This window comes from Caballeronia hypogeia, from assembly GCF_001544875.2.
Lineage (GTDB): Bacteria > Pseudomonadota > Gammaproteobacteria > Burkholderiales > Burkholderiaceae > Caballeronia > Caballeronia hypogeia.
Window position 1 is genome coordinate 112,640 of record NZ_FCOA02000006.1, and the last position, 57,372, is coordinate 170,011.

The window sequence follows — 57,372 nt, forward strand, 5'->3', positions numbered from 1 at the left end:
AGAATGGCCTGCTGCATCAGCTCCAACATCTGCCGGTAAGCCGGCTCGTCGGCCGTGCGATCGAGCCGCACGCTCAGCCAGTCGGCGAGGATGATGGTATCCATGAGGTGTCGTCCGTCGCTCGGAACCGCGCTTCGCAACCGCTGGAAGTGGCTCCATTTTGAATATTGAAATGGCTCCCCATTGTAGAACCGTACCGGGCTATAGTTATCGCAAGCAGTGGAAAAAATTTCCGGACGTCAGTGAGGCGTTCGGCAGTATCAGGATTTTCCGAAGGAGACACGGAAGATGAAATCCGATCAGGTGATCGTCAGCTTTCGCGGCGTTCGCAAGACGTATGACGGCGAAACGCTCGTCGTCAAATCGCTCGATCTCGATATCTATCAGGGCGAATTCCTCACGCTGCTCGGGCCGTCCGGCTCCGGCAAGACCACGTGCCTCATGATGCTCGCGGGCTTCGAATTCCCGACCGGCGGCGAAATCTGGCTCGACGGCAAGCTGCTCAACAAGGTGCCGCCGCACAAGCGCGACATCGGCATGGTGTTTCAGAACTACGCGCTCTTTCCGCATCTGTCGGTACAGCAGAACGTCGAATATCCGCTGACGGTGCGCAAGATGTCCGCCGAAGAACGCGCGCATCGGGTCAACAACGCGCTCAAGATGGTGCGCATGGAAAGCTTTGCGAAGCGTTATCCGGCGCAGCTTTCCGGCGGCCAGCAGCAGCGTATCGCGCTGGCGCGCGCGCTCGTGTTCGAACCCAAGCTCGTGCTGATGGACGAGCCGCTCGGCGCGCTCGACAAACAGTTGCGCGAGCACATGCAGATCGAGCTCAAGGCGCTGCACGAGAAGCTCGGCGTGACTTTCGTCTACGTCACGCACGACCAGGGCGAAGCGCTCACCATGTCCGACCGCGTCGCCGTGTTCGACAAGGGCATCGTGCAGCAGCTCGACACCGTCGATCACCTCTATGAAGCGCCGTGCAACGAGTTCGTCGCGAACTTCATCGGCGACAGCAACCGGCTGCGCGGCACCATCGAACAGACACAAGGCGATTACTGCGAAATCCGTCTCGCCGATGGCACGCGTCTGTCCGGGCTCAATGTCGCGAATGCGAAGCCCGGAGCGTCGGCCATTGCCTGCATCCGGCCAGAACGCATGAAGCTCACGCAAAGCAACGGCCACGCGAACGGCCACGGCGGCAACGGCGGCAACGGCAGAAGCGGCATCAATGCGCTGTCGGGCGAAGCGAAGAGCCTCATCTATTTCGGCGATCACGTACGCATGCGCTGCGGCGTGCGCGAGCAGGACGAGTGCTTCGTCAAGGTGCCGCTCGGCACCGCGGCGCTCGACGGTTTCGCGCCCGGCCTGCCCGTCGCGCTCGAATTCGCGCCCGAGCATCTGCGCGTGTTCGCCTGAATCCGAAGCAGGCGTTTCGCTTCCCTTCCCGTAGGTCCCTGAATAAAACCAAGCAGACAGAGGAAACCATCATGAAGAAGTTCGCACTGTGTTCCATGGCGGCCGCGCTTGCATGCGCGTCGGTGGCGTCGAGCGCGGCGGAGATCACCGTCGTCAACTTCGGCGGCGCGAACGGCGACGCGCAGAAGGTCGCGTTCAACCAGCCGTTCGAGCAATCCACCAAGAACAAGGTCACCGCCGTCGAATACAACGGTGAGCAGGCCAAGGTCAAGGCGATGGTCGAGGCGAAGCACGTCAACTGGGACGTGGTCGAAGTCGAATCGGGCGATCTCGGCCGCGGTTGCGACGAAGGTCTGTACGAGAAGCTCGACTGGTCGAAGATCGCGAAGAAATCGGATCTCGTGCCTGAATCACCGGCGACGTGCGGCGTGGGCTTCTTCGTGTGGTCCACCGCCCTCGCCTATAACGCCGACAAGCTGAAGGGGGCGCCGGCCGGCTGGGCCGACTTCTGGGACACGAAGAAATTCCCCGGTAAGCGCGGCATGCGCAAGGGCGCGCGCTACAACCTCGAATTCGCGCTGATGGCCGACGGCGTCGCGCCGAAGGACGTCTACAAGGTGCTCGGCACGAAGGCCGGCGCGGATCGCGCGTTCAAGAAGCTGGACGAGCTGAAGCCGAATATCCAGTGGTGGGAAGCCGGCGCACAGCCGCCGCAGTTCCTCGTCGCGGGCGATGTCGTGATGTCCACCGCCTATAACGGCCGCATCGATGCGGCGCGCAAGGAAGGCAAGAACCTGAAGGTCGTATGGAACGGCAGCATCTACGACCTCGACTACTGGGCGATTCCGAAGGGCTCGCCGAACAAGGACGTGGCGCAACAGTTCATCGCGTATTCGGTGTCGCAGAAGCCGCAGGAAACGTATGCGAAGAACATCGCCTACGGCCCGGTGAACAAGGCCGCGATCTCCGCTCTCGACGCGAAGACCAAGGCCGACATGCCGAACTCGCCCGACAACGCGAAGAACGCGGTCTTGCAGGACATGGCGTTCTGGACCGATCACGGCGACGAACTGGAACAGCGCTTCACCGCGTGGGCGTCGAAATAAGCGCGTTATCTGAAGGTCGACGGTCGCGCTTCGCCGGGAAGCGCGACCGCAAGAAGGAGACACAAGCGTGAACACCATGACGATCCCCGCGGACGAATCGCGCGAATCGAGCGCGCGTCTGAAGCGCGAACTGAAGATCGCCGATGCGAAAAAGCGCGCCATGGCGCTCGTGCTCATCGCGCCGCTCGCCATTTTCCTGTTCCTGATTTTCGTGGTGCCGATCGGCGCGCTGCTCACACGCGCGATCGAAAATCCCGAAGTGGCGAATGCGCTGCCGCACACCGGCGCGGCGCTCGCGAAGTGGGACCGCAAGACGCCGCCATCGGACGAAGCTTATGCCGCGCTCGCGCAAGACCTGACCGCGGTCTCGGACGGCGAATCGATGGGCGCGCTCGCGCGTCGTCTGAACACCGAGATTCCAGGCTACCGTTCGCTCGTCGCGAAGACCGCGCGCGCCATGCCGCTGACCGGTGACGACGGCAAGCCGCTGCCCGCCGCGCAGATCAAACCGAAGATTCTGGAGATCGACGAGCGCTGGAACGATCCTGCCTACTGGCAGGCCATTGCGAAGAACGCGGGCCGCTATTCGCCCTTCTATATCCTCGCGTCGCTCGATCACAAGCAGGACGGCTTCGGCAGCATCGTCCACTCCGATCCGGATCAATCCATCTATCTCAACGTCTTCGGGCGCACGTTCGTGATCGGCGTCGGCGTAACGCTGTTCGCGCTGCTGCTCGGCTACCCGCTCGCCTACTGGATTTCCACGCTGCCCGAACGGCGCGCGAATCTCGTCATGGTGCTCGTGCTGATTCCGTTCTGGACCTCGGTGCTGGTGCGCGTCGCCGCGTGGATCGTGCTGTTGCAGAGCGAAGGGCTCGTGAACAAGGCGCTGCTCGGCGCGGGGCTGATCGGCTCACCGCTCGCGCTGCTGTTCAACCGCGTGGGCGTCTATATCTCGATGACGCACATCCTGCTTCCGTTCATGATCCTGCCGCTCTACAGCGTGATGAAGTCGGTGCCGTCCACTTACCAACGCGCCGCCGTCTCGCTCGGCAGTCATCCGTTCGCGGCGTTCTGGCGCGTCTACGTGCCGCAGACTTATCCGGGTATCGGCGCGGGCGTGCTGCTCGTGTTCATTCTGGCGATCGGCTACTACATCACGCCTGCGCTGCTGGGCGGCCCGAACGATCAGATGGTCAGTTACTACATCGCCTATTTCACCAATGTGACCATCAACTGGGGCATGGCGTGCGCGCTCGGTGCGCTGCTGCTCGCCGCGACCTTGCTGCTTTACGTGGTCTATGGACGTTTCACGCGCTCGAACGTGAGTCTGGGGTAAGGAAACATGAAACTCGCCAAACCGATGTTCGCGCCGCATACATCCGCCATCGAGCGCATCTGGTATTTCGCGCTGCGAATCCTGTGCGTGCTGACGCTGCTCTACCTGATCCTGCCCGTGCTCGCGATCGTGCCGCTGTCGTTCTCGTCGAGCACGTTCCTCGTCTACCCGATTCCGGGCTGGTCGATGCGCTGGTATCACAACCTCGTCATGTCCGACGAATGGCGCATGGCGGCAAAGAACAGTTTCATCGTGGCGCCCTCCGCCACCATCGTCGCCACGATCCTCGGCACGCTCGCGGCCGTCGGCCTCACGAAGGCGAATTTCGTCGGCAAGAGCCTGCTGATGGCCGTGCTCATCTCGCCGATGATCGTGCCGGTGATCGTGGTCGGCGTCGGCATGTATCTGTTCTTCGCGCCGCTTGGCATCGCCAATACGTACTTCGGGCTGATTCTCGCGCATGCGGCGCTCGGCGTGCCGTTCGTCGTGACAACCGTCGGCGCGACGCTGCAGAACTTCAATTACAACCTCGTGCGCGCAAGCCAGTCGCTCGGCGCGAGCCCGCTCAAGACGTTCTTTCGCGTGACGCTGCCGGTCATCGCGCCGGGCGTGATTTCGGGCGCGCTGTTCGCGTTCGCCACATCGTTCGACGAAGTCGTGGTCACGCTATTCCTCGCCGGCGCCGATCAGACGACCTTGCCGCGGCAGATGTTCACCGGCATCCGCGAGAACATAAGTCCGACGATCGCCGCGCTCGCGACCATCCTGATCGTGTTCTCGACAAGCCTGTTGCTCGCGCTGGAATGGCTGCGCGGTCGTGCGGCGGCACGAGCGGTGGCGTGATGCGGACGGCGCGAGCGGGCGGCGTGTCCTCGACGATTTTCCGTCCAAAAACCATGTGGAATCCGGGTGATTAGCGTCGAGAGCGCTGCGTCATCCGATTCGCGACAAACCTTACAATTTGCCTCAAGCCTCGCCACGCAAGGCTGTGCGCGATACTTTCACGACGATCGTTCGATTATTCGCAGCAACGGGATAGTGTATTCACTGATGCAGTATTTATCGGAATGTGCTTAATGCCGTACGTTCTAGGTCGAGTCAAAGCCTGGAACAATGCCATGACAGCTTTTTCGAAAAGAGCGGACCCGTGGTCACAGACGGTTCACCTGCTCGAGGCGATGCCCACCGACATCGCCCGCACAGCCCCATCCCAGAAGACCGCGCGCGTGGAAAGCGCCTTCCTGGAGCGCCTGACGCGCGACTGGAATCGCACGCATCCGCATCATGCGGAGGATCGTCTGCCCTTTCCACAAGCGATCGTCCGCGTGATCGAGCGCCCGAGCAGCGCGACGGCGCTCGTCTACTGGTCCGATCCCGGCACCTGCCACTACGGCTATCAGGGCTGGCGCGCAACCACGGCATCGGCCGAGGGCGTGTGTTCGCTTTCGGGGATGCCGATTCATCGCGGCGATCAGGTGTATCGCCCGTCGCAACGCGATCCGAAGCCGCAGAACGCCTCCGCGATGATCCTCGCCGCCGCCATGCCGAAGAACAGCGAGGAAGTGGAAGTGGACATGCACGGCTGACGCCGGAATCTTCACTGCAGCAAGGGGAACGGCGGCGGAACCGTCATCGACTCTTCGATGACGGTTCCGCCGCCGTGCATTGCTCCTGGATCGTCTCTCAGTAGCCGACGGTGATGCGCTGCCTGATATGCGCGCCGCGCTCGAATTCATCGAGAAAAGCGATGGCGTAATCGTCAAAGGAAATCCAGCTTCGGCCGCTGCCGTCCACCAGCAACTCGTCCACGCCGAGACGGAATTTCTGCGTGCGCGGGCCCGGCACGAATTCAGCCGACGGCGAGACGAAGGTCCAGTCGAGATCGCGCTCGCGGCGGAGCGCATCGAGAAACGCGGCGCCCGCTGTTGCTTCCGGTTTGTAAGCCTCCGGAAAACCCGGCAAATCGAGCACACGCTGGCCGGGTGCGGCATAAAGGCTGCCCGCGCCGCCCACCACCAGCAAGCGCCGCACGCCAGCGCGCTTCACCGGTTCGACGATTGCGGGCTCCGAAACGGTGGCGAAACGCGTTGCGCCAAACACCGCGTCGTGTCCGGCGAGCGCGGCTGTCAGCGCATCCGGGTCGAGTGCATCGAGGTTTTGCGTGTCGACCCCGTCCCGTTGCGCGAGCGCGGAGGTATCTCGGGCGATCGCGGTGACCGTGTGTCCGCGCCGCAACGTCTCTTCGATCAGACGGCTGCCGACATTTCCCGTTGCTCCGATGATCGCGATCTTGCTCATTGCCACTTTCTCCTTTGCTTTTAGGCCATTCTCACCGAATCGTCCGACCGGTCAGTTCATCATAAAGGGAAACAAACCCCGTTACAGCCGCCGCACTTCAAAGCGTTTGTTTCGTCGTGGGACGAAATCGGAGGAAACGTCGCGCACGGTCGTTATTAAAAACCTGATTACCACTATCTTGATCACGCAAGTTCCGGGCCGAATCCCCGCGCTACGCACGTAATATCGACACGCCATTGTCATACTGAAATTGCACGAACGGCCAAGCGCGCCTCGGTTAAACTGGTTGCCCCGCACTCTTTCGAGACGCGCAACAGCGGCGAACACCGGCGCGCCGCGCGCAGCAGTTTCGGAGTGAGTTTTCAGTTTGAAGTCGCCAAATTGTCATGGCATTGGTTTATATTGCAGTTCCTCGCCGCTCCATTACCGGAAGGAGTTAATCGTGAAGAATCCGCAATTGCAGGGTGCCATCGAAGGACGCGAAAATCCGGCAGGCGAAACCGCCTACGAGCCGATTCCGGTTCGCGCTGTCCCAAAGGAGTCCGCCGATCAACCCGGTTATTCCGATTCGCTCGACATCCCGCTTAATTACGGCATTGTGATGGACGCTGTCAGGGACGCGGTTCGCGCCAACCCGTAAGCGTCCGAGAACCCATGCAAAGCGCCCTGGCGGGCGCTTTTTTTTGGCCGAACGAAAAGGCGCGGCGCGCGCCTATGTTGACGACGAATGGCCGAATAGTTTCGCCTATCCAAGCCTATCGGCAAGGACTCGGCAGGCGTCTTGGCTCAATTTCGAATTCGCCTGAGCAAATAGCAGACATACGACGGACCACCGGAACGCCGCGATCCACGAAAAGTCAATCCGTGTGAATCAGAGCCAACGGCAGCGAAATCACTGGATTAACGGGGTGGTACACTGCCGCCTTCGTTACGTAAGGGTCTCGCGACCGGTGAGCGGAACGCCGCCACGTCCAACTTTCGTCCACAGAAAGATCTCGCTTCGAAAGCTCAAATTGGACTGTCTATCCTGTCCTTTTCCCCCGATCCGATAAAAAAATGCGCTGCTAGTCTTCCCACTGGCGAAAAAAACCGCATTGAAGTAAGTTCAGACGTGTAATAGCGCCTGGACAAGCGTCCGGATCAATGCTCGCGGGTTAATGAGACTCCCGCGGGTCGCAAAACAAGACGATCAACCAAACCCGGTGGCTTGCGCGCTGCCGAACGAACAAGACATGGCCGCTATTTTCGACTACCTGTTGGAACACCAGATCTCCAGGCAATGGCGGGGCCTTCTCGCCGCACTCGCGGACGAGTTCGAGGCGCAGATCGGCCGCAGCGAGCTCCGCCAGTTGATGCATCGCATCGGCCTCCGTTACGCCCAGGCACATCCGTTGCCGTCCTGCGAGTCGACGGCGGCGCTCGCCGACGCGTTCAACGCCCTGTGGCGCGACACCGACTGGGGCTTCGTCGAACTGTCCGATGAACGCGACTATCTGAGCATCGTGCATTACTGCGCGCCGCTGCCCGCGTTCGGCGAGCGCGCGCTCGCGTGGACGCCCGCGTTTCTCGAAGGGGCTTATCAGCAGTGGCTCGCCGTGCTCGGCGCGCAAGGACTCGAGCTTCACCAGGCAAGCGAGTTCGGCGACGACGCGGCCATCGAATTCAGGCTCGCGCGCGTCGCGGCCTGAGGCGTTTCAGGATCGTCCGATCGCCGCCTCGATGCGGCGGCATCGACTGCCATGCGGCAGTTCAAAACATGCAGTTCCGGCCAGGTATCAAGGAAAGGCACCACGAGGAAGCGGCATCATGAATACTTCGCGCGATATCGAGAAGCTGTTCGATCATTTCGGCGGCAACGCAGGCGACTATCAGGAAATCGGACGGGAGAACGAGGCAAAGACCGCCCGGACTCGCTGGCCTCTGCTCGCCACGCTCGATTTCGCCCAGCCGACCATTCCGGAAATCGCGCCACGCCGCGAAGTGCAGCTCAACAGCGCGCAGTCCCGCGCAAGCGATGCGTCGGGCGGCGCGGCCAGCCCCGCGACGCCGATCCTGCGCGGCAGGCAGCCGCTCTTCACCCGTCCCCATCGCCGCACGATTCCGCCGGTCAATCCGCCGGCGGCCGAATCGCTGAGCGCGTTACGTTTTTCGGTGCTCGGGGAATCGGCATCGAAAGAAAGCGAAACGATTCCGGATTCCGCTTTTGTCGCGGCTGCCGCGATGCCCGCTGCAACGCCCGCTCCAGTGGAGACCAGGCCGGTTACGAATGACTCCGGCGTTGCGCGGCAAGCGCAGTCCGGCCCGGTGCGCCCGGCTGCCACTTTCGGCTCCGGCTTTCTCGCGCGTCGCGTGTCCGAAGCCGCGCCCGCTGCGACGCAGGCAATAGCGCAGACGCAGCCGCAATCGCAATCCATCCTCGGCAAGCTCTTCAAGCCGCAGCAGGTTCCGGCCGCCGCGAGCGCGCCCGCCGACTCGCTCGACTCCGTGTTCGAGCGTCTGCGTCACGCCGGCCAGCAGACGGCCGAATCCACGAACACACACGCCGGCGCCGGCTACACCACCCGCGCGAGCCGGCTCGCACGCTCATGAAAGTCATTACGGTAGTTTCCGCGAAAGGCGGTGTCGGCAAAACGACGCTCGCTGCCAATCTCGCCTCGGTGGTCGCGGCGCGCGGCCGTCGCGTGATCGTGCTCGATCTCGATCCGCAGAACGCGCTGCGCCTGCACTTCGGCATTCCGCTCGACAGCATCGACGGCATTTCCCGCGCGACGCTGGCTGGCGACCCGTGGCAAACCGTGATGTTCGACGGCGTCGACGGCGTCACGGTGCTGCCCTATGGCGCCGTGATCGAGGACGACCGCCGCCGCTTCGAGGCGCAGGTCGACAGCGATCCGGCATGGCTCGCCCATGCGCTGCATTCGCTGGCTCTCGACGCCAGCGATATCGTGATCGTCGATACCCCGCCGGGCTCGTCGGTCTACACGCGCACCGCGCTCACGGCGGCGCATTTCGCGCTGAACGTGGTGCTGGCCGATGCCGCGTCCTACGCGGCGATTCCCGGCATGGAGCGCATGATCGACGCCTACGCCGCGCCGCGCCCGGATTTCGGCGGACAGGGCTATGTCGTGAATCAGGTCGATCAGTCGCGCCAGTTGAGCAAGGACGTGCTGAAGGTGCTGCGCAACATGCTCGGCACAAAACTGTTCCCCGGCGTGATCCATCAGGACGAGGGCGTCTCCGAGTCGCTCGCGTGCGACACGACGCTGATCCATTACGATCCGCTTTCCCAGGCCGCCGCCGATCTGCGCGCGTGCGGCGACTGGCTGCTCGCCGCCGTCGACGCGATGGCCGATTCATCGAGGAAGCTCGCATGAGCGCCCCCAGGATTCCCTCGCCCGAAACCGAGGTGAGCGTGGCGAACTCGCGCCTCGAACGTTTCGTCGATGCGCGCCTGTGGAGCAGCCGCATTCTCGTGGTCGTGCTGACCATCTTCGCCGCGTTCGCGCTGTACTTCGTCGTCACCGTGCCGCTCGCGTTCGGCCAGCAGCTTGCGTTCGCGACCATCTGCTTCATTTGCGCGCTCGGCTTCCGGCGTCTGTCGGGCCAGTACGCGACGCTCGTCATGATCATGCTGTCCATCGTGGCGTCGAGCCGTTACATGTTCTGGCGTCTGACGGAGACCACGTACTGGGAACGTCCGCTCGACGCGGCCTGGGGCCTGCTGCTCGTGGCGGCCGAAGTCTATGCGACGCTGGTGCTCCTCCTCGGCTACTTCCAGACCGCGTGGCCGCTGAAACGCAAGCCGCTGCCCTTGCCCGCCGACCGCAGCCAGTGGCCGACCGTCGATGTCTTCATCCCGACCTACAACGAACCGCTCTCGGTCGTGAAGCCGACCATCTACGCCGCGCTCGCGCTCGACTATCCGAGCGACAAGATCGCGATCCACGTGCTCGACGACGGCCGCCGTCCCGAGTTCAAGGCGTTCTGCGAGGAAGTGGGCGTCAACTGGACGATCCGCACGCACAATCGTCACGCGAAGGCCGGCAACATCAACGAGGCCCTGAAGGTCACCAAGGGCGAATTCCTCGCGATCTTCGACTGCGATCACATTCCGACGCGCTCCTTCCTGCAAATCTGTCTCGGCTGGTTTTTGCGCGACAAGCTGCTGTCGATGCTGCAAACGCCGCACCATTTCTTCTCGCCCGATCCGTTCGAGCGTAATCTCGGCACGTTCCGCAAGGTGCCGAACGAAGGCGAGCTGTTCTACGGCCTGGTTCAGGACGGCAACGATCTCTGGAACGCCACCTTCTTCTGCGGCTCGTGTGCCGTGCTGCGCCGTTCGATGGTCGAGGAGATCGGCGGCATCGCGGTCGAGACGGTCACGGAGGACGCCCATACCGCGCTCAAGCTGCATCGGCTGGGCTATACGACGGCGTATCTCGCGATTCCGCAGGCCGCCGGGCTCGCGACGGAAAGCCTCTCGGGCCACATCGGCCAGCGCATTCGCTGGGCGCGCGGCATGACGCAGATTTTCCGCATCGACAATCCGCTCACCGGCCGTGGCCTCAAGATCGGCCAGCGGCTGTGTTATCTGAACGGCATGCTGCACTTCTTCTATGGCGTGCCGCGTCTCGTGTTTCTGACCGCACCGCTGTCGTATCTGTTCTTCGGCGCGCACGTGATCGAAGCGGCGGCGAGCACCATCGCGATCTTCGCGCTGCCGCACATGATGCACGCGAGCATCACCAATTCGCGCATGCAGCGCAGCTTCCGTCACTCGTTCTGGGCCGAAGTGTATGAATCGGTGCTGGCGTCGTACATCACCGCGCCGACGCTGCTCGCGGTCATCAATCCGAAGCTCGGCAAGTTCAACGTGACGGCCAAGGGCGGCCAGATCGCGAAGGATTACTTCGACTGGTATATCTCGCGCCCTTACCTGTTCCTGTTGCTGCTGAACCTGCTCGGCTTCGTCGCGGGGATCGTGCATATCGTCATGTACTGGCAGATCCGCAGCGAGGTGAACACGACCATCCTCAATCTCTGCTGGACGGTCTACAACATGCTGATTCTCGGCGCGTCGGTGGCGGCGGCGAGCGAGCGCAAGCAGGTGCGCGCAACGCATCGCGTGACCATGAAAATGCCCGTCATGCTCAAGTTCTCGACCGGGCGCACGCTCGCGTGCGAGACCATCGACTATTCGGAAGGCGGCGTGGGCGTCGCGCTGCCGAAAAAGATCGAAGTGCCGATGCACGAGCGCGTCACCGTTTCGCTTTTCCGTGGCGACGAGGAATACGCGTTTCCGGCGACGGTCGGCTATACCGAGCCGGGCCGCGTCGGCCTGCGCTTCTCGGAGCTCACGCGCGAGCAGGAATACGACTTCGTGAAGACCACCTTCGCGCGCGCCGACGCATGGACCGGCTGGTCCGAAGGCCGCCGCCCGGACACGCCGCTGCGCGGACTTTCGCACGTGCTGCTGGTCGGCACGCGCGGCATCGCCGGACTGTTCGAACACTTGTACAGCGACCTTCGAACCTGGATGAACAAGCGCCCAGTCGATGTGAAGAAGCTGAAAACCAAAGACCAATAATGGGCATCGGAATGTCGAAGTTGCGCGTTGAACACGAAACGGGCGAGCGCGCGCCGCGTTTCTGCGAAAGACCGCTGGGCCGCGCGCTGGCTGCGTTCATGGCCTTGCAGATGGCGTTCGCCGCGCCGCTCGCTTCCGCCGCGACGGCTGTCGCGGCAGCAGCGAGCGCGCCCGCCGGAGGACAGCAGGCGACTGGCGTCGGCGCCGTGCCCGCGCCGAGTCCGGCCGTCGTCTACAACCCGGCCGCGATCCAGCAGCCCGCGCTGGCCATGCCGGTGCCGGCGTTCTCCGGCAAGCCGGAAAAGCCGCTCACTTCGCGCATTCCGACCACCGCCGATCCCGGCACGCTGGTGCCCGGCGGACGCCGTCAGACGCTGACCTTCGCCGATTACGGCGCGCTCGATCCGCTGCAACTGCGCGGCACCGATGGCCAGAACGGCATCGCGTTTTCGGTGCGAGGCGACGAAGTCGTGACCGGCGCGATCCTGCATCTGATCTACAGCTATTCGCCGTCGCTGTTGCCGTCGATCTCGCAGCTGAAGGTGCTGATCAACGGCGAAGTGGCCGCGACGCTGCCCGTGCCGCGCGAGCAGGCCGGCACGCTGGTCGCGCGCGACGTGGCCATCGATCCGCGCTTCATCACCGAGTTCAATCACCTCAACGTGCAGTTGATCGGCCACTACACGCAGCAGTGCGAAGACCCGTCGAACTCGACGCTGTGGGCGACCGTCAGCAACGCGAGCTCGCTCGATCTCACGTATGCGTCGATCGGCAGCAAGCCCGATCTCGCCGCGCTGCCGACTCCGTTCTTCGACCGCCGCGACGTGCGCCGCCTCGAACTGCCGTTCGTGTTCGCGGGCAAGCCCACCCTGCCGACGCTGGAGGCGGCCGGCATGGTCGCGTCGTATTTCGGCTCGCTGGCGGGCTATCGCGGCGCGGTTTTTCCGGCGCAAACCGACAATGTGCCGCTCTCGGGCAACGCGGTGGTGTTCGCCATCGGCGATGCGAAGGTCGCGGGCGTCGAGATTCCGCCGGTGTCCGGGCCGACCATCGCGGTCGTCGATCGCGACGCGAACGCGCGCGGGCGCATCCTGCTCGTGCTCGGCCGCGACGACAACGAGCTGAAGACCGCCGCGAAGGCGCTGGGCGTCGGGCAAAACACGCTGTCCGGCACCAGCGCGACCATCACGCAATTCAACGACCTGCAGCCGCGCCGCCCCTACGATGCGCCGAACTGGCTGCCGACCGACCGCCCCGTGCGTTTCGGCGCGCTGGCCGAAGCGCGCGATCTCACCGCCCACGGCTACGACGCCGACGCCGTGCGCGTGAACCTGCGCGTGCCGCCCGATCTGTTCATGTGGCAGACGAAGGGCGTGCCGGTCGATCTCGGCTATCGCTACACGGTGCGGCCCGCGCCGGATCGCTCGTCGCTCAACATCAGCGTGAACAACGGCTTCGTGCAGTCGCTGCGCATCCCGGCCGTTTCGACATCGACCTTCGATCTCGGCCACTACTTCAGCCGCGTGCTGCCGGACAAGACCGTCGCCGCGCGCCGCGAAATCTACATTCCGCCGCTGTTGCTCACGCCGCGCGCGCAACTGCGCCTGCACTTCTACTACGACATTCCGAAGACCGGCGAATGCCAGGGACGCGTGCTCGACAACGTCGTCGGCGCGGTCGATCCGAATTCGACCATCGATCTGTCCGGTTTTCCGCACTACATGGCGCTGCCCGACCTGGCCGCGTTCGCCAACGGCGGATTCCCGTTCACGCGCATGGCCGATCTCTCGCAAACGGCCGTCGTGCTGCCGAACGATCCGAACAACGCCGACTACAGCCTGTATCTGCTGGAAATGGGCCGCATGGGTGCATCGACGGGTTATCCGGTGACCGGCGTGACGGTCACGAGCGCGAACGACGTCGACCGCTTCGCCGACAAGGACCTGCTGATTCTCGGCTCGCCCGGCCGTCAACCGCTCTTGCAACGCTGGGCCAAAAGCATGCCCTTCTCCGGTGACGCCGATGCTCGCACCTTCCAGCTTTCGGATGTCGCGTTCAAGCTGGTCGACTGGTGGCACGGCGATCAAGGCCCGGAGCGCTCGCCCACTCGCGCGGATCTCTCGCTCGTCAGCTCGAACGGCGACGCGCTTCTGACCGGCTTCGAATCGCCGCTGAAGAGCGGACGCAGTGCGGTGGCGCTGATCAGCGCGGCGGGCCAGTCGGACGCCGATCTCTCCGCCGCGCTGCTCGACAACGACCTGCTGCCGTCGATTCAAGGCGCGATGGCCGTGATTCACGGCCGCACGGTGACGGTGACGTCGAATGGCGAGGCGTACTACGTCGGCCATCTGTCGCCGATGCATTACATGCGCTGGGCGCTGTCGTCGCATCCGCTGCTGCTCGTGTTCGGCGGCGTGTTCGCCGCGCTCGTGATCGCCGCCCTGTTCTACCGCGCGCTGCGCTCGATCGCCGCGCGGCGTCTGAGGGATTGATATGCGGGTATCGACGACCCACGTTTTTGCAGGTGCGATCATCGCCGCTTCGATGGCCAGCGTGCAGGCAGCACAGCAATGCGACTGGCCCGCGTATCGCGTGTTCGTCGAGCGTGTCGTGCAGGCCGATGGCCGCGTCATCGACCGTTCGACCGAGGTCCAGCAGACCACCTCGGAAGGCCAGTCCTACGGCATGTTCTTCGCGCTCGTCGCGAATGACCGCGCGGGTTTCGACCGGTTGCTCAACTGGACGCGCGCGAACTTGTCGGCCAATCAGTTCGATGCCAGCAACGTGCGCCTGCCCGCGTGGCAATGGGGCCGCAAGCCGGACGGCTCGTTCGGCGTGATGGACCCTAACTCGGCGTCCGACTCGGACCTGTGGATCGCCTACGACCTGTTTCAGGCAGGACGGCTGTGGAAGGAACCGGCGTACACGAAGCTCGCCTACGCGCTCGCGACGCAAATCGCGAAGCAGGAAGTCGCCGATCTGCCCGGTCTCGGGCCGATGCTTTTGCCCGGTCCGCAAGGCTTTCGCACGGGCGACGTGACGCGCCTGAATCCGAGCTATCTGCCGCTGCCGCTGCTGCGCGGCCTCGCTCACGAAATGCCCGACGGCCCGTGGGCAAAGCTCGCGCAGAACACCGCGAAGATGATCAAGGTCACGTCGCCGCGCGGCTATGCGCCGGACTGGGCTGCGTATCAAAGCGGGCAATTCGTCGTCGATCCGAAGAACGGCGATGTCGGCAGCTACGATGCGATCCGCGTCTATCTGTGGGCCGGCATGGCGTCGGCCAGCGATCCGCTCGCGCGCCCCTGGCTCGACGCGCTGTACGGCATGCGCCAGAGCGTCGCGCAGAACGGCTTTCCGCCCGAGAAAGTGTCCACCATCAGCGGCGCGCCGAGCGGTGAAGGCCCGCTGTCGTACTGGGGCGCACTCGCGCCGTACTTCAAGGCGCTGGGCGACGAGCGCGCGCTGGGGCTTGCGCGCACGCATCTCGAAGCGCTGGTCGCTCCGCCGGGCGCGGGACGCGAGCCGGTCTACTACGACCGCGTGCTGGGCCTGTTCGGCGGCGGTTTCGTCGAAGGCCGATATCGCTTCGATGACAATGGCCGGCTCGTGCCGAACTGGAGAAGCGCATGCTGATCCAGACCAGAAAACGCGTAATCGCAGCGCTGATCTGCGCTGCGCCAGCGATTGCCTTCGCGCAAGCCGCCGCCGATCCGCTGACCGTGCTCATCGATCAGGGCAAGTACTGGCAGGCGCACAAACGCGGTGATCTCGCGGAGCAGGCGTGGCAGAAAGTGCTGCGCATCAATCCGAAACAGCCCGACGCGCTCTTCGGCATGGGCATGGTCCTCGCCGACCGCAAGGACGGCAGCGGCGCCCAGCAGTATCTCGCGCAGTTGCGTCAGGTTGCGCCGAACTATCCGAACATCGACGAACTCGGCAGACGGCTCGGCGAAACCAGCTCGCGCGATCAGACCGTGAACGACGCGCGCCGTCTCGCGCAAAGCGGACAGAGCGCGTCGGCGGTGCAGGAATACAAGCGCGCGATCGAAGGCAAGCCCGCAACGCCGCAACTGCAACTGGAGTACTACCAGGCGCTCGCCGCGACGCCGCAAGGCTGGGACGAGGCGCGCCGCGGACTCGAACAACTCGCGCGCGACAATCCCGACGAACCGCGCTATCAGCTCGCCTACGCACAGCATCTGACCTATCGCGATTCCACGCGACGCGACGGCATCGCGCGGCTGGCTAAGCTCGCGAACGACAGCAGCGTTGGCGCCGATGCGAAGAAGAGCTGGCGGCAGGCGCTGCTGTGGCTCGGCGCGCGGGCGTCGGATGCGCCGCTCTATCAGGCGTATCTGCAAGTCTCGCCCGACGACGCCGCCGTGAAAGCGCGTTTCGATTCGATGGTCCAGCAGGACCGGACCGCCCGCGAACGCTCGCAGGCCGACGCCGCCGTCGATGCGCGCGGGCGCACCGTCGCGGAAGGTTTTCAGGCGCTCGATCGCGGCGATCTCGTGACGGCGCGCGCACGTTTCTCCTCGGTGCTCGCGAGCAATCCGAACGACGCCGACGCGCTCGGCGGCATGGGCGTCGCGGCGCTCAAGCAGGAGCACTTCGCGGAGGCGCGCAATTATCTGGAACGCGCATCGCGGGGCGCCAATCCGGCGCGCTGGAAGGACGCGCTCACCAGCGCGACCTACTGGACCTATACGAGCGATGCGATCGGCGCGCGCAGCAACGGCCAGATCGCGCAGGCGAAAGCGCTGTTCGAGCGCGCGATCGCGACCGATCCGTCCGATGTCACCGCGCAAGTGCTGCTCGGCGAAATGCTGCTTGCGAATGGCGATGCGCGCGGCGCGGAAGCGGCGTATCGCATGGCGTTGCGCCGCCAGGCCGACAATCCCGATGCGATTCGCGGGCTCGTCGGCGCACTGGCCGCGCAAGGCCGTGGCGATGAAGCGCTCGAATTCGCCAATCGGCTGAACACGGAGCAGCAGGCGAAAGCGGGCGGCATCAACAAGCTGCGCGGCGAGGCGCAGGCCGCCCAGGCGCGCGCGGCGGAAGCGCGCGGCGATCTCGGCGCGGCGCGCAGTCTCTTCGAGGACGCGCTGCTCAACAATCCCGACGATCCGTGGCTGCGACTCGATCTCGCGCGCATTTACGTGCGTCAGGGCGCGGTGGGCAACGCGCGCAGCATGATGGACGGCCTGCTCGCGACCCATCCCGACATGACCGACGCGCTCTACGCGAGCGCGTTGCTTTCCGCCGAAACGCAGGACTGGGCGACGGGTCTCGCGCAACTCGAACGCATTCCCGCCGCGCAGCGCACGCCCGCGATGACCGCCCTGCAGCATCGCCTGTGGGTGCGGCAACAGGCCGAACTCGCGACGCGCGCGGCCGCGGCGGGCCAGCGCCAGCAGGCGTTCGCGATCCTGCGGCGCGCCGAACCCGTCGCCGCCGGCAACGCCGAGCTGATGGGCGCGGTGGCGTCGGCGTACGTGAAGGCGGGCGATCCGGCGCGGGCGCTCGCGCTCGTGCGCGGCGCGATCGCCCAGGCGCCGAACGACACCGGCCTGCTTTTGCAATACGCCGGGATTCTCTCGGCGACGCAGCAGGAAGCGGAACTCGGCTCGGTCATGCGGCGCCTTCAGTCGACGCCGCTCACCACGCAGCAGCGCGCCGACTTCAACAATCTGAACGTGGGCATTGTCGTTGCGCGCGCGGATGTCGTGCGCAGGCAAGGCGATCTCGCCGCCGCCTATGACGTCATCGCGCCGTGGCTCGCCGCGATGCCGGACAACGCCGATCTGCAGGCCGCGCTCGGCCGCATGTACACGTCGGCGGGCGATGACCGCAGTGCGTTGGCGTGCTATCAGAACGCGCTGTCGCGCCGTCCCGACGATGTCGGCCTGCAAACCGCCGCAATGTCCGCCGCGAGCGGCGTGCGCGATTTCCGACTGGCCGAGACCTACGCGAATCAGGCCTATGAAGCCGCGCCGAACGATCCGGGCGTGCTCGCCGCCATCGGCCGGATGTATCGCGCGCAAGGAAAGCTCGATCTCGCGGCACGGTTCCTGCAACGCTCGCTCGTCGCGGCGAATACGCCTGCGCCGGTCGCATCAGCGCAGGCGCGCGGCAATGTGCCGCCGGGCTGGGAAACGGCGATGAGCCGCATCGGCTCGAATCCGCTGCCCGGCACCAATCCGTTCGCAGGCAAGACGGCTGTCGATACGGCGTCGAATCCGGCGCTCGCATCGGGCGCGTCTTATCGCCAGGCCCTTCCCCAGAACTATTCGCAGCCCGTGCCGAACTATCTGCCGCCTCCTCAGCCCGCGCCGTACGTCGCGCCCTACACCGCGCCTTCGCCTGCTCCAGTGCCGCAAGGCGCGCCGCGTCCGGTTTCGGGCGGCGGATATGGACCGGACACTTACGGTTCGGGACAATCGGGGGCACCGCTTCAGCCGTATCCCGGACAGGATGCGGGCGCGTCCGCCGCATACCCGGCGCAGGGGTATCAGCAGGCGCCGGCTTATCAGCCGTATCCGCAGCAGGCTTATCCGCAGCAGGCTTATCCGCAGCAGCCGTATCAACAGCAGGGATATCCTCAGCAGCCGTATCCGCAGCAGGCGCCCTACGCCGCGCAAGACCCGTACGCAGCGCCCTGGCCGATGTCGCCCGGCGCGCGCGATGCGCAAGCAAACGCCTACACTCCGCCCGCCGCCAGCACGAAAAAGAAGCAGGCTTCGTCGCGCAAGAGCACGACAACCCGCCCCGCCGATCCTTACGCCTACGCCGCGTCGCCGCAGCAGCAATATGCGCAGCCGGCCTACGCTCAGCAGCAGCCTTACTACGCGCCGCCGCAACAGTACGCGCCGCAGCCCTACGCGCCGCCGCAGTACGCTCAGCAGCAATACATTCCACAGCCGCCCGCGGGATACGCGCAGCCTTACTATCCGCCGCAGGCTCAGCCCGCGCAGCGCGCGGCCGCAGCCGCGACGATGAGCGCCGGCGGCGTGCCCGCGCCGGTGGCGAACTCGCAGACGGCGGGCGTCGCGCAGGAGCTCGCGGAGATCAATCGCGAACAGTCCAGCACGATTTCCGGCGGCCTGATCTTCCGCAGCCGCGACGGCGAGGATGGCCTCTCGAACCTCACCGACATCGAAGCGCCCATCGAAGGCCGCATCAAGGCGGGCAACGGCCACGTGATCGTGCGCGCGACGCCCGTCACGCTCGACGCCGGCACCGCGAGCAGCGAGCCGAACACGCTCGCGCGCTTCGGCTCCGGCCTTGGCGCGGTCGCCACGCCGCCGACCAACAACTACGGCTCGCAAACGGCGACGGGCGTCGGCCTCTCGCTCGGCTACGAGAACCGCAACTTCAAGGGCGATGTCGGCACGACTCCGCTCGGCTTCCGCGAAACCAATGTCGTCGGCGGACTGGAGTACAAGAACGCGATCACCGACAAGGTTTCGTATTCCCTCGCCGTCGCCCGGCGCGCGGTCACCGACAGCCTGCTCTCCTACGCCGGCGCGCGCGATCAGGGCGCGGGCCTCGAATGGGGCGGCGTGACATCGACGGGCGCGCGCGCCGACCTCGGCTGGGACGACGGCACGAGCGGCGTCTACGTGAACGCGGCGTATCAGTTCCTCGACGGCAATCAGGTCGCGACCAACAACGCGGTGAAGGGCGGCGGCGGCATCTATACGCGTCTCATCAAGGACCCGGACCAGACGCTGACCGTCGGCGCGAACACCACGCTGATGCACTACGACAAGAACCTGTCGTATTTCACCTATGGTCAGGGCGGCTACTTCAGCCCGCAGCAGTACGTGATCCTGAACTTCCCGGTGGAATACATGGGACGCACGGGGCTCTTCACGTACGACCTCAAGGGCTCGATCGGCGTGCAGCATTATCGGCAGGATGCGTCGAACTATTTCCCGACGAATGCGACCTATCAGGCGCGCGCGGCGAGTTCCGGAGCCACGCCGGATGCGGGCGCGGTCTATCCCGGCCAGAGCAAGACCGGCGTGTCGTATTCGCTCAACGCAACCGGCGAATATCAGCTCGCGCCGCAGCTCGCGTTCGGCGCGACGGCGGCGTTCGGCAACGCGTATCAGTATCGCGAGTGGCTGGCCGCCGTGTACGTGCGCTATACGTTCTCGCGTCAGGGCGGCGTGCAGCCGGCGTTCCCGCCGCAGGCGTTCAGCTCGCCGTATCTGTCGCTGTCGAACTGATGTTCTTGCGCGTGGGCTTCGCTTGCGGCTAGGCTTGGCCGCAAGCGAACTCACCGACCGGCACGAACACGCGAATGAAAACGCAAAGCGCGCTCGTCGCGAACAACGATCAATTCCTGCGCGATCTGCAGTTGTTCTGCATCGTCGCGCGGCGTTCCAGCTTCATTGCGGCCGCGACGGAGACCGGCATCTCGCCGGCGCACGTCAGCAAGCGCATCGCGATGCTGGAGGCAAGCCTCGGCGTGAAGCTCTTCATGCGCACGACGCGCCGCGTCTCCATCACGAGCGACGGCGAAGCGGCCTTCCAGTGGGCCCAGAAAATTCTCGACGACGTGCAGGGCATGACCGATGCCTTCACCGGCCTCGACGACCCGCGCGGCCTGCTGCGCATCGGTACGAGTCTGCGACTCGGGCGCGAGCACGTTTCTCCCGCGCTGATGCTGTTGCGCGAGCGTCATCCCGGGCTCGAGATCTGGCTCGAACTGCTCGACCGGCGCGTCGATCTGGTCGGCGAGAATTTCGATATCGATATCCGCGTGGGCGAAGTGCAGGAACCGCATCTGATCGCGCACAAGATCGTCGAGAGCTTTCGCATTCTCGCCGCCGCGCCCGCGTATCTCGACCGGCGCGGCGCGCCTAAAACGCTCGCGGAACTCGCCCAGCACGACTGCCTGCTGTTTCGCGGACGCGACCAGCGCTTCGGCGTCTGGCGGCTCGCCGGCCCGAACGGCGAGGAAAGCGTGAAGGTGACCGGGCCGGTTGCGTCGAATCACAGCGATATCGTGCGGCAATGGGCCGAAGCGGGCAGCGGCATCGTGATGTGCTCGGTGTGGGATGCCGCAGCGAGCCTGCGCAACGGCACGCTCGTGCCGGTGTTGCCCGCCTACCGGCAGCGCGCGGACGTGTGGGCAGTGACTTCGGCACGCGCATCGCATTCCGCGAAGATTCGCGTGTGCATCGACTTCCTTCGGCAGCAGTTGACGAATGGACCTTATGCGCTCGTGACCTCCGGCGTGCCCGGGCTGTGATCGCGGTACAAATCATTACGAAATAGCAAGCATCGCGGGAATCCGCTCCGCCACTTTTTGTCCGTAATCCGCGACGATCAGGTCCGCCACAAGCCCCGCGTGTCGGGGCCTCCCTCCTGAAGGTCCTTGCGCCACCAGGCCGAACGGCCTTTCGCCCGGCACGAAAATCCGCATTCATTACACATTTTTTCGTTGCGCCGACGTTACACATTTCGGCAAAAAGACCCGCGCTCTGGAGTGTCTATTTCCAAATGTTTCTGAGACATGTAATGATACTGATTCGCATTTAATTTATAGCGGCGATAGGCTCGTTCAAAGAGCGCGCCGCGAGCAACGGGCGCTTTCGGGGCGCCGCCGCCGGTTCTCACTCGACGACGTCGCCCGCTCCGCTTCGATCGATTGATCGCCCTGGCAGACGAAAACCTGATTCGCTGCCAACCGGATTTCACTAACAAGCATCGGGAAAACGACATGTTGAGGAAAACGCCGCTTGCCGCGGCATTGGTCACTATCGCCGCAGTTCCAATGGCCGCGCCGCTGTACGCCCAGACCGCGCCCCAAGCAGCACAGGCAGCACCGCAAGCCGCACAGCAGAACACCTCTCCCTCCGCAGACACCACCGCACCCGACACCGCCGCCCTGCCCGCCGTCCGCGTCACGGGCCAGGCCGACACGCCCGACTTCCAGCCGGACGTCTCGAGCGTCGGCGCGAAGGTGCCGACCGCGCTGCGCGACATTCCGCAGGCCGTCGTCGTGGTGCCGAAGGCTGTGCTGAATTCGCAGGCCGTCAGCTCCTTTTCCGACGCGCTGCGCAACGTGCCCGGCGTCACGCTCGGCGCGGCCGAAGGCGGCCAGATCGGCAACAACATCAACCTGCGCGGTTTTTCGGCGCGCACCGACATCTATCTCGACGGCTTCCGTGATCGCGGCCAGTACTATCGCGACACCTTCAACCTCGAATCGATCGACGTGCTCTACGGCCCGTCGTCGCTGTACTTCGGGCGCGGCTCGACGGGCGGCGTCATCAATCAGGTCAGCAAGGAGCCGAACCTGAAACCGCGCGCCGATGTCTCGCTGCAGGCGGGCACGCACGACCGCTTTCGCACGACCGTCGATATCAATCAGCCGATGACGGACACCTCCGCGTTCCGCATCAACGCGTTCGGCCAGTCGCTCGGCTCAACGCGCGACGAGATGCACAACAAGGATTACGGCATCGCGCCCGAAGTGAAGTTCGGCATCGGCACGCCGACGCAGGTGACCTTGTCCGCGCTGATCCAGCACAACCGCGATCAGCCCGACTACGGCATCCCGCCGCTGAACGGCCACCCCGCGCCGGTCGACACGAAAACCTTCTACGGCTTCACCGACGACCGCACGATTCAGGACGTGCAGACGGTGAGCGCGCGCATCGAGCATCGTTTCAACGACATGTTCACGCTGCGCAACCAGACGCAGTTCAGCCACTACAGCACCGAAGCGCGCGCGACCAATGCGGCGGCCGTGCTCACCGGCCCGCTCGGCTCGTCGCCGGCGCTTTCAAACGGCAATTACACGACGCTGCCGCTGTCGTCGCTGTTCGTGCGTCTGCAAGGCAAGGACCGCAACATCAACGATCATTCGGTCTATAACTCGACCGACCTGCAGGGCAAGTTCGCGACCGGCTTCCTGAAGCACGACATGCTCGCGGGCGTCGATCTGAGTCACGAGACCTACAGCAACCAGAGCTTCACCGCGACCACGCCGGGCCTGCCGTCGAATACGCTCGCCATCGTGCCCCTGGTCGATCCGCCTTACGTGCCGCGTCCGGCGAACTATCGGGAAGTCGCGACCAATCTAGCGGAGTCCAGCGCGAACGGCATCGGTCTCTACTTGAACGATACGATTTCGATCGGCGAGCACTGGAAGTGGATCGGCGGCGTGCGCTGGGATCGGTATGAAGCGGCCATCAACAACTCGATCAACACGCCGGGCTACGCGACGCAGACCAACTACTTCACGAGCGTGCGCACGGGCCTCGTGTACCAGCCGACGGAGGCGCAGTCGTACTACGTGTCGTATGGCACGTCGTTCGATCCTTCGCTCGAAGCGCTCACGCTCACGAACGGCCAGCAGAATCTGCCGCCCGAGCACAACAAGTCGTATGAAATCGGCTCGAAATGGGATCTGCTGAATGGCGGTCTTTCGGTGACGCAATCGCTTTTCAACATCGAGAAGACGAACGCGCGCACGCTGGCCTCCGACGGCAGCTACTCGCTCGACGGCGACATCCGCGTGCGCGGCTATCAACTCGGCATCGCGGGCCACATCACGAGACAGTGGCAGATGTTCGGCGGCTACACGTACATGAACGGCACCATCCTGAAGGCCTTCGACGGCACGCAGGGCAACGTGCCGGCGAATCTGCCGAAGCATATGTTCACGCTGTGGACGACCTACGACTTCACGCCCGTCTGGCAGATCGGCGGCGGGCCCTCGTATGTGTCGTCGCGCTATGCGGCGAACAACAATCTGGTCGAAGCGGGCGGCTACGTACGCTGGGACGTGATGGCCGCATACCATCAGAAGCGCTACGATATCCAGTTCAACATCCAGAACATGTTCGACAAGAAGTACTACGATGCCCTGATTCCGTCGGACGGCGGACGCGCGGTGCCGGGTCTTGGCCGCACGTTCATCGCGACGTTGAATTACCGCTTCCGTTGATGTGATGCAAAGGCGCGCGCCGTGCAACATTCGGCGCGCGCTTGCGAAGGCAATAACAATGATCCTCTCGATACCGAACGTGCTGAGCCCCGACGAAACCGCCGCGATGCGCGCGCGTCTGGACACCAGCGACTCCTGGGTCGATGGCCGCGCGACCGCCGGCTATCAGGGCGCGCCGGTCAAGCGCAACATGCAGATCGCGGAAGGCTCGCCCATCGCGAACGAGTTCGGCGACGCGATCATCGGCGCGCTGGAGCGGCATCCGCTTTTCATCAGCGCGGTGCTGCCGAATCGCGTGTATCCGCCGCTGTTCAACCGCTATGAGGGCGGCATGCATTTCGGCAGTCATGTCGATGGCGCGATCCGCATCGTGCCCGGTCATGGCGCGCGCGTGCGCACCGATGTTTCCGTCACGCTGTTTCTCACGCCGCCCGAAGATTACGACGGCGGCGAGCTCGTGATCGAAGACACCTATGGCGTGCAGGAAGTGAAGCTGCCCGCGGGACACGCGATCATCTATCCCGCGACGAGTCTGCATCAGGTGCGACCCGTCACGCGCGGCGCGCGCGTGTCGAGTTTCTTCTGGGCGCAAAGCCTCGTGCGCGACGACGCGCAACGCGCCCTACTGTTCGATCTCGACAACTCAATCCAGCGCCTGAACGCGACCAATGGCGATGAAGCCGCAAAGCGCTCCCTGGTCGGCTGCTATCACAACCTGCTGCGCATGTGGAGCGATACGTGAGCGCTCAGTGACTCACGCGAGAACCGGACCGCTTCGGCTTCGAGGCATGCGCCGCAATGCCGCCCGGCCCGTAGTCCTGTCCCACTTCAGCCAGCAGCGCTTCATCGCGTGCGATCACGTCCGGCAGATGCGTGCGCAGGAAGTCAACCCACGTGCGCGTTTTCGCATCGACGAACTTGCGTGACGCGTAAAGCGCATAGAGATTCGTACGCTGCAGGGTATGACGCGGCAGCACGCGCACGAGCGAGCCGTTTCGCAGGCCTTCGATCGCCGCATACAAGGGCAACATGCCGATGCCCATGCCTTCACGAATCGCCACGACGAGCGACTCCGCGATATTCACCTGCACCGTCCCATTGATCTGCAAGGTCTCGCGTCCTTCCGGACCTTCGAGCGTCCATTCGCGCGCGGGAAACGCGGGCGTCTGCAAAATGAGGCAATCGTGCTGCGCGAGATCGGCGGGCTCCGCGGGCGCGCCGCGCGAGCGAATGTATTCAGGCGATGCGCACAGAATGCTGAAGGTCGCGCCGAGCTTGTGCGAAATGATTTCGGAATCCGACAACGCGCTCGCCGACACCACGGCGACATCGCTGCTGCCTTCGAAAAGATCGGGCATGCGTTGCGAAAGCGTGAGTTCTACTTTCACGTCGGGATACAGTGCGCGATATCGGGCGATGGCAGGCAGAATGTAATGCTGACCCACGCTCGCGAAGCTGAACATGCGCAGCGTGCCCGACGGATGCTCATGCGCGCAGCTCGCTTCCTCTTCCGCGCCGTCGATATCGGCAAGGATCTGCCGCACGCGCTTCAGATAGCGCTCGCCCGCGGATGTCAGCGCGAGACGCCGCGTGGAGCGGTTCATCAGGCGCGTGCGCAAGTGCGCTTCGAGCTCCGATACGGCGCGCGACATCGCGCCGGTCGTCGAGTTCATCGACTGGGCCGCAGCGGTGAAGCTGCCGGCCTCGATCACGCGGGTGAAGACCCGCATGTTCTGTAGGGTATCCATCAAACCGTCACAATCACTTCGGAAGCGCTATTGTCCGCCTTTCCGGCGAGGCGATTGTTCTTGAATCAGGAAAGAATGTTCCCGGATTCCCTCATTAATCCGGAAAGAAGCTTTCCCTACAATCGGCGCCTTTAGAACGACCGGAAGCACGCTTGTCGACGCGCGATTCGATTCAGGACTGGCTCGCCACGGATGGCCACGTCTGGCTGCATCTCGCGAAGACGCTGCTCGCCGCGTTCATCGCGATGGGACTCGCGATGCGCTTCGAGCTGCCGCAGCCACGCGTCGCGATGACGACCACCTTCGTGCTGATGCAGCCGTTCTCCGGCATGGTGCTCGCCAAGAGCGTCTACCGTTTCGCCGGCACCGCGCTCGGCATGCTCGCCGCGCTCGCGCTCGGCGCCGTGTTCGTGCAGCAGACCGAACTGTACGTGCTCGCGCTGACGATCTGGGTCGCGGCATGCACCGCGCTCGCGGTGCGGTATCGGCAGTTCCGCTGGTATGGCTTCGTGCTCGCGGGCTACACGGCGGCGCTGATCGGCATTCCCGCCGTCACCGATCCGAACAGCCTTCTCATCGCGACGCTCATGCGCGGCGCGGAAGTGATGCTCGGCATCGTGTGTTCGAGCCTGGTGAGCGCGCTGGTCTTTCCGCGTCATGCGAGCGCGACGCTCGCGCAGTCGCTCGATGCCCGACGCATGCGTTTCGCCGCGTTCGCCGCCGACGTGCTGCGCGCCCGTCTCTCGCGCATCGCACGCGAACGCCGCTTCGCGGATTTCGTCGATGAGATCGTCGGCTTCGAGGCGACGCGAGGCTTCGCCGCTTACGAATCACCCGCGATGCGTCAGGACAGCGCCACGCTCGCGCATCTCAACAGCGCGTTCATGGATGCGTGCACGCGCCTGCACGCGCTCGACCAGTCGATGAAACGTCTGCGCGCGAGCAACGCGCAATGCGCGCTCGATGCACTCGCGCCCTTTCTGGGAGAGCTCGCGCGCGCGTTCGATGGCGGCATATCGTGCGAGCAACTCGAATGCTTCAAACACACGTTGCCGAAGCGCCTGCGCGATGCACAACTCACGCTAGCCGACGCCGATCGGGCGACCCAACTTGACTTCACCACGTCGGGCGAACTGCTCTATCGTTTCGTCGACGATACGATCCGCTATGCATCGACCGCACACGGTCAGGCGTCGAATCACGAAAGCGCCGCGCGATACGAAGCCAGGACCAACCGCTTCGTGCTGGGCGCAACCTTCATGCGCACGGCGATCGTGATCGCCGCGACCGCGTGGTTCTGGATCGTCACCGCGTGGCCGAGCGGCGGCCATGCGGTGATCGGCGCGACGCTCGCGTGCGCGCTCGCGTCGGCATCGGCGCGGCCGGCGAAGTTCATCGCGCAAATGGCGGCGGGAGCGGCCGGCGCGATCGTCGCGGGCTATGTGTTCCTGTGTCACGTCTATCCCGCCATCGACGGCTTCGCGCTGTTGTGCGCCGCGCTCGCGCCGCCGCTCGCCGCCGGCGCGTTCCTCGCGATGCGCGCGGACACCGCCGGATACGGCACCGGCTCTTGCGTGTTCTTCTGCCTGCTCGCCGCGCCCGATAACCGCATCGTCTACGATCCGGGCCTGCTGCTGAACAACGGCATCGCCATTTTCGTTTCGATGCTGGGTGCGTGCCTCGCCTGCGCCGTAGTCGTGCCGCCGCGCTCGCCGTGGCTGGTCGGCAAGACCATCGCGGAACTGCGCGCGCAGGCCGTGCTCGCGTGCGAAGGCAAGCTCGCGGGACTCGCCGGGCGCTTCCATTCGCGCACCCACGATCTCATGTCGCAACTGCGCGGGCTGCTCACGCGACGTTCGCGCGAGCATCGGCATGCGCTGTCGTGGATGCTGGTGACGCTCGAAGTCGGACAGGCGATGATCGATCTGCGCCGCGAAGCGCGCGGGTTGCCCGCGCAACGCTTTCCCGCCGACCTGCGCCTCGCGTGGAGCATGTCGCTCGCGCGCGTGCTGCGTGACGTCGCCGCCTTGTTTCGCGCGCCCGGCGACGCCGCACTGCGCCGCGCGATCGCGTCCGTCGTCGCGTCGATCGTGATCGCGCAAAGCATGCTCGATCACGTGCGCGCCGAGCGCGACGCACGGCGAGACACGCAGCGCGTGCTCGCGTGCCTGCATTTTCTGCGCACCGCGCTCGTCGATCCCGACGCGCCTTTCGGTTCGCATCGCTGAGCTCATCTTGCCGCGCCCTGCAAATGTGCCTTCCAGACTCAGCCCTTAATCGCCGCCGACGCGCGTTCTACAGTGTTTCCGGCGCGCTCATCTGCCGCGCCGTCAGCCGCGACGCCACCCGCGAAACATGCATCGAACCAGATAAGGCGCAACGTCGCGCGGCATTGGAAACATGTCTTGCAATCCGCGGCTTCGCAGGCGCTGCGTCTTTCCTGTAATCGCTCGCCCGATTTAGCCGGACCCATGTAGGTGGAGATATCGATGTTCGAAGACCGCATTCGTTGTGCCGCGTTGCGCGGCAAGATCACCTCGGCCGCCGACGCGGCGCGGCTCGTGCGCGACGGCATGATCGTCGGCGCTAGCGGCTTCACGCGCGCCGGCGACGCCAAGGCCGTGCCGCTCGAAATCGCGCGGCGCGCGCGCGAGGAAAGCGACCCGCTGCGCATCACGCTGATGACGGGCGCATCGCTCGGACACGACACCGACCGCCTGCTCACCGAGGCGGGCGCGCTGTCGCGTCGTCTGCCGTTTCAGGTGGACACGACCTTGCGTCGTGCGATCAATCGCGGCGACGTCATGTTCGTCGATCAGCACCTGTCCGAGACGGTCGAGCTTTTGCGGGCGAACCGGCTCGGCAAGCTCGACATCGCGATCGTCGAAGCCGTTGCGATCACGGAGAACGGCGGCATCGTGCCGACCACATCGGTCGGCAATTCGGCGAGCTTCGCGATTCTCGCGGAAAAGGTGATCGTCGAAATCAATCTGGCGCAGCCGCTCGCACTCGAAGGCCTGCACGATATCTGGATTCCGGAGCGCAGGCCGCAGCGCGAACCGCTGCCGATCGTGCGCGCGCATGACCGCATCGGCGTCGCGGCTATCGAGATTCCGCCGGAGAAGATCGCGGCAATCGTCATCACGAACACTCCGGACAGCGCGTCCACCGTACTGCCTGCCGACGCGGACACCGCGCTCATCGCGGGACATCTGATCGAGTTCTTTCAGCATGAAGTGTCGCGCGGACGCTTGCCGAAGCGATTGCCGCCGTTGCAGGCGGGCATCGGCACGATTGCCAATGCGGTACTGTCGGGCTTTGCCGCTTCGCCGTTCGAAGCACTGACGATCTACTCGGAAGTGTTGCAGGACTCGACCTTCGATCTGCTCGATTCAGGCAAGGCCACGTTCGCGTCGGGCGCTTCGATCACGCTGTCCGGCGCGCGGCAGGAAAAGGTGTTCGGCGAACTCGACCGTTATCGCGACCGGCTCGTGCTGCGTCCGCAGGAAGTGAGCAACCATCCCGAAGTGATCCGCCGCCTCGGGCTGATCGCGATCAACACGGCCCTCGAAGCGGACATCTACGGCAACGTGAATTCGACGCATGTGGGCGGCACACACATGATGAACGGCATCGGCGGGTCGGGCGACTTCGCGCGCAACGCGGCGTATGCGATCTTCGCGACGAAATCCGTCGCCAAGGACGGGCGCATTTCGAGCATCGTGCCCATGGTCCCGCATTGCGATCATAACGAACACGATGTCGATATCGTCGTGACCGAGCGCGGGCTCGCGAATCTGACGGGTCTCGCACCACGCGAACGTGCGATGAACGTGATCCAGAATTGCGCGCATCCGCTTTATCGCGATCTGTTGCGCGACTATTACCGCGATGCAGCAGCGCTCGGCGGACACACGCCGCATCGGCTGGATCAGGCTTTTTCGTTCCACACGCGCCTCGCGCAAAGCGGATCGATGCTGCCCTGAAATGAAGCCTCCTCCTTTTGCTGCGACGCGAAAGCGTTGCCCGCGCGCCGATAACACCGCGTCACGAAGATAAGCGCACAATGGCGGGAGCCCGCTTGGGCTGGCGAACAGGAGGAGCACCATGAGCGCCATCACCTGGGTTCTTGCCGCCGATGGCAGCCGCGCCAGGGTCTTCGAGACGCAGGGATTGAAGCTGGATTTGCGGCAGGTCGAGGAACTCAGGAATCCCGCCTCACGCGCGAGCGAGGCGACGGAACAGGATCGCGAGACGTTCGCGAAGTCGATCGGGGAATTTCTGGAGCGCAGCCGCCGGGAACAACGCTTCGACCGTTTGCGCCTCGCGGTCGAGCCACGCTTTCTCGATGTGCTGCGCGCGCATCTGAGCAGCGAGACGCGCAAGCTCGTCTATGAGGACGCGAACAAGGACACGGCCGATACCGACACGCGCAATCTGCGCCATCATCTCGACCGGCCTTGAAAACACGTTCGAAGCGCGCCGTTCATCCGACGACGAACGGCGCGCCACGCATCACGCGGCAGGCGCGATGTTCTGGTTGCTGCGGAACAGATTCTCCGGATCGTAGCGCCGCTTCACCTCCGCGAGCCGCTCGTAATTCGGCCCGTATGCCGCCTTGACGCGATCGCCTTCCTCGCCCGTCATGAAATTCACGTAAACGCTGCCGAGTGCATGCGGCGTCATCGCGGCGAACAGGTCGCGTGCCCACTTCGTGCATGTCTCGTCGTCGGCGGCGGCGGACCAGCGGCCGTGAATGTTGATCGTGTATTCCGATTCGCGATTCGCATACGCCGTCGCGTCGACGGGCACGCGATTCGTCTGCCCGCCCATCGCACCAATGAAGACTTCGCACTGCGGCGAAGGCAGCGACTTGACCGCACTCTTCAGGATCTCGAACGTTGCGTCGTTGATCTCCGAGAAGTTATGCGACTTCCAGTAGTTGCGCTCGCCGGGCGTGAGCAGCGGATCGAACGCCTTCTGCCACGCGGCGAACGGCATGGCGCCGAGATGCTCGCCGTAGGGCGTGCCGAAGCTGCGCAGCGGCGCGAGCGCTCTCTCGCCATTCTCGGGCGGTCCGATATAGCAGCACGCGAGCACGATCACCGGTTTGCCGTGCGCACTTTCCGGCAGGAAAGGCAAAGGCGGCGCGAGACGCAGAACGGCCCACACGGTCAGGTCATCGGGACTTTGCGCGACGAACTCGCGATACTTCGGCAACACGTCATCGGCCTGTTCGAGCGGATACACGACGAGACCGCCATGAACCTGCGGCCCGACTTCATGCAGTTGATATTCGAACTGCGTCACCACGCCGAAATTGCCGCCGCCGCCGCGCAACGCCCAGAAGAGATCCGGCTCGTTCGCTGCATCGACGCGATGCCACTGGCCATCCGCCGTGACGAGTTCCGCCGCGACGAGATTGTCCACGGTCACGCCGAACTTGCGGCTCAGCCAGCCGAAGCCGCCGCCGAGCGTGAGGCCCGCGACGCCCGTCGTCGAGTTGATGCCGAGCGGTGTCGCGAGACCGAAGGCCTGCGCTTCGTGATCGAAGTCGGAGAGCAGCGCGCCGGGTTCGACGTACGCGCGCTTCGACCGCGGATCGACGCGCACGGATTTCATCGCGGAGAGGTCGATCATCAGGGCGTCGTCGCTGACGGCGCTGCCCGCGATGTTATGCGATCCGCCGCGAATCGAAACCAGCAAGCCGTTGGCGCGCGCGAAGGCGAGCGCCGCAGTGACATCGGCATTGCCGGCGCAGCGCACGACGAGCGCGGGCCGCCTGTCGATGGTGGCGTTCCAGACCTTGCGTGCTTCGTCGTAGTCGGTGTCCGCCGGTGAGATGACTCTGCCTCGCACGGACGCCTTGAGGGTGTCGATCGATTCGCCTGAGATATTGATCATTGTGAGACCTCGCTGCTGAGTGAAGCGCCGCGACGTGCCTAGCCCTGCCAGCAGGTACGGCGAAAGCGCGAGAGACCCGTCGTCGCGTCACGCGGTGCATGTCGACCGGATGCACGGCGCGAGAACGCGAGAACGGGGTCGAATTGCGATGCGGACATGCGTAGTCCGCTCATTGATTTAATGCCCCTGCTTTCTGAATGTAAAGGGGCCGACCAGTGAAAACATGCACGGCATATAGGCGGGATCGGACAAAGTTGCCAGATGATGCACTTGCGAATTTAGCGCTTCATGACTTTGATACGGATACCTTATTTAATTGAGATTAAGGACACACTGCTTACTTAGAAAATAAGACGGGCGCCTTCCGGCGCCCGTCTTGTCGCTTCGCTGCGTGACCCGTTTACACCCGTTCCAGCACCGCCATCTCCCGCACGACGACCAGCAACATCGACAGGCTCGCGCCGCCGCTCGCTCGCAGTTCCGCAAGCAGCCGCGTATAGCGGTCGATCGCCGCTTCCCGCTTCGCGCGCCAGCTTTCTACGATCACATCCGCCGCATCGATGCCGCGCGACTGCTCGAGCGCGCTCACCGTCAGCGCCCGCTTCAGACGCGCGAGTTCTTCGAGCGCGGCCGCGCGCGCGAGCAGATCCCAGTGCGTCGCGATCGGCAACGCCATCGCGCGTTCGGCGATGCCGCGATAGTCGAGCAGCGTGCCGATGCCGAAGTACACGCTCGCGACCAGCTCCAGACTGCGGCCCGAGCAGGCCGCGACTTCCGCGCTGTCGAGAACGGCGGTTGCGATCTCGCCGCTGGCGACGCGCGCCGCGAGACTGCTCTCCACGCCCGCATCTTCCAGCTCCCGCCGGCGTCCGTACCACGCGTCGAGTTGCGCGGCCGGCAGCAGCGCGGGCAGTTGCGGCGCGAGCCGCTGCGCCGCCTCGCGGCAACGTGCGAGCAGGCCCCGCGCCTCGTTCGCGCCCGAACCGTTGTGCTTCAGATGACGCAGGAACCAAAGCGAGGTGTCATCGAGCAGGCGCACGACATCGACGAACATGCGCGCCTGCACTTCGTCCGCGACGATATTGTCGAGGCCGTCGATGCTGCGCCACAGATCGTCGAGATCGAAGACGTCGCGCACCATCAGCGCCGCGCGCACGATATCGCTCGGACGCGCGTCGGTTTCCTCCATCAGCCGATGCACGAAAGTGCAGCCCACGCGATTGACGAGCGCATTGGTCAGATGCGTCGCGAGAATCTCGCGCCTGAGCGGATGGCGCTGCATCGCTTCGCTATAGCGTTGCTGCAAGGGCTTCGGGAAATATTCGGGCAACATGTCGGCGACAAGCGCGTCTTCCGGCACGTCGGATTCGAGCAGCTCGTCATAGAGCCACATCTTGCCGTAAGCGAGCAGCACCGCGCGCTCGGGCGAGGTCAGCCCCGACTTCGCCGCCGCGCGCTCGGTGATCTCGTCGTCGTTCGGGAGGAACTCGATGCGGCGCTTCAACCGTCCCGCGCGTTCGAGATAGCGCATCATGCGCGCCTCCGCGTCGAGCGTCTCGGCGACATGGCGCTTGGCGATGGAAAGCGCCTGCGTCTGCGCGTAGTTGTCCTTCAGCACGAGCAGGCCGACTTCATCGGTCATCTCGGCGAGCAGCGCATTGCGTTGCTTCTCGGTCATCTCGCCATCGGCGACCACGAGGCCCAGCAGAATCTTGATATTGACCTCGTGATCCGAGCAGTCGACCCCCGCGGAATTATCGATCGCATCGGTATTGATGCGCCCGCCGTGCTGCGCGAACTCGATGCGTCCGAGTTGCGTCAGCCCGAGATTGCCGCCTTCGGCCACGACTTTCACGCGCAGCTCGGCGCCGTTCACGCGCACGCCGTCGTTGGTGCGGTCGCCGACCTGCAGATGCGTTTCAGCGCTCGATTTCACATATGTGCCGACGCCGCCGTTATAAAGCAGATCGGCTTCGGCGAGCAGGATCGCGCGAATCAGCTCGTTCGGCGCGAGCACCGACGCGTTGATGCCGAGCGCCGCCTGCGCCTGCGGCGAGACCGGTATCGACTTCGCGGTGCGCGGATAGACGCCGCCGCCCGTCGAGATGAGCGAGGCATCGTAGTCGGCCCAGCTCGAACGCGGCAGCGCGAACAGACGCGTGCGTTCCTCGAAGCTCGTCGCGGGATCGGGCGTCGGGTCGAGGAACACATGCCGATGATCGAACGCCGCGATCAGTCTGATATGGCGCGACAGCAGCATGCCGTTGCCGAACACGTCGCCGGACATGTCGCCGATGCCGACCACGGTGAAGTCGGTGGTCTGCGTGTCGAAGTTCATCTCGCGGAAATGGCGCTTCACAGACTCCCACGCGCCGCGCGCGGTAATGCCCATCTTCTTGTGATCGTAGCCGACCGAGCCGCCGGACGCGAACGCATCGTCGAGCCAGAAGCCGTATTCCTGCGAGATCGCGTTCGCGTAGTCGGAGAACGTGGCCGTGCCTTTATCGGCGGCGACGACGAGATATGGATCGTCGGGATCGTGGCGCACCACGTCGGGCGGCGGCACGATGCCGTCGGGCGTGCGGTTGTCGGTCACGTCGAGCAAGCCGCGCAGGAACATCTGGTAGCACGCGACGCCTTCGGCCAGAAACGCCTCGCGATCCGCAAGCGGCGGCGGATTCTTCACGACGAAGCCGCCCTTCGATCCGACCGGCACGATTACCGTGTTCTTCACCATCTGCGCCTTCATCAGGCCGAGCACTTCGGTGCGGAAATCCTCGCGCCGGTCCGACCAGCGCAGGCCTCCGCGCGCGACGCGTCCGCCGCGCAAATGCACGCCTTCCACGCGCGGCGCATAGACCCAGATCTCGAACATCGGCTTGGGCTCGGGCAGCCCCGGCACCTTCGACGGATCGAGCTTGAACGACACATACGGACGCGGCTGGCCGGCCGCATCGCGATGAAAGTGATTGGTGCGGACCGTCGCGGTGATGACGCCGAGGAACTGGCGCAGAATGCGGTCTTCGTCGAGATTGGGCACCTGATCGAGCGCCGCTTCGATGTCGGCGAGCACGCGTTCGACCGCATGCTCGCGATCTTCGGCGGAACCGCCGCGCGCAGGATCGAAACGCACCATGAACAACTGCAATAGTTTCTTCGCAATCAGCGGATTACCGATCAGCGCGCGCTCGATATACGCATCGCTAAAGGTCGAGCCGACCTGCCGCAGATACTTCGCATAGGCGCGCATGATGGTGACGTCGCGCGCGCCGAACTGCGCGCGCAGCACGAGCCGGTTGTAGTCGTCGTTCTCGATCTCGCCCGACCACACGCTCGCGAACGCGTTTTCGAACAGCGGCTTCACGCGGTCGATATCGAACTCGACGTCGTCCTGCAGTTCGAGGCCGAAATCGTGGATCCATGCGTTCGGCGCGCCGGTCGGCTCGATCAGATACGGGCGCTCTTCATCGACGCGCACGCCGAGATGCTCCAGCATCGGCAAACTGTGCGACAGCGCGATCGGATCGCCCGCGCGATACACCTTGAAGCGGAACGCGCGACGTCCGGCTTCGATCGGCCGATAGAGGCTCATCGAAAGTCCGCCGGGGCGCGTGTGCGTCGCCTCGATCAGCTCGATATCGCGCACCGCCGTGCGCGCCGGATAGTCCTCGCGATAGCCCGCGGGGAACGAATCCGCGTAACGTTGCAGCAGACGATTGCCGGCTTCCTCGCCATGACTGTCGATGAGCGCATCGGCGAGATCGTCCTGCCAGCGGCGCGCCACCTGCACGATGCGCGTTTCGAGCTCGCGTGTATCGACTTCGGGAATCGTGCCGCGATCCGCGCGCACGACGATATGAATGCGCGCCAGCGGCGACTCGGACAACAGCGGCGTGAATTCGATGCTCTTGCCGTTGAACGCTTCCATCAGCACTTTGCTGATGCGCCGGCGCAGGTCGGTATTGAACTTGTCGCGCGGCACGAACACGAGACACGACACGAAGCGGTCGAAGCGGTCACGCCGCACGAAGAGCCGCGTGCGCTGATGCTCCTGCAGCCGCAGCACGCCGATAGCGATATCGAAGAGCACGTCCTCGTCGGCCTGAAACAGCTCGTCACGCGGATACTGCTCCAGCACCGTGATGAGCGACTTGGCGAGATGCCCTTTTTCGAGGAAGCCCGCGCGCCGCACGATGTTCGCGCACTTGCGCCGCACGATCGGAATCTCGGAGGTCGGCACGAGATACGCGGTGGACGTGTACAGCCCGAGAAAGCGCCGCTCGCCGATCACCTTGCCATCGGGCGATGTGCGCTTCACGCCGACATAATCCAGATAGCCCGGCCGATGCACCGTGGCGCGCGAATTCGCCTTCGTCAGAAAAATGGGCGCCGCGCCTTCGATGATCGCGGCAGCGCCCGGAGGCAGCGGCGTCAGGTCGCCGGGCGCGGTCTGACGCAAACCTTCGCGCAGGATGCCGGTGCCCGATCCGGGCACGCCGCGCAACGCGGGACCGCCTTCGTGCTCGACGAGATCGTAGTCGCGCGAGCCGAGAAAGGTGAAATGGTCCGCCACCATCCATTCGAGGAACGCGCGGGATTCGATGCCGTCGGGCGTCGTGTCGCGCGTCTTCAGTTCGGCGATCGCCGTGCGCGCCGCATCGACCACCTTCGGCCAGTCTTCCACCGCTGCGCGCACGTCGCCGAGCACGCGCGCGATGCTGTCGCGCACTTCCTCCAGACGCTCGCCGTCGCCGCAGCGGTCCACTTCGAAATGAATGAACGATTCGAGCTCGGAATTGCCATCGCCCGCTTCGGCGTGACCCTGCCCGATGCGCTCGATCTCGCCCGCGTGCTCACCCTTGCCCGCGCGCCACACGCGAAACACCGGATGAATCGCCGAGTGCAGCGCGAGGCCCAGACGGTTCAGCTCCATCGTCACGGAATCGACGAGGAACGGCATGTCGTCGTTGACGATCTCGACCACGGTGTGATCCGAGTGCCAGCCGTGCTGCTCCAGATTCGGGTTGTAGACCCGCAGCACCTCGCGTCCGCGCACGAACTTCTGCGCCGTCTGCCAGTGCGCCATCGCGGCGCCGTAGAGATCGGCGACATCGCGGCTCGCGATATCTTCGACATCGACCTGCTCGTAGTAGTAACGCAGCAGCGGCTCGATGACCTTGAAGGCTGGCTCCGGCAACCTGCCCCGCGCGAATTCGAGGAGATCGTTGATGAGGTGTTCGACCCGCGCTTCGTTCTTGACCAGCATGGTGTCCTCCCGAGGCTTTCGGTTGCGATGCGGTTGCGGCACGCTCTTCGAAGCAAGGAGATTATGCGCCGGTGCGCGCCTTCGACCGCGCATCGGCCATGTGCGGTCGCACAACGGCAGTGCACGGCGCGTTCCCACAAATTAGCCGCGCAGCATGACCTTTGCGCGACACCGGCTTTGGGCTATCGTCGATGTCGGCGCGATCAGCCGACGGAGGAATCGCCATGCAGGACACAACCGCAGAAGCAGCGCAGCAAACGGTCGTCACCGTACGGCCGCAGGAAAAACTCGCAACGGTTCAGCATCTGCCGTATTTCATAGGACTTTCGGCGGCGACGGCGGGCACGCGCGGCCTGGCGATGCATCTGGTCGTCGTGCCGCCGGGCGGACGTGGGGAGCCGCATGTTCATGTCGGCTACGAGACGGGCATCTATATATTGGAAGGGCGCATCGAGACGCGCTATGGACCGGGACTGGCGGAATCGGTCATCAACGAGCCGGGCGACTTCGTGTTCATTCCGCCGGGCGTGCCGCATCAGCCGGTCAATCTGAGCGCGACGGAACCGGCCCGCGCGGTGATCGCGCGCAACGACGCCAACGAGTCGGACCGGGTCGTGCCCTACAATCCGGCGCAGGATGCCGCGGCTCGCTAAGCGTCAATTCGCCGGCGCTCCCATGCCCGGCAGATCGACGTAGCCGGAATCCGTGAAACGCGCCCCGCCGAACGCGCCGCCCGCGAGCTTGCCGCGCACCGCGTACGACACCTTGCTGACGGTGTTGCCGCTCGCGAAGCCGAAGGCCTGACGCGCGACCGAGAATGCCGACACCGTTACCGGCACGGTCAGCACGGTCTCGCCGAAACGCGGCACGCTGCCGCGCTGATCGCTCACGCCGCTCGCGAACGCGCGGCCGTTCAGGTCGAGATCGAGCGCGACGCCGTCGAAATCAACGGGCGAATCGTTCGGATTCTGCACCCGCAGCTTGACCGCGAAGCGCATTTCGAGCCCCTGCCCTTCGAGCGGCTCGATGCCCGCAACCGTCACGCGCATCGCGTCGCGATTGAAGAAGCCCGCGCAGCCGTCGAGCGCGAGCATCGTGAACATTGCGGCGAGAAAGAGAACGAAGCGGCGACGCGTGCAATTCGATGGCATTTTGACGTGACTCCTCGCGTTATCGATCAGAGCCGCAGCGCACCCAGCAGCATGCGGCCATAGGCATGATGAAACCAGACATCGTCGACGACGAAAAGCGCCGCAGCCCACGCACCGGCGACGATGATCAGATCGCAATGCCCGCTCGTCCACAGATTGAGCGAATGTCGCCCTGCGATCCACGGCACGCCGAGCGGATTCGGCCAGTCCGCGAAGAGATGCATGAGCCCGCCGCACGCGAAGCCGAACGCGGCCGGCGCGGCCGGATGCCGTCCGAGGAAATGATACGAGAGCGCCAGCAGCGCAATCCAGCCGATGCCCCAGTGCGTGAGCGTGCGATGCGTAATCCACAGCTTTCGCCTGCGCGTCCACCAGGCGACTTCGAGCCAGTCGGGCGCGGTCGCGCCAGCCATGCCGCCGATCAGCGCGAGCACGCCCGCGATCAAGTCGATACCCGCGCCGCCCGTTCGCGCCGATGCCGTCACGAGCGCCGCCGCGATGATGCCCGCCGCCAATCCGGTCGCGTGATGCGCCTTGCTCGATGCCATAAGAAGCCGTCCTGTCGCCCTTGCCGCGAAAGCGCGGAATGTTCGCACGCCCCATGCTGCGCCGGACTGGCTGAAACATAAACTTACGCAAATGCGAAGGCGGAAACACGCTTGTGATCACATCGAAGGCGAGTCTTCGCGCGCTTGACTAAAATGGTTGCTGGAGTGCTGCGCATTTCCCGCTGCGGACGCCCGACCGGCGCCCCACGCCTGCCTGCGCATTCAGGCATTGAACGCATTTATCGAAATTCCGCCGTCATGCAACACCTGAAATACCTGAGCGCTTACCCGAACACGCTGCAGGACAAGGTGCGCCGACTGATCGCCCAGCAACAGCTAGGCGCGTACCTCGACGCACGCTATCCCGCCAGACACGCGGTTCAGTCCGACCGCGCGCTCTATGATTATTGCTCGGACCTGAAGCAGGAATACCTGCGTGTCGCGCCCGCAATCGACAAGGTCTTCTACGACAGCAAACTCGATGTGCTGCGTCATGCGCTCGGCCTGCATACGGCGATCTCGCGCGTGCAGGGCGCGCGGCTCAAGGCGAAGAAGGAGATTCGCATCGCGTCGCTGTTCAGGGACACCGCGCCGGAGTTTCTGCGCATGATCGTCGTGCACGAGCTCGCGCATCTGAAGGAAAGCGATCACAACAAGGCGTTCTATCGGCTGTGCGAGTTGATGCAGCCAGGCTACCACCAGATCGAATTCGATCTTCGCCTCTATCTGACGCATCGTGATCTCGTGCGCACGCGCGCGACGTGAGCGCCATCGTTGCGAATCATTCGGACCACGCAAGCGCCGCCGCATAACCGGCCGGAGCGGCGAGCGCAACCGCATCGAACGCGCCGGCTTCGCGCGTTATCGCGAAGCCCGCTCCGTTGCGTGGCAGAACCGAAAAGCCGTGCATCGGGACGGCCGTTCCGCCGATGCCCGCGCCGTGCGCCTTCAACACCGCTTCCTTCGCCGTCCAGCAGTCGAAAAACCCGCCGCTTCGCGCAGCTTCGGGCATCGCCTCGATCTCGCGGCGGTCGCGCTCCGCCAGCACCATCGGGGAGAGTTCGCGCCAATGAAAGTCCGCTCGCGCGGTTTCGATATCGACCCCCACGCGCCGCGCGTGTGACACGGCAATCAGTCCATAGGCGCCCGAATGCGATAGGTTGAAGTCGGGCGCGTCCGGCTGCGACAGATGCGGCCTGCCGTTCTCGTCGGCGTTCAGAAGCAGACTCGCGGCGTCTCTGCCGGTTTCGGCTGCGAGCACGTGGCGCAGCGCGCAGCGCATGGTGACGAAGCGCGCCGCATCTTCGTGGCGCAGGAAGCGCGCGGCGCGCGCGCGTTCGCTCGCGTGCAAGACGGTGTATGCGGGGCCGTCGAGCGGTGCGGCGAGATCGATCCTGACGAGCCACGCGCGCACGTCGCGCGGCGTGTCGGCGGGAAGCGGGATCGGCTTGCTATCGAAGGGAATCGTCGCTTCGGTCATTTAAGTGCGGCGCTGCCGCATCGGACAGAATGTTTGGCCCAGACGTTACCACAACGATCTTCGGGCATCGGCCGTGTCGCGCGTCTGCGAATCCCCGATAGTTCATTTCAATTGGAAGCCGGACAACCGGGCGGGTTTAATCGCAATTCCCGCAACGGTGCATACGCCGAGGAGCGCGAGATGGTTCAATCAGCCGTCGACGAACTCGTACGATCGATCGTTGAAGACACGCACGCATCGCCCGAAACCGTGTCGAGGATATGCGCCGAGCTTTTGGCCCAGTTCGAGGAAGAGGCCAAGATCATGGATTACATTCCGCTGTTTGTCGCAAAGCGCGTTCGCGCCTATCTGAAAGCCGATTTCGCCTGAATCGCATCGAAGCTCGCCAGCGCCGATTCACCTGATGTTCTCGCCCCGCTGAGATTCGATCTGCTTCACTAGAGCGGGCGGCAACGATACATGGTGCTCGGCGTCGGCGCCGGCCTGCCCCTGGTTGAGCGCCCATCGGATGAACGAGGCTGATCCTTCGCTTCTCGCGGCACGAGGACGAACACAACACCTGCGATCGGCCATGCATGGGCGCCGGGTCGATACAATCGAATGATTGTCATGACTCCGCCGCCATGCCCGATCTTCGCTATAAAACGCTGGTCGACCACCTCGCCGACGATATCCGCACGGGTCGTCTGCGCCCCGGAACGCGCTTGCCCACTCACCGCGATCTGGCTGCGCGCGAATGCGTCGCTCTGGTCACCGCAACGCGCGTGTATGCGGAATTGCAGGCCATGGGACTGGTAAGCGGCGAGACAGGGCGCGGCACGTTCGTCAAAGAGCCTTTACCGCGCGGGCAAGGAATCGATCTCCAGGCCTGGGGGACGGACACGGTGGACCTGAGCTTCAACAATCCGTCGTTGCCCGCTCAGGCCGGGCTCTTGAGGACGGCCCTGCGCCAGCTTGCGCTCGCGGGCGACCTCGAATCCCTGCTTCGCTATCAGCCGCATGGCGGACGCGAACACGAGCGGGCGATAGTCGCACGGCACCTGACGAGTCGAGGACTCGAAGCGACGGGCGCAGACACCGTCCTCGTGAGCGGCGGCCAGCATGGACTGACGACGACGGCCATGGCTCTTCTGGAACCCGGCGACGTCGTGGCCGTGGATACGCTGACTTATCCGGGGTTCAAGCTTGCCGCCGAAGCGAATCGCCTCGAACTCGTGCCGATACCCGCTGCCGGAAGCGGCCCCGATCCGGACGCACTGACGGCCTTGTGCAAGCGCCGGCGCGTACGCGCGCTCTATACGATGCCCACGCTGCACAATCCGCTCGGCTGGGTCATGAGTGCGACCCGGCGACGCGAGCTGGTCGCGATTGCGCGGCGGCACGGCCTGATTCTCATCGAAGACGCGGCTTACGCCTTTCTCGCCGAAGACGCGCCGCCACCGCTCGCGTCGCTCGCGCCGGAATCGACTGTCTATGTATCGAGCTTCTCGAAGAGCGTAGCGACCGGACTACGCGTAGGCTTCGTGCACGCGCCCACGGAATGGATTCCGAAGCTGGAGCGCAAGATTCGCGCGACCACCTGGAACGTTCCCGCCACCATGACAGCGATTGCCTGCGGATGGGTCGAGGACGGCACGGTTGCCCGGCTCGAAGCCGAAAAACGCAAGGACGCCGCACAGCGCCAGTCTCTCGCCGCGCGCGTATTGAGCAAGGTCAGGCGGATTGGCCATCCTTCGTCCTACTTTCTGTGGCTGCCGCTGGAACAGGAAGTCCGCGCGGACGCAATCGCAATGGCGCTGATGCGCGAGCGGATATCGGTCTCGACCGCCCATCCGTTCGCGACCTCGCCGCATGTGCCTCACGCCATCCGCCTGGCGCTCGCGTCGGTCGATATGCCGACGCTCCGAAGATCGCTCGAAATCGTCGCCCGGGTCATTGCCGATCACACTTACTGATCTCGTCGACGCATCGAGTCCGGATGCAGCAAGAGTCGCGGCAGCCCGTCACGCCCGATATGAACGACCGCGTTCTGCCCGAATTCGATCATCAGCGCATCGGCGATTTCGAGCGTCGCGCCGAGCACCAGATAGCTCGCTTCGATCCATGTTCTGGCTGCGTTCATGCCCTCGCCAGGCAGCGCGCGAAGCCCCAACGCTTCGATGCGCAGCATCAACGCGCGTTGCCGCTCCGCGTTTTCTTCGGGCGACAGTTCCTGGCTGAACGGATTGAAGGCCGTGACGAACACCGCGCTCTCGACCGCATGACGCGCGAGCATCGCCGCCACCGCATCGTTCGCGACACCGACCATCATGTCGATGTCCGGCTGCCCCGCAATGCGATAGATCGCCACGTTGTATGCGTGGAGCATGGCCGCGGGCAACGGGCGCCCGAGCAAGATCGGCTGGCCGTGCGGCGTGCTGCGCGCGGCCTCGTCCCATTCGATGCGGCGTTGCGCCAGCGTCTCCGCGCTCACGCAGCCTTTCGCCGCCGCGATGCGTTCCAAAGCGCTCAGCCAGTGCGTGTAATACGTGTCGCCGCGATCGGGATCGCCGGCTGTTTGCGCTTCGCGGATGGCATCGCTCAACGCGTGCGCCCATTCCTTCCACGTAAACACTCCGCGCTCGTACAGTGCGAGCGTCATCGCGAAGGCCTGCGCTTCCCACGGCGCGCGAAACACGGGGCCATCGTCATCGAATGGCAGTGCCGGCAAGGCGGTGCGAAGTTCTTCCAGTTGTGATTCGTTCAATATCATGTCAGGCGCTTGCTGCATGCAGATAAGGCTCCCAGCAATCCACGCATACCGAAGACGCGGTCGTGTCCGGCCCCCAAAGTTCGGTGGCGTCGAAGCGCACGGTGTAGAGCCAGTGCGGCTGCTCGCCCTGGCCAAGCGCGTTGGTGTCGGGAAACACATGCGTGCCGCGCACAGCGACGACCCGCCCCCGCTTGTCGCGGCAATAGCGCGGCAGACGCGTGTGCGTCGGCGGATTCATGAGCTTCGTGCGCACTTCGTCGCCGATGGCGAAGCGCGCAGTCGATGTGGCCGGCCGGTCGACCGGCGCGCCGCGCAAGAGCGCCGCGCTCACGTCCGCCGCCTTCAGCACGCGCACATTCGGCTTCGCGGCCGACTGCGAATGGCCGCTGGCGATTTCATCGGCGCTCGCGAGCCCCTTCGCCATGAGCAGCTTCTTCAAACCCTCGAACCAGATTTCGTAGTAGCTGCTGCCGAGATATTGCGCGGGCGGCAGGCTTTCGCGCGCCGCGCGCGAGGTGTCGATGTTCCATTGGCCCGTCGCGCCCATCGCGAGCGTGACGGCCAGCACGCGCCGCTCCCACTCCGCATGAAAGGGCGAAGCGCCGGGCGCGTCGCATGCGTCGGCGGCGACGGGGCCGAAGGCCTGCATGCCGCCCATGTCGTGTGCCGCGTTCATGCCGCTGCTCCCTTTCCTTGCGATGGATCGAGCGCGAGTCCCGTGCCGATCATCGAATCGCGCGTGACGAGATCGGCGAGCGCGTCTTCGTCGAGGTGATCGGCGCCGGCGGGACGCAGCGGGATGACGAGATAGCGGACTTCGGCGGTCGAATCCCACACGCGCAGCTCGACATGCGCCGGCAACGCGACGCCGAAATCCTCAAGCACGCCACGCGGATCGATCACCGCTCGCGAGCGATACGGCGCCGACTTGTACCAGACCGGCGGCAAGCCGAGCACCGACCACGGATAACACGAACACAGCGTGCAAACCACCATGTTGTGCACGCTCTCCGTGTTCTCAAGCGCGACCATGTGCTCGCCCTGTCGGCCGGTGAAGCCCAGCGATGCGATCGCGGCCGTTGCGTCATCGAAAAGCCATGCGCGAAAAGCCGGATCGCGCCACGCCTTCGCGACGACGCGCGCACCGTTGCGCGGTCCGACCTTGTGCTCGTAGGTTTGAATGAACACGTCGAGCGCCTGCGGATCGATATAACCCTTCTCCACCAGCAGCGACTCGAGCGCCTTCACGCGCAGGTCCATCTCCGGCAGGACACTGCCGGCGTGGTCGTGATCGTGTTCGTGATGATGACGATGATCGTGGCTCATGAGCAGTCTCGCGAGGGACGCAGACGTCACACGTTACCGGACTGCGCGCGCACGCGCAAACGCCACGGCGCGGCTTCAGCCCAGCTCGAACGTCGTCACGCCGAATACGTTCGCGAGCGGCACGTCGGGCGCCGCGCGCGTGTACATGCGCGCGGTTTCGAAGACGCTCGTCATGTCGTGTTCGAGTGCGAGCGCGACGGCGGCGGGATTGCTTTCGGGGACATCGAGAAACACGGCGTCGCCGGGCACGCCAGCCACGAGCGCGCGATACAGCGCGCGTGCCGTGCGAAGCTCGTGGGCGAACAGCGGACCAATCTTGTGGCCGCTGCCGCAGCGCCGGATTGCGGCGAAACCGCGCAGAGCATCACCTTCGAGCGCGACGAGCGCACGCACGTCCCCGGGTGGCTGCGCGAGCCATGCGTGGAGAAACAAGGGGCGTGGGCACGCGAACATGCGCGTGTCGTAGGCGAGCAGACGTTCGAGGGGAACGCTGCCCGCATCGGCAATCGTCACGCCATCGACCGGCTCGTCTTCCGTTGACGCGACGCCCTGATATCGCACATTGCGATACGCCAGCACGAAGCCCGACTTCCGATAGTTGGGCTGCTGCGCCAGCACGCCATCGAGCCCGATGTTGCGCGTGCCGAGATACGCCATGCCCGCGTTCCACAAGCGCATGCCAAAGCCCTTGCCGCGCCATTCGGGACGCACGATATACAAGCCGATGAAGCCGAACGCGTCGTCATAGGCGACCGCCGAGATACAGCCGATCGGCGCGTCATCCCACGTGCCGAGGAAAAAGCCTTGCGGGTCGGCGGCGAGAAAGGCGCGTGCATCGTGGAGGCCGGGGTTCCATCCTTCCGTCGCGGCCCAGTCGAGCGCGGTTTCGACATCGGAGGGCGTCATGCGACGCACGGCGAAACGAGGGTCATCGGGAGTAGCGCGGGATGCGACGGATGACATGCGGCGCGCCTTGTCGAATTGAAGGTGCCTTCAGTGTCGCGCGTTTTTGGTGCAGGGAAAAGTGCAGCGATGAAGAGGAACAGTGGAGGATGAGACGAACGAAGAGAGGGGACGTGCGTGCGCCGTCCCGCTCAGGAATAGCCTTGACGTCGTTCGCTGCGGCTGAAGCTCTGGCGCGAGCGCCAGTCTTCCGAGCGCAGGACGTACTCGCCGTCCTCGCGCGCTTCTTCCTCGGAATCGAAGCCTTCGTCGCTATAGGCGACGACCTTCATTCCGCCTCCAGCGGCTCGTTCGACGGTAATACCCCAATGCCACCCGCCTTCCTGATGGAAGACGTGCAACGTCGGATTCGACGATGTTGTCAGTTCCATATATGCGGCTCCTTCAAGCCGGCGCCCGATTTTCCGTGTCCACGCCAGGGCGGCACGTGCCGCCCTCAGAAAGAGCATACGCAATGCGATGCTGCGTTGCAACACGAGGTTACCCTAGGCGTGACGCGCATCGCACTCTTTCGACGCGATCTGATCGCAAAAATGGAACAAATGCTCCCAACAGTCGCCAAGATGGCGAATATGCCCGAGTGTCGGCATCGTGCTGCCCGGTTTCATTCGCCATCCCAGTAGCCGAGCGAATCGCTCGCGCGGAAGACTGCGCGCAGCCCTTTCACGCCCGGTTCGTCGAAGACGAGCACGGCCTGACGGCCCGTATCGGGATATTCGACGACTTCCGGCGACTGCATCGTGCTGATGGCGAGGTAGCGCAATGTCAGCGTCCCCGTGTTCACGATCTGATGCGCCGTTTCGGGACCGCCCGGCGGACACGCGATGACATCGCCCGCGCGGATCGAGTGCGATTCTCCGCCGAGACGCACTTCGCCCTCGCCTTCGACAACGAAGAACATCTCCTCGTTCACCCGATGATGATGAAACGGAAACGCCCGTTTGCCCGGCTCCAGCGCGATCAGGCTGTAGCCGAGCTTGCTCGCGCCGAGCACCGTGCCGATGCGCGCGATGCGCGGCGCGAAACGTTCGGCGGCATCGCCCGTCGGAGCGAATTCGGGCGGGAGCGGCTGGGGATCGAGTGCATCGAGATTGATGATGGCAGGCTTCATGGTCCAGTGAATTGAGGTTTGGTTGTCACACGCGTGTCACACACGCTCGGATTCGTTCGTGCTTCGTCGAGCCACGCGGCGATTGCGCGACAGGTCCAGTCGGGATCGTCGTGCGGCAGATCATGACCCGCCCACGGATGCACCGCATGAGCCACGCGCCAGTGCTTAGCGATACGCACGGAACAGACCGGATCGACAAGCCGGTCCGCCGCAGACGACAACAGGAGCACCGGACAGCTCGGAGCCTCGCGCGAAGCGCGAAAGCGCGCAGCCGCGCCGAGCTGACGCAGTGCATCGGCCGCGCTTGCGCCATGCGTGCGCCGCACCCGCGCCCATTGCGCGATGTCCGCATCTCGCGAGTCGCCGCGATTGCAGGTCAGGCAATGAATCAGCGCCTCGCATGCTTCCGGCTTCGACCAGTTCACAGCAATACGCGCAAGCATTGGCCATGCCGCGGGAAGAAGCCGTTCGTGCAGGCGCGCGTACGGGCGCATGCTGGTGTTGATCAGCACGAGCCGCTCGATCTCGCGCGGATGCCGTTCCGCCCACGCGGTCGCGACCATCGCACCGAGCGACATTGCGAGCACGCGACATGGCTCACGCACGCCGAGCGCGGCGGCCCGCGCGCGTACGAAGTCCATCATGGAATCGACGCGCAGGGGCGCGGCCTGCCCGCGTTCGACGCCATTGCCCGGCAGGTCGATGTACGCGACGCGCTCGTCCGCGCCGACAATCCCGTGCGCCGCGAGCGCGGCGTCGAAGCCGCCCCAGTGACGCGCCTCGCGCGTCAGGCCGCGCAGCAGGATCCACTGACTCATGGCACGTCCGTGCGGCACCAGTGCTCGCGCGCCCGCCGCATCACTTCTTCGCGGGCCGCGCCGCTCGGCAGCCAGCGACGCGACGAAAACGCGGCGCGCGTCAGGAAATCGAAGAAGTTCGGATGACGCCGCAACACGCGCCGCGTGCGATGCGCCTTGACCGGATTGAAGATGCCCAGTCGCGAGAACAGTTGCATCGGATTCTTGCAAATCCAGCGCCACGAGCCGAGTTCGAGCGTCATCGGCAGGAAGATGTCGGGTGCGCGCGAACGGTCATAGGCGAAGTCCCACAGGTCGCCATGCAGCAGGTATTGATGACTTTGCGGCTCGAATGCATAGCCGTGATGCGGATACGATTCTTCGAACATCGTCTTCAGCAGGAACATTTCCGGCAGATGCGCCATTTGCCGCTCGGTGCGCGCATAGGGAAACCAGATGCTGTCGTCCCAGCCGAAACCGGAATGACAATCCAGCGCGAACGAGAGCGGACGGGACATCAACTGTTCCTCGACGACCGAAAGGAGCGCGGCGCTCTCCGCTTCCATGCGGCCGTCGACCGATCCGCGATACCACGGCAGCCACGGCCCGATGCGCTGCCCGCCCGCCAGAAACGGCACGCGGCCTTCGGCGCTTTGCGGCGCGTTGCGCATCAGGTCGACGCCATTCGGATTCGAGCGCGTGCGCGCAAACATGCCGCCGGGATTGACGATTGGCATGAAGATGAGACGGATCGAGCGCAACTGCTGATGCAGCGTGTCATCCCATTCGAGACGCCGCAGCAGCGCACGCATGTATTCGAGCACGAGCTGCGTGCCGATGCATTCGAGCCCGTGCACGCCGCCGAAAAAGCCGATGGCGGGCGCCCGCGGATCTTCCGAGCCGATCGACGCCGTGAGCAGCGGAAACGCGCGCTGGCGTGCGCGCACTTCGCAGACCGTGCGCCAGGCGAAGCGCGCGCCGCCCGCGACGCGGATCGCCTCCAGTTCGTCCATCTCCGGAAAGCTGCTGGTTACGGTGACGCTCGAGGTGCTCATGACTGCGGCCTGTTCTCGTGTGTTCGTTTTCTCAGGCGATGGTTGTGCTCCATACGGCGCTATCCCGGCGCTTCCTGCCCGAAGGAATCGAGTATAGGGCGGATGGTCAGCACACGGCAGTCCGTGGCATGCGATGTGCGACGCACAAGTACAGGCACAGGCGCGCGAGAAAAAGCTCTCCTGCCCTTTTGCGTTCCGTCACCTAGAATGAAGTGACCGTTCCACACGGTACGAGGTATTCGTCATGACATCCATCCCCCGCTTGATTCTCGGTGCGCTGACGCTGTGCTGCGCGGCATCCGCTTTTGCGCAACCGCAGACGCCCACCGATCCGAACGCACCGAAAACGCGCGCGCAGGTGCGGCAGGACTATCTGCAGTGGCGCGCAGCCGGCTACGATCCGAACGACTGGCTGAACTACCCGGACAACGCAATCCGCGCCAGCCGGATCGTTGCGCAACGCGAGGCTCAGGGCAACGCGAACGTGCATTGAGCGACGCTGTTGCAGCAGGTCTGAGCCGATTTGTCAGTTTCATTCGGCACGCGGCTTCGCGCCGCGCAGGATGCGCCGTGCGATGCTGAAACGATGCACCTCCGACGGGCCATCGTAGATGCGAAATGCGCGCATGTCCGCGAAGATCCGCGCGACGACGGTTTCCTGCGTGACACCCTGCCCGCCCAGCACCTGCACCGAACGGTCGACCACGCGCCACAACGCCTCCGACGACACCACCTTCGCGATGCTCGATTCGTGCTTGCCGAGCACGCCCTGATCGAGCACCCACGCGCAATGCCAGATGGCGAGGCGCGTGATGTGCAGATCCATTTCGTTGTCGGCGAGCATGAAGCCGACGCCTTCGTGCTCGCCCAATGTCCTGCCGAACGCCTGGCGATTGCGCGCGTGCGCCGTCGCGACATCGTGCGCGCGCCGCGCCGCGCCGAGCCAGCGCATGCAGTGCGTCAGGCGCGCCGGTGACAGCCGCACCTGCGCGTAACGAAATCCCTCGCCCGCTTCGCCGAGCACGTTTTCCTTCGGCACGCGCAGACCTTCGAAGCGCACCACGGCGTGGCCACCCGGAAAGCACGTGTCGAGCGAATCCATCGCCCGTTCGATGATGATGCCGGGGCTCGTCATGTCGGCGAGGAACATGGTCGCGGGACCGTCGGCGAACTTCGCCATGATGATCGCGAATCCCGCGCCTTCCGCGCCCGTGATGAACCACTTGCGGCCGTCGATCACGTAGTCGTCGCCATCCGGAACCGCAAGCGTCTGCAGCATCGCGGGATCGGCGCCCGCGCCCGGCGGCGGCTCGGTCATGCAGAAGCACGAGCGGATCGAGCCCTCCGCGAGCGGACGCAGCCAGCGCTCCTTCTGCTCCGGCGTGGCGATCGCCTCGAGCAGATGCATGTTGCCTTCGTCCGGCGCCGCGATGTTCAGCGCGACCGGACCGAGCGGCGAATACCCTGCCTCTTCGAACAAGATGGCTTTCGCGACGTGATTCAGACCGAGCCCGCCGAACTCCGGCGAGACATGACTCGCCAGAAGCGCGGCCTTGCGTCCCTTCGCGATCAGCTCGGCGCGCAGCGCCTCGTTCGGGCCATGTGGCGTGCAGCGCGGATCGCGCTCGAACGGCACGATTTCCTCGGCTATGAAGGCACGCACGCGCGCCTGAAGATCGATCAGTTCGGGCGAAAGCGAAAAGTCCATCGACTGTTCTCCAAGGAAACGAGTGGCCAGCTTAACCGCGCGGACGGGGCGCGCGCCAGTCGCGGTTTTCCCCGCTCATTCGTCGTATTCGGTGTATTTGCGGGCGTCGCCCTTCACCTTTTGCGCCGGATACTTCGACCGGTTCAGCGCCATCTTTTCGATCAGCGCGCGATGCAGGTCGACGTCGAGCGCATCCGCCAGCATGACGAGATACGCGAGCACGTCCGCCATCTCGTGACGGATCGCGCGCAGCTTCGTTTCGTCGAGTTCGTTCTTGTCGCCGGTGGCGATCCACGTGAACGGCTCCAGCAACTCGCTCGCCTCCACCGACAGCGCCGCCGCCAGATTCTTCGGCGAGTGAAACCGGCTCCAGTCCCGCTCGCGGACGAACTCGCGCAGCATGTCGCGCATCTGGACGAGTTCACTCGTGACTTCCTGCTGATTCTGCTGCTCCATGCGCTTCCTCTGATATTTCGTTGCGTGCGATGCGTAGCTTAGCGCGCCGGGCCGCGGTGTTCGTCGTTCAGCGATCAACTACGCCTTCTTTGATCGTAGAACCTAAAACGATCGGGCGCTCCATCCGTTCCCTGTCTGATTCTCGCGTGCTTTGCCGCGTCTGATGCTAATTCATGACAATTTGTACCTTCGCGTGCGTCCTTCTTGTCTTTTTTAACTACGACTCATAGAATCGTAGTTAATCGATGGCGACGACAAACGTCTGTCGAGCGAAACCCATGTCGAATTCCAAGGAGCATAGAAATGTCCAAACGCATTCTGGTAGTCGGAGCCGGCTTCGCCGGCATGTGGAGCGCCCTGTCCGCCGCGCGTCTGATCGATCAGCACGGCAGCACGGATATCGAAGTCGCGCTGATCGCGCCGGAGCCGCATCTGCATGTGCGTCCGCGCCTCTATGAGGAAAACGCCGCCGGCATGAAGGCGCCGCTGCTGGACATCTTCGCGTCCACGGGCGTGCGCTTCATTCAAGGCACGGTGGAACGCATCGATGTCGATCGCAATCAGGCGCACGTAATCGCAGCCGACGGCTCACGCTCGACGCTGAACTACGACCGTCTCGTTCTGGCGACCGGTAGCCGCCTGTTCCGCCCGCAGATTCCGGGGCTCGCGGAACACACCTTCAGCGTGGATCAGGTCGATGAAGCCGCCGCGCTCGAAGCGCACATCGCGCAACTCGCCAGCCTGCCCGAGACGTCCGCGCGCAACACGGTCGTGGTCGCGGGCGGCGGCTTCACGGGGATCGAAACGGCGGCGGAAATGCCTGCGCGGCTGCGCGCGGCGCTCGGCGAGGACGCGAAAGCGCGCGTCATGATCGTGGAACGGGATCGGGAGATCGGGCCGGACCTGGGCGCGGGCCCGCGTCCTGTCATCACCCAGGCGCTCGAAGCGCTCGGCGTCGAGTGGCGGCTCGGCGCGGCGGTGACATCGGTCGATGCGAACGGCATCACCACGTCCGATGGCGAGCGCATCGAAGCGCGCACGGTGATCTGGACCGCCGGCGTGCGCGCGAGCGCGTTGACCGCCCAGATTCCCGCCGAACGCGACGCGCTGGGCCGCCTGCACGTGGACCGCAATCTGCGCGTGCTGGGCGTCGACACCGTATATGCGACGGGCGACGTCGCCTACGCCGCCACCGACGAGGAAGGCAATCACGCGCTGATGTCCTGCCAGCACGCGATGAATCTCGGCCGCTCGGCAGGTCACAACGTCGCGGCGGACCTGCTTGGCGCGCAGCCGATTCCGTACAGTCAGCCGAAATACGTGACCTGTCTCGATCTGGGTCCGTGGGGCGCGGTCTATACCGAAGGCTGGGAGCGCGAAGTGAAGATGTCCGGCGCGCAGGCGAAGGCGCTGAAAACGCGCATCAACACCGAGTGGATCTATCCGCCGAGCGCTGCGCGGGCCGAAGCGTTCGCGGCCGCGGACCCGCTGCGTATCGTGGTTGCGTGATGAAAGCGTTTGCGATTCACGCCGCGGGATAAAGCCCCAGCGTGCGCGCATGCAGCCGCGCGAGGCCGAGCAGCGCATCGGTGAAAGGCGTGGGCACGCCGGTCAGCGCACCGAGTTCGCGTACCGAGGCGACGAGCGCATCGAGCTCGACCGCCTTGCGCGCCTCGACGTCCTGAAGCATCGACGTCTTCATCGCGCCGAGCTTGAGCGTCACGGCGTGCCGGTCTTGCGGCGCCTGTTCGATCGGAATGCCGAAACGCGCGCCGATTTCCTTCGCCTCCAGCATCACGCTCGTGACGAAGCCGCGCACGAGGTCGTCGCTGAGAATGCGGTCGGTGGTCGCGCCGGTGATCGCGCTGATGGGGTTCATCGTCATGTTGCCCCACAGCTTGAACCAGACGTCACGTTGGACTTGCTGCGAGAGCGTGGCGTCGAAGCCCGCTTTCGAGAACAGCGATACGAGCGATTCGGTGCGCGCGGTCGGCGCGCCGCTAGCCTCCCCCACGATCAAACCCTTGCCCTGATGATGCCGGATCACGCCCGGCGCCTCGACGAAGCAGCTCGCATGCACGACGCAACCGACCGTCTGCGCCGCTGGAATGGCGGCTGCGATCGCGCCGTGCGGATCCACCGAGGAAAGGCGCTTGCCCGCAAACGGGGCTGCAAGGCCGTCGCAGAACCACCAGGGCACGCCGTTCATCGCCGTGAGCACGGTGGTATCGGCGGATAGCAAAGGCGCGACATGCGCGGCGACCGATTCCATCGCGGGCGCCTTGACCGCCACAATCACCAGGTCCTGCGCGCCGAGATCGGCGGGCGCGTCGCTCGCTGCGACCTTAACGGTGTGCGTCGCGTCCTTCTCGACGAGCCGCAGTCCTTGTGTCTTCAACACGTCGAGCGTCGCGCCGCGCGCGACCACGCTCACGTCGCAACCCGCTTGCGCGAGCTTCACGCCGATCCAGCCGCCGATGGCGCCCGCGCCATAGATGCATACTTTCATCGTCCCGATCCTCGCTTTTGGCAATCAACCGATCGCCATTCTACGGGCGGGACGCGAATCAGTGCGCAATGCCGACCGCAAGCTTCGCGACGCTCAGCAGCGTGAGCCCGAACGCGCCCGCGAGCATCACGGCGATGACGGGCAACAACGGCAGCTTCACCTGCGCGAAATCGGCGTTGTGCGACGCGCGCTTGCGCACGCCGAAAAAACTCCATAGCACGATGCGCATCATCTTCAAGAGGTTCATGACCGGCTCCTTCAGGTGTATCTGTCGGGTTCTTCCACGAATTCATGATGCGCGCCGGCGGGGTCGAAAAACAGCAGCAGTTGCCGTGGATTCGACGGCAGCAGAATGGCGCTGCTACCGTCGAATCGATCGCAACTGCTGCTTGTGGCGATACGACCGTGACCTCTATCGTTGGCCCTCTCCACGATATTCGCCGCGTCCATGTACCGATACACCGCATTCGACAAGTCCTTCGTCAATAGCCGCGCCGCGCAATTCCGCGATCAACTGGAGCGCTGGCAGGACGGCCGCCTGAGCGAGGACGCGTTCCGTCCGCTGCGTTTGCAAAACGGCTGGTACGTGCAGCGTCACGCGCCGATGCTGCGCGTGGCGGTGCCATACGGCGAGTTGTCGAGTACGCAATTGCGCGTGCTGGCGCGCATCGCCCGCGAATACGACGATCCCGCGCCCGAGGTCTATCGCGTGGCAATGGAGGCGCAAGGCAGGCTCGGCACCGCTCGCCTGCCCACTCATTGCGCGCATTTCACGACACGCACCAACGTGCAGTTCAACTGGATCCCGCTCGATAAAGCCGCCGACGTCATGGACCTTCTCGCGACCGTCGACATGCACGGCATCCAGACGAGCGGCAATTGCATCCGCAACATTTCCTGCGACGAACGCGCGGGCGTCGCACCGGACGAAGTGGCCGACCCTCGTCCGTTCGCCGAGATCATGCGTCAATGGACGACACTGCATCCCGAGTTCGCGTTCTTGCCGCGCAAGTTCAAGATCGCGATCACGGGCGCGAGCGAGGATCGCGCGGCGACTGCGTGGCACGACGTCGGTCTGCAGCTCGTGCGTGACGAACAGGGCGAGCTCGGCTTTCGCGTGAGCGCGGGCGGCGGCATGGGACGCACGCCGGTGATCGCCGCGCTCATGCGCGAGTTTCTGCCGTGGCGGCACATCATGAATTACATCGAGGCGATCGTGCGCGTATACAACCGCTATGGCCGTCGCGACAACAAGTACAAGGCGCGCATCAAGATCCTGATGAAGGCCGAAGGCCAGCGTTATACCGATGACGTGAACGAGGAGTTTCGCCAGATCGTCGAACACGATGGCGCGCCACATCTCATCTCGGCGGCGGAACTGGAGCGCGTGAGCGCTTCGTTCGTGCCGCCTGCGCTGCATGCCTCACATGAGTCATCCGATGAAGCCGAAGCCGACGTTCATCCGCTGTACGCGCGCTGGCTCCAGCGCAATGTCGCGCAACACAAGGACCCTGCGCTGCGCATCGTGACGTTGTCGTTCAAGCGCCTGCTGCAATCGCCCGGAGATGCGACTGCGGAACAACTCGAGACCGTCGCCGATCTGGCCGAGCGCTTTTCCGCCGGTGAGGCGCGCGTCACGCACACACAGAACGTCGTACTGCCGTGGGTGCGTGCAAGCGAGTTATACGCATTGTGGCAAGCCGCGCGGGATGCGGGCTTCGCGAGCGCGAACGTGCAGCTTCTCACCGACATGATCGCCTGTCCCGGCGGCGACTTTTGCGCGCTCGCGAATGCGCGTTCGTTGCCGATCGCTCAGGCCCTGACCGAACGCTATCAGGATCTCGACGAACTCGACGACATCGGCGAAATCGATTTGCATATCAGCGGCTGCATCAACTCGTGCGGGCATCATCACAGCGGGCATATCGGCGTGCTGGGCGTCGACAAGGACGGACGCGAGTGGTATCAGATCACGCTCGGCGGTTCCGACGGCAGTGCGGCGAGCGGCGTCGCGCAGGCGGGCAAGGTCATCGGTCCATCGTTCAGCGCGGCTGAAGTTCCGCATGTGATCGAAGCGATTCTGAACACGTATCGCGATGCGCGTGAACCTCGCGAGCGCTTTATCGAAACGGTGCGGCGTATCGGTATCGAGCCGTTCAAGGCGGCCGCGAATGCCGCTCGCGCGAACGAGGAGGTATCGGCATGAATGGCGCTCGACACATGCGAGTTCTCACGCAGCAAGACCATGACGCAGAGACGCGCGAACACGTCGCACGTCTCGCCAACGACGACGATCCGTTCATCCTGGCGGACCAACTGACGACGCTCGAGCGCATCGAACTGCACTTCCCGGAGTTCACGGATGGACGCGCCTACAGTCAGGCATATCTGTTGCGCAAAAGGCTCGGCTACAAGGGAGATTTGCGCGCGACGGGCGACGTGCTGATCGACCAGCTCGTGCAAATGGAGAGAACGGGATTCTCGAGCGCGGTTTTGAACGAAGGCGCGGATGTGGCCGACGCGGCGCGGCAGTTCGCGCGTTTCACGGGCTTCTATCAGGACGATCTCGCACGTTGAACGCGTCGTCGAACGCATCGTCGAACGCGCATTCGAACCGATATGCGAGCGCTTCGCCCTCTTTCAAGAGGCATCGCGCGAAAATAAAAACGCCTTGAAACATAGGTCTCCGGTATTGAAACGATAGCCTGCGCACCTACCTTGGATGCATAGGCGGCGACAACAACCCGCGCCGTCGTTTCAACTTCCTTCTGCCGCCCCTCGCCGGGCCGCGCTAACGGAGACTGGACCATGAGTGACTTTTATTTTGGCGGCGACATTTTCTCGGAGCTCGACCGCGTGCAACGACAGGTGTCTTCGCTGTTCGGCAATCTGCCCTCCAGCATTCGTTCGAGCCGCGCGGACGCCTTTCCGCGTCTGAATGTCGGCAGCACGGAAGACGCGATTCATATCGTCGCGTTTGCGCCGGGCGTCGAGCCTTCGTCGCTCGACGTGACCGTCGACAAGGGCACGCTCACCATCAGCGGCGAGCGTCGTGCACAAGCCGCTCCCGAAGGCGCGCGCACCTATGCGAAGGAGCGCTTCAACGGCAGTTTCCGCCGCGTGATCGAGCTGCCGCAGAACGCGGATAGCGACAAGGTCGAAGCGCGTTACGAGAACGGCACGCTGTCCATCACCATCGGCAAACGCGAAGCATCGAAGCCGCGCGCGATCACCATTCAGTAAGAGGACACTCATCATGACCGAGAACACGCAAGTCGCCCCGCAAAATACGAGCGAAGCCGCCGTGCGCCGTGCGACCGTGACGCCCGCAGTCGATATCGTCGAAGACAGCAACGGCATCACGCTGTGGGCCGATCTGCCCGGCGTGCCGCGTGAGAAGCTCGACGTGAAGGTGCACGATTCGCGCCTCACCATCGAAGCCGAAGCGGATTTGCCTGTGCAGGGTTCGGTACGCCTGCATCACGCCGAACTGCGCGCGCCGCGCTTCACGCGCGCCTTCACGGTAAGCGATGACTTCGACACCGCGAAGATCGATGCGAATCTGACCGACGGTGTGCTCAGGCTCACGATTCCGCGTCGCGAGCAGGCGCGTCCGCGCCGTGTCGAGGTGCGTGCGGGCTGAGGCATCGCAACGCCATGCTGGTTCGAACGGCCGCGATTCATTCGCGGCCGTTTTTCATTGCGCGAGTATCGCGCCTCTATAATCGTCAGCGGCGGCGCATGTCGCCTACACTCATACATTCATAGAAGAGAAGGGACTATCGTGAAGAGGCTGTTGACGGTGTTGTTGGGTTCGATGCTGACCGTATCGATCGGAGCGCATGCAAAAGAGTGGTCGACCATCCGCTTCGGCGTCGATGCGAGCTATCCGCCTTTCGAATCGAAGGCGCCCGACGGCTCGCTGGTCGGCTTCGACATCGACGTCGGCAACGAACTGTGCCGTCGCCTCAACGCGAAATGCGTGTGGGTCGAAAATGCATTCGACGGCATGATTCCGGGCCTCAAATCGCGCAAGTTCGACGGCGTGCTCTCCACCATGTCGATGACGCCCGCGCGCGTGAAGCAGATTTCCTTCTCGAGCAAGCTCTTCCACGTGCCCACGCGGCTCGTCGCCAAGCGCGATTCGAGCATCCAGCCGACGGCCGAAGGTCTCGCGGGCAAGACGGTCGGCGTCGAGCAAGGTTCGATGCAGGAAACCTATGCGAAGGTCCATTGGGGCGCGAAGGGCGTGAAGGTCGTGTCCTACGCGGATCAGGATCAGGTCTATCAGGACTTGCTGGCCGGACGCCTCGACGCCTCGCTGCAAAACGCCGTGCAGGCCGAGCGCGGCTTTCTCGATACGCCGCGCGGCAAGCCCTACGGTTTCGCGGGCGGCGCGCTCGAGGACAGCGCGATCTTCGGGCCGGGCACGGCAATCGGCCTGCGCAAGGAAGACACCGACCTGAAGGAAAAACTCGATGGCGCGATCGCTGCGATGATCAAGGACGGACGTACAAGCGCATCGAGCAGAAGTACTTCGACTTCGACATCTACGGCGAGTAATCACCATGACGCAGCCGCCCGCAAGCGCTTCGAACGACCTGCATCGCGCAGCCGCGCAAGGTTATACGGCGAACTCCGAGAGCTACGTGCGCGGGCGGCCCGACTATCCGCCGGAACTCGCGGGCTGGCTGAAGGACGCGCTCGGCCTCGAGCCCGGCGCGAGTGTCGTCGATCTGGGCGCGGGCACCGGCAAGTTCACCCCGCGCCTCGTGCAAAGCGGCGCACGCGTGACCGCGGTCGAACCGGTCGATTCGATGCGCGCGAAGCTCGCCGCCGCGCTGCCCGGCGTGCAAGCGCTCGCGGGCAGCGCGCAAT

At 64.6% G+C, this 57,372-nt stretch carries 51 protein-coding genes and 1 pseudogene (2 of these 52 only partly in view); 31 read left to right on the top strand and 21 right to left on the bottom strand.

Translation table 11 applies throughout. The features are described 5' to 3' along the window. Positions 1–104, bottom strand: partial view of a MocR-like pyridoxine biosynthesis transcription factor PdxR gene (pdxR, locus tag AWB79_RS12300; RefSeq protein ID WP_061167700.1) — the beginning only. 1,390 nt of this gene lie to the left of the window's left edge; only the first 104 of its 1,494 coding nucleotides appear in the window; the start codon lies at positions 102–104; the stop codon falls past the left edge of the window. Positions 105–288: 184 nt separating this feature from the next. Here pdxR and AWB79_RS12305 point away from each other — a divergent pair, with 184 nt between their 5' ends. The 5 genes from AWB79_RS12305 to AWB79_RS12325 all read left to right on the top strand — a co-directional run bounded on the left by AWB79_RS12305 (position 289) and on the right by AWB79_RS12325 (position 5,447). Next, positions 289–1,416, top strand: a complete 1,128-nt coding sequence (locus AWB79_RS12305; RefSeq protein ID WP_061167701.1) for an ABC transporter ATP-binding protein — start codon at positions 289–291, stop codon at positions 1,414–1,416. 71 nt (positions 1,417–1,487) lie between these two features. Beyond that, the gene (locus AWB79_RS12310; protein WP_061167702.1) at positions 1,488–2,522 is read left to right on the top strand and encodes an ABC transporter substrate-binding protein; all 1,035 of its coding nucleotides are present in this window, start codon (positions 1,488–1,490) and stop codon (positions 2,520–2,522) included. Positions 2,523–2,589: 67 nt separating this feature from the next. Beyond that, complete coding sequence (locus AWB79_RS12315; RefSeq protein ID WP_061167703.1) at positions 2,590–3,861, top strand: ABC transporter permease; 1,272 nt, start codon at positions 2,590–2,592, stop codon at positions 3,859–3,861. A gap of 6 nt (positions 3,862–3,867) precedes the next feature. After that, positions 3,868–4,704 (top strand): ABC transporter permease, encoded by an 837-nt coding sequence (locus AWB79_RS12320; RefSeq protein ID WP_061167704.1) that lies wholly within the window; start codon positions 3,868–3,870, stop codon positions 4,702–4,704. 275 nt (positions 4,705–4,979) lie between these two features. Then, positions 4,980–5,447: a DUF3331 domain-containing protein gene (locus AWB79_RS12325; protein ID WP_232470886.1), complete on the top strand. Its 468-nt coding sequence runs from the start codon at positions 4,980–4,982 to the stop codon at positions 5,445–5,447. 97 nt (positions 5,448–5,544) lie between these two features. On the opposite strand, the gene AWB79_RS12330 is transcribed toward AWB79_RS12325, so the two are convergent. Then, positions 5,545–6,159: an NAD(P)-dependent oxidoreductase gene (locus tag AWB79_RS12330; protein ID WP_061167706.1), complete on the bottom strand. Its 615-nt coding sequence runs from the start codon at positions 6,157–6,159 to the stop codon at positions 5,545–5,547. A gap of 442 nt (positions 6,160–6,601) precedes the next feature. Between AWB79_RS12330 and AWB79_RS12335 the strand changes: the two genes are divergently transcribed. The 11 genes from AWB79_RS12335 (at position 6,602) to AWB79_RS12385 (ending at position 24,462) form a co-directional block, all read left to right on the top strand. Then, entirely contained in the window at positions 6,602–6,799 is a 198-nt protein-coding gene (locus AWB79_RS12335; RefSeq protein WP_061167707.1) for a hypothetical protein, read from the top strand. Between the two features lie 592 nt (positions 6,800–7,391). Beyond that, on the top strand, positions 7,392–7,847 hold the full coding sequence (gene bcsD, locus AWB79_RS12340; RefSeq protein WP_061167831.1) for a cellulose biosynthesis protein BcsD: 456 nt from the start codon (positions 7,392–7,394) through the stop codon (positions 7,845–7,847). A gap of 118 nt (positions 7,848–7,965) precedes the next feature. After that, on the top strand, positions 7,966–8,748 hold the full coding sequence (gene bcsP, locus AWB79_RS12345; RefSeq protein ID WP_061167708.1) for a cellulose biosynthesis protein BcsP: 783 nt from the start codon (positions 7,966–7,968) through the stop codon (positions 8,746–8,748). Next, the gene (gene bcsQ / locus AWB79_RS12350) at positions 8,745–9,533 is read left to right on the top strand and encodes a cellulose biosynthesis protein BcsQ (RefSeq protein ID WP_061167709.1); all 789 of its coding nucleotides are present in this window, start codon (positions 8,745–8,747) and stop codon (positions 9,531–9,533) included. Before bcsP ends, bcsQ begins: the two co-directional genes overlap by 4 nt. Then, positions 9,530–11,746 carry a UDP-forming cellulose synthase catalytic subunit gene (bcsA, locus tag AWB79_RS12355; protein WP_061167710.1) on the top strand — a complete coding sequence of 739 codons (2,217 nt, stop codon included), beginning with the start codon at positions 9,530–9,532 and terminating at the stop codon, positions 11,744–11,746. Before bcsQ ends, bcsA begins: the two co-directional genes overlap by 4 nt. After that, positions 11,746–14,238 carry a cellulose biosynthesis cyclic di-GMP-binding regulatory protein BcsB gene (gene bcsB, locus AWB79_RS12360; RefSeq protein WP_096031533.1) on the top strand — a complete coding sequence of 831 codons (2,493 nt, stop codon included), beginning with the start codon at positions 11,746–11,748 and terminating at the stop codon, positions 14,236–14,238. Before bcsA ends, bcsB begins: the two co-directional genes overlap by 1 nt. Before the next feature lies 1 nt (position 14,239). Next, positions 14,240–15,382: a cellulose synthase complex periplasmic endoglucanase BcsZ gene (gene bcsZ / locus AWB79_RS12365; protein WP_061167711.1), complete on the top strand. Its 1,143-nt coding sequence runs from the start codon at positions 14,240–14,242 to the stop codon at positions 15,380–15,382. After that, positions 15,376–19,986 (top strand): cellulose synthase subunit BcsC-related outer membrane protein, encoded by a 4,611-nt coding sequence (locus tag AWB79_RS12370; RefSeq protein ID WP_061167712.1) that lies wholly within the window; start codon positions 15,376–15,378, stop codon positions 19,984–19,986. The genes bcsZ and AWB79_RS12370 overlap by 7 nt, the downstream gene beginning before the upstream one ends. A 74-nt stretch (positions 19,987–20,060) precedes the next feature. Then, positions 20,061–21,014, top strand: a complete 954-nt coding sequence (locus AWB79_RS12375) for a LysR family transcriptional regulator (RefSeq protein WP_061167713.1) — start codon at positions 20,061–20,063, stop codon at positions 21,012–21,014. Between the two features lie 471 nt (positions 21,015–21,485). Then, positions 21,486–23,720 (top strand): TonB-dependent receptor, encoded by a 2,235-nt coding sequence (locus AWB79_RS12380; RefSeq protein ID WP_061167833.1) that lies wholly within the window; start codon positions 21,486–21,488, stop codon positions 23,718–23,720. Between the two features lie 58 nt (positions 23,721–23,778). After that, positions 23,779–24,462: a Fe2+-dependent dioxygenase gene (locus tag AWB79_RS12385; protein WP_061167714.1), complete on the top strand. Its 684-nt coding sequence runs from the start codon at positions 23,779–23,781 to the stop codon at positions 24,460–24,462. Positions 24,463–24,466: 4 nt separating this feature from the next. Here the strand turns inward: AWB79_RS12385 and AWB79_RS12390 are convergent, their stop codons facing one another. After that, entirely contained in the window at positions 24,467–25,468 is a 1,002-nt protein-coding gene (locus AWB79_RS12390) for a LysR family transcriptional regulator (RefSeq protein WP_061167715.1), read from the bottom strand. Positions 25,469–25,620: 152 nt separating this feature from the next. Between AWB79_RS12390 and AWB79_RS12395 the strand changes: the two genes are divergently transcribed. From AWB79_RS12395 to AWB79_RS12405, 3 genes are all read left to right on the top strand, one after another. Then, positions 25,621–27,696: an FUSC family protein gene (locus tag AWB79_RS12395; RefSeq protein ID WP_061167716.1), complete on the top strand. Its 2,076-nt coding sequence runs from the start codon at positions 25,621–25,623 to the stop codon at positions 27,694–27,696. Between the two features lie 261 nt (positions 27,697–27,957). Then, positions 27,958–29,454: a succinyl-CoA:acetate CoA-transferase ScpC gene (gene scpC, locus AWB79_RS12400; protein WP_061167834.1), complete on the top strand. Its 1,497-nt coding sequence runs from the start codon at positions 27,958–27,960 to the stop codon at positions 29,452–29,454. Between the two features lie 121 nt (positions 29,455–29,575). Beyond that, the gene (locus tag AWB79_RS12405; protein ID WP_061167717.1) at positions 29,576–29,932 is read left to right on the top strand and encodes a host attachment protein; all 357 of its coding nucleotides are present in this window, start codon (positions 29,576–29,578) and stop codon (positions 29,930–29,932) included. Between the two features lie 51 nt (positions 29,933–29,983). Here AWB79_RS12405 and AWB79_RS12410 read toward each other — a convergent pair whose 3' ends face one another. After that, the gene (locus AWB79_RS12410) at positions 29,984–31,372 is read right to left on the bottom strand and encodes an FAD-binding oxidoreductase (RefSeq protein ID WP_061167718.1); all 1,389 of its coding nucleotides are present in this window, start codon (positions 31,370–31,372) and stop codon (positions 29,984–29,986) included. Between the two features lie 400 nt (positions 31,373–31,772). Further along, complete coding sequence (locus AWB79_RS12415) at positions 31,773–36,638, bottom strand: NAD-glutamate dehydrogenase (RefSeq protein WP_061167719.1); 4,866 nt, start codon at positions 36,636–36,638, stop codon at positions 31,773–31,775. A 224-nt stretch (positions 36,639–36,862) separates the two neighbouring features. Here AWB79_RS12415 and AWB79_RS12420 point away from each other — a divergent pair, with 224 nt between their 5' ends. Further along, on the top strand, positions 36,863–37,291 hold the full coding sequence (locus tag AWB79_RS12420) for a cupin domain-containing protein (RefSeq protein ID WP_061167720.1): 429 nt from the start codon (positions 36,863–36,865) through the stop codon (positions 37,289–37,291). 3 nt (positions 37,292–37,294) lie between these two features. Here AWB79_RS12420 and AWB79_RS12425 read toward each other — a convergent pair whose 3' ends face one another. Both AWB79_RS12425 and AWB79_RS12430 read right to left on the bottom strand, forming a co-directional pair. Next, positions 37,295–37,789 (bottom strand): LEA/WHy family protein, encoded by a 495-nt coding sequence (locus AWB79_RS12425; protein WP_061167721.1) that lies wholly within the window; start codon positions 37,787–37,789, stop codon positions 37,295–37,297. A 26-nt stretch (positions 37,790–37,815) separates the two neighbouring features. Further along, positions 37,816–38,337 carry a metal-dependent hydrolase gene (locus AWB79_RS12430; protein ID WP_061167722.1) on the bottom strand — a complete coding sequence of 174 codons (522 nt, stop codon included), beginning with the start codon at positions 38,335–38,337 and terminating at the stop codon, positions 37,816–37,818. Between the two features lie 258 nt (positions 38,338–38,595). Here AWB79_RS12430 and AWB79_RS12435 point away from each other — a divergent pair, with 258 nt between their 5' ends. Next, positions 38,596–39,102 carry a M48 metallopeptidase family protein gene (locus tag AWB79_RS12435; protein ID WP_061167723.1) on the top strand — a complete coding sequence of 169 codons (507 nt, stop codon included), beginning with the start codon at positions 38,596–38,598 and terminating at the stop codon, positions 39,100–39,102. A gap of 16 nt (positions 39,103–39,118) precedes the next feature. Here AWB79_RS12435 and AWB79_RS12440 read toward each other — a convergent pair whose 3' ends face one another. After that, positions 39,119–39,817, bottom strand: coding sequence for a 4'-phosphopantetheinyl transferase family protein (locus AWB79_RS12440; RefSeq protein ID WP_061167724.1), 699 nt, complete (start codon positions 39,815–39,817; stop codon positions 39,119–39,121). A gap of 33 nt (positions 39,818–39,850) precedes the next feature. On the opposite strand from AWB79_RS12440, the gene AWB79_RS40390 reads away from it, so the two are divergent. After that, the gene (locus AWB79_RS40390; RefSeq protein WP_232470887.1) at positions 39,851–40,186 is read left to right on the top strand and encodes a DUF3562 domain-containing protein; all 336 of its coding nucleotides are present in this window, start codon (positions 39,851–39,853) and stop codon (positions 40,184–40,186) included. 254 nt (positions 40,187–40,440) lie between these two features. Beyond that, positions 40,441–41,772: an aminotransferase-like domain-containing protein gene (locus AWB79_RS12450; protein WP_061167726.1), complete on the top strand. Its 1,332-nt coding sequence runs from the start codon at positions 40,441–40,443 to the stop codon at positions 41,770–41,772. On the opposite strand, the gene AWB79_RS12455 is transcribed toward AWB79_RS12450, so the two are convergent. From AWB79_RS12455 to AWB79_RS12490, 8 genes are all read right to left on the bottom strand, one after another. Further along, positions 41,766–42,569 carry a nitrile hydratase accessory protein gene (locus tag AWB79_RS12455; RefSeq protein ID WP_061167835.1) on the bottom strand — a complete coding sequence of 268 codons (804 nt, stop codon included), beginning with the start codon at positions 42,567–42,569 and terminating at the stop codon, positions 41,766–41,768. The two genes, AWB79_RS12450 and AWB79_RS12455, sit on opposite strands and share 7 nt — an antisense overlap. Position 42,570: 1 nt before the next feature. Continuing rightward, complete coding sequence (nthB, locus tag AWB79_RS12460; RefSeq protein ID WP_061167727.1) at positions 42,571–43,245, bottom strand: nitrile hydratase subunit beta; 675 nt, start codon at positions 43,243–43,245, stop codon at positions 42,571–42,573. Further along, complete coding sequence (gene nthA / locus AWB79_RS12465; RefSeq protein WP_061167728.1) at positions 43,242–43,895, bottom strand: nitrile hydratase subunit alpha; 654 nt, start codon at positions 43,893–43,895, stop codon at positions 43,242–43,244. Before nthA ends, nthB begins: the two co-directional genes overlap by 4 nt. A 75-nt stretch (positions 43,896–43,970) precedes the next feature. Continuing rightward, positions 43,971–44,858, bottom strand: coding sequence for a GNAT family N-acetyltransferase (locus AWB79_RS12470; RefSeq protein ID WP_061167729.1), 888 nt, complete (start codon positions 44,856–44,858; stop codon positions 43,971–43,973). Positions 44,859–44,989: 131 nt separating this feature from the next. Then, the gene (locus AWB79_RS12475) at positions 44,990–45,229 is read right to left on the bottom strand and encodes a hypothetical protein (protein WP_061167730.1); all 240 of its coding nucleotides are present in this window, start codon (positions 45,227–45,229) and stop codon (positions 44,990–44,992) included. 233 nt (positions 45,230–45,462) lie between these two features. Continuing rightward, a complete protein-coding gene (locus tag AWB79_RS12480) occupies positions 45,463–45,969 on the bottom strand; it encodes a cupin domain-containing protein (protein WP_061167731.1) in 507 nt (168 codons plus the stop codon). Continuing rightward, positions 45,966–46,787, bottom strand: a complete 822-nt coding sequence (locus AWB79_RS12485; RefSeq protein WP_061167732.1) for an alpha/beta fold hydrolase — start codon at positions 46,785–46,787, stop codon at positions 45,966–45,968. The genes AWB79_RS12480 and AWB79_RS12485 overlap by 4 nt, the downstream gene beginning before the upstream one ends. Continuing rightward, positions 46,784–47,821: a M14 family zinc carboxypeptidase gene (locus tag AWB79_RS12490; RefSeq protein WP_061167733.1), complete on the bottom strand. Its 1,038-nt coding sequence runs from the start codon at positions 47,819–47,821 to the stop codon at positions 46,784–46,786. Before AWB79_RS12490 ends, AWB79_RS12485 begins: the two co-directional genes overlap by 4 nt. Positions 47,822–48,065: 244 nt before the next feature. Between AWB79_RS12490 and AWB79_RS12495 the strand changes: the two genes are divergently transcribed. Continuing rightward, complete coding sequence (locus tag AWB79_RS12495) at positions 48,066–48,314, top strand: DUF4148 domain-containing protein (RefSeq protein ID WP_061167734.1); 249 nt, start codon at positions 48,066–48,068, stop codon at positions 48,312–48,314. A 39-nt stretch (positions 48,315–48,353) separates the two neighbouring features. Here the strand turns inward: AWB79_RS12495 and AWB79_RS12500 are convergent, their stop codons facing one another. Both AWB79_RS12500 and AWB79_RS12505 read right to left on the bottom strand, forming a co-directional pair. Next, a complete protein-coding gene (locus AWB79_RS12500) occupies positions 48,354–49,529 on the bottom strand; it encodes an acyl-CoA dehydrogenase family protein (RefSeq protein WP_061167735.1) in 1,176 nt (391 codons plus the stop codon). Between the two features lie 75 nt (positions 49,530–49,604). Then, positions 49,605–49,985, bottom strand: coding sequence for a nucleotide pyrophosphohydrolase (locus tag AWB79_RS12505; RefSeq protein ID WP_061167736.1), 381 nt, complete (start codon positions 49,983–49,985; stop codon positions 49,605–49,607). A 303-nt stretch (positions 49,986–50,288) separates the two neighbouring features. Here AWB79_RS12505 and AWB79_RS12510 point away from each other — a divergent pair, with 303 nt between their 5' ends. Continuing rightward, complete coding sequence (locus tag AWB79_RS12510; protein ID WP_061167737.1) at positions 50,289–51,494, top strand: NAD(P)/FAD-dependent oxidoreductase; 1,206 nt, start codon at positions 50,289–50,291, stop codon at positions 51,492–51,494. Positions 51,495–51,510: 16 nt separating this feature from the next. Here the strand turns inward: AWB79_RS12510 and AWB79_RS12515 are convergent, their stop codons facing one another. The 3 genes from AWB79_RS12515 to AWB79_RS12525 are packed head-to-tail and all read right to left on the bottom strand — an operon-like array spanning position 51,511 to position 52,944. Beyond that, a complete protein-coding gene (locus AWB79_RS12515) occupies positions 51,511–52,494 on the bottom strand; it encodes a 2-dehydropantoate 2-reductase (RefSeq protein ID WP_061167738.1) in 984 nt (327 codons plus the stop codon). A gap of 58 nt (positions 52,495–52,552) precedes the next feature. Beyond that, positions 52,553–52,741 (bottom strand): DUF2970 domain-containing protein, encoded by a 189-nt coding sequence (locus AWB79_RS12520; RefSeq protein WP_061167739.1) that lies wholly within the window; start codon positions 52,739–52,741, stop codon positions 52,553–52,555. Positions 52,742–52,752: 11 nt separating this feature from the next. Next, a complete protein-coding gene (locus AWB79_RS12525; RefSeq protein ID WP_061167740.1) occupies positions 52,753–52,944 on the bottom strand; it encodes a hypothetical protein in 192 nt (63 codons plus the stop codon). On the opposite strand from AWB79_RS12525, the gene AWB79_RS12530 reads away from it, so the two are divergent. From AWB79_RS12530 to AWB79_RS12555, 6 genes and pseudogenes are all read left to right on the top strand, one after another. Continuing rightward, complete coding sequence (locus tag AWB79_RS12530) at positions 52,943–54,700, top strand: nitrite/sulfite reductase (RefSeq protein ID WP_061167741.1); 1,758 nt, start codon at positions 52,943–52,945, stop codon at positions 54,698–54,700. The two genes, AWB79_RS12525 and AWB79_RS12530, sit on opposite strands and share 2 nt — an antisense overlap. 14 nt (positions 54,701–54,714) lie before the next feature. Next, entirely contained in the window at positions 54,715–55,071 is a 357-nt protein-coding gene (locus AWB79_RS12535) for a DUF934 domain-containing protein (RefSeq protein WP_374728540.1), read from the top strand. 231 nt (positions 55,072–55,302) lie between these two features. Continuing rightward, positions 55,303–55,737: an Hsp20/alpha crystallin family protein gene (locus AWB79_RS12540; protein ID WP_061167743.1), complete on the top strand. Its 435-nt coding sequence runs from the start codon at positions 55,303–55,305 to the stop codon at positions 55,735–55,737. Between the two features lie 13 nt (positions 55,738–55,750). After that, on the top strand, positions 55,751–56,137 hold the full coding sequence (locus AWB79_RS12545) for an Hsp20/alpha crystallin family protein (protein ID WP_061167744.1): 387 nt from the start codon (positions 55,751–55,753) through the stop codon (positions 56,135–56,137). A 141-nt stretch (positions 56,138–56,278) separates the two neighbouring features. Next, a pseudogene (locus AWB79_RS38185) lies at positions 56,279–57,057 on the top strand (ABC transporter substrate-binding protein). A 5-nt stretch (positions 57,058–57,062) separates the two neighbouring features. Further along, on the top strand, positions 57,063–57,372 hold the 5' end (the start) of the coding sequence (locus AWB79_RS12555; protein ID WP_061167746.1) for a class I SAM-dependent methyltransferase. The gene runs 482 nt beyond the window's last position; only the first 310 of its 792 coding nucleotides appear in the window; its start codon is at positions 57,063–57,065; its stop codon lies beyond the right edge, outside the window.

Bases quoted from the DNA above. Each gene is read 5' to 3' on its own strand.
- AWB79_RS12455 (WP_061167835.1), bottom strand. From the start codon at position 42,569: ATGATATTGAACGAATCACAACTGGAAGAACTTCGCACCGCCTTGCCG.
- AWB79_RS12510 (WP_061167737.1), top strand. From the start codon at position 50,289: ATGTCCAAACGCATTCTGGTAGTCGGAGCCGGCTTCGCCGGCATGTGG.
- AWB79_RS12495 (WP_061167734.1), top strand. From the start codon at position 48,066: ATGACATCCATCCCCCGCTTGATTCTCGGTGCGCTGACGCTGTGCTGC.
- AWB79_RS12490 (WP_061167733.1), bottom strand. From the start codon at position 47,821: ATGAGCACCTCGAGCGTCACCGTAACCAGCAGCTTTCCGGAGATGGAC.
- bcsD (WP_061167831.1), top strand. From the start codon at position 7,392: ATGGCCGCTATTTTCGACTACCTGTTGGAACACCAGATCTCCAGGCAA.
- AWB79_RS12450 (WP_061167726.1), top strand. From the start codon at position 40,441: ATGCCCGATCTTCGCTATAAAACGCTGGTCGACCACCTCGCCGACGAT.
- AWB79_RS12390 (WP_061167715.1), bottom strand. From the start codon at position 25,468: ATGGATACCCTACAGAACATGCGGGTCTTCACCCGCGTGATCGAGGCC.
- AWB79_RS12310 (WP_061167702.1), top strand. From the start codon at position 1,488: ATGAAGAAGTTCGCACTGTGTTCCATGGCGGCCGCGCTTGCATGCGCG.
- nthB (WP_061167727.1), bottom strand. From the start codon at position 43,245: ATGAACGCGGCACACGACATGGGCGGCATGCAGGCCTTCGGCCCCGTC.
- bcsQ (WP_061167709.1), top strand. From the start codon at position 8,745: ATGAAAGTCATTACGGTAGTTTCCGCGAAAGGCGGTGTCGGCAAAACG.
- AWB79_RS12325 (WP_232470886.1), top strand. From the start codon at position 4,980: ATGACAGCTTTTTCGAAAAGAGCGGACCCGTGGTCACAGACGGTTCAC.
- AWB79_RS12430 (WP_061167722.1), bottom strand. From the start codon at position 38,337: ATGGCATCGAGCAAGGCGCATCACGCGACCGGATTGGCGGCGGGCATC.
- scpC (WP_061167834.1), top strand. From the start codon at position 27,958: ATGTTCGAAGACCGCATTCGTTGTGCCGCGTTGCGCGGCAAGATCACC.
- bcsB (WP_096031533.1), top strand. From the start codon at position 11,746: ATGGGCATCGGAATGTCGAAGTTGCGCGTTGAACACGAAACGGGCGAG.
- AWB79_RS12435 (WP_061167723.1), top strand. From the start codon at position 38,596: ATGCAACACCTGAAATACCTGAGCGCTTACCCGAACACGCTGCAGGAC.
- AWB79_RS12530 (WP_061167741.1), top strand. From the start codon at position 52,943: ATGTACCGATACACCGCATTCGACAAGTCCTTCGTCAATAGCCGCGCC.
- AWB79_RS12420 (WP_061167720.1), top strand. From the start codon at position 36,863: ATGCAGGACACAACCGCAGAAGCAGCGCAGCAAACGGTCGTCACCGTA.
- AWB79_RS12405 (WP_061167717.1), top strand. From the start codon at position 29,576: ATGAGCGCCATCACCTGGGTTCTTGCCGCCGATGGCAGCCGCGCCAGG.
- AWB79_RS12475 (WP_061167730.1), bottom strand. From the start codon at position 45,229: ATGGAACTGACAACATCGTCGAATCCGACGTTGCACGTCTTCCATCAG.
- AWB79_RS12320 (WP_061167704.1), top strand. From the start codon at position 3,868: ATGAAACTCGCCAAACCGATGTTCGCGCCGCATACATCCGCCATCGAG.
- AWB79_RS12305 (WP_061167701.1), top strand. From the start codon at position 289: ATGAAATCCGATCAGGTGATCGTCAGCTTTCGCGGCGTTCGCAAGACG.
- AWB79_RS12520 (WP_061167739.1), bottom strand. From the start codon at position 52,741: ATGAACCTCTTGAAGATGATGCGCATCGTGCTATGGAGTTTTTTCGGC.
- AWB79_RS12505 (WP_061167736.1), bottom strand. From the start codon at position 49,985: ATGGAGCAGCAGAATCAGCAGGAAGTCACGAGTGAACTCGTCCAGATG.
- AWB79_RS12535 (WP_374728540.1), top strand. From the start codon at position 54,715: ATGCGAGTTCTCACGCAGCAAGACCATGACGCAGAGACGCGCGAACAC.
- AWB79_RS12440 (WP_061167724.1), bottom strand. From the start codon at position 39,817: ATGACCGAAGCGACGATTCCCTTCGATAGCAAGCCGATCCCGCTTCCC.
- bcsZ (WP_061167711.1), top strand. From the start codon at position 14,240: ATGCGGGTATCGACGACCCACGTTTTTGCAGGTGCGATCATCGCCGCT.
- AWB79_RS12480 (WP_061167731.1), bottom strand. From the start codon at position 45,969: ATGAAGCCTGCCATCATCAATCTCGATGCACTCGATCCCCAGCCGCTC.
- AWB79_RS12425 (WP_061167721.1), bottom strand. From the start codon at position 37,789: ATGCCATCGAATTGCACGCGTCGCCGCTTCGTTCTCTTTCTCGCCGCA.
- AWB79_RS12470 (WP_061167729.1), bottom strand. From the start codon at position 44,858: ATGTCATCCGTCGCATCCCGCGCTACTCCCGATGACCCTCGTTTCGCC.
- AWB79_RS12385 (WP_061167714.1), top strand. From the start codon at position 23,779: ATGATCCTCTCGATACCGAACGTGCTGAGCCCCGACGAAACCGCCGCG.
- bcsA (WP_061167710.1), top strand. From the start codon at position 9,530: ATGAGCGCCCCCAGGATTCCCTCGCCCGAAACCGAGGTGAGCGTGGCG.
- nthA (WP_061167728.1), bottom strand. From the start codon at position 43,895: ATGAGCCACGATCATCGTCATCATCACGAACACGATCACGACCACGCC.
- AWB79_RS12370 (WP_061167712.1), top strand. From the start codon at position 15,376: ATGCTGATCCAGACCAGAAAACGCGTAATCGCAGCGCTGATCTGCGCT.
- AWB79_RS12485 (WP_061167732.1), bottom strand. From the start codon at position 46,787: ATGAGTCAGTGGATCCTGCTGCGCGGCCTGACGCGCGAGGCGCGTCAC.
- AWB79_RS12330 (WP_061167706.1), bottom strand. From the start codon at position 6,159: ATGAGCAAGATCGCGATCATCGGAGCAACGGGAAATGTCGGCAGCCGT.
- AWB79_RS12525 (WP_061167740.1), bottom strand. From the start codon at position 52,944: ATGGACGCGGCGAATATCGTGGAGAGGGCCAACGATAGAGGTCACGGT.
- AWB79_RS12375 (WP_061167713.1), top strand. From the start codon at position 20,061: ATGAAAACGCAAAGCGCGCTCGTCGCGAACAACGATCAATTCCTGCGC.
- AWB79_RS12415 (WP_061167719.1), bottom strand. From the start codon at position 36,638: ATGCTGGTCAAGAACGAAGCGCGGGTCGAACACCTCATCAACGATCTC.
- bcsP (WP_061167708.1), top strand. From the start codon at position 7,966: ATGAATACTTCGCGCGATATCGAGAAGCTGTTCGATCATTTCGGCGGC.
- AWB79_RS12545 (WP_061167744.1), top strand. From the start codon at position 55,751: ATGACCGAGAACACGCAAGTCGCCCCGCAAAATACGAGCGAAGCCGCC.
- AWB79_RS12515 (WP_061167738.1), bottom strand. From the start codon at position 52,494: ATGAAAGTATGCATCTATGGCGCGGGCGCCATCGGCGGCTGGATCGGC.
- AWB79_RS12380 (WP_061167833.1), top strand. From the start codon at position 21,486: ATGTTGAGGAAAACGCCGCTTGCCGCGGCATTGGTCACTATCGCCGCA.
- AWB79_RS12500 (WP_061167735.1), bottom strand. From the start codon at position 49,529: ATGGACTTTTCGCTTTCGCCCGAACTGATCGATCTTCAGGCGCGCGTG.
- AWB79_RS12540 (WP_061167743.1), top strand. From the start codon at position 55,303: ATGAGTGACTTTTATTTTGGCGGCGACATTTTCTCGGAGCTCGACCGC.
- AWB79_RS12410 (WP_061167718.1), bottom strand. From the start codon at position 31,372: ATGATCAATATCTCAGGCGAATCGATCGACACCCTCAAGGCGTCCGTG.